This is a genomic window from Streptomyces dysideae, from assembly GCF_001514305.1.
GTDB lineage: Bacteria > Actinomycetota > Actinomycetes > Streptomycetales > Streptomycetaceae > Streptomyces > Streptomyces dysideae.
Map to the genome: position 1 here is coordinate 1 of NZ_KQ949114.1, position 57,671 is coordinate 57,671.

A 57,671-nucleotide genomic window follows, 5' to 3' on the forward strand; every position below is an offset into this window, starting at 1 on the left:
GCCCCCCGCAGGACCCCTTCCGACCGCCATCGCCTTCTGCTCGAGAAACGAGTCACGCTTCATGACCGCCGCCCGTTCCGGCCCGGCTTTCTCCGTCCACGACATCCCGTTCAGCACGTACGGATCCTGGTTCGACATCTCGCCCGTGGTGGCGGAGAAGACGTACGCCGAGGACCTCCACCTCGTCTCGCACCAGAACGGCATGCACGCCGTCCTGCGCCTCGTGCCGCTCGACGGCGTGACCGGCGAGCGGGCCGAGACCCGAGTGGCGGCGACACCCGGCCTGCTCAGCTGGATCAGCCCGGCCGGCCGTGTCGATCTCGCCTACGAGTCGCTGGACACCGTACGCCTGCGGGGGACCGGCCTGGGCATCAGCGTCTGTGCGGCCGCGCAGGTCCTGACCCCCTTCAGCGGCACCTACTTCTACCGGGAACCCGGCACCGACGCGTACGTGTTCACGTCGTACGAGACCGGACGCCGCTACCGCGTCACCGTGCTCTCCGGCACGGTGACCGACACCTCCGGCAGCCAGGCCCTGGGCGGTGCCGACCGCGGCCTCACCCTCGCCGCCGGCACGGACGCGGAGGCCGCCTGGGAGATCGCGGTCGAGGAACTCGACACCGCCCGGCCGCCGTACGCGTCGACGGCGGCCTTCGGCAAGATCGTCGAGGCCGCGCAGAACGCCTTCGCCGACTTCGCCGACACGGTGGCCCCCTGGCGTTCGTCCGCCACCCCGGCCGCCGAACTCGCCGCCTACGTCGTGTGGTCCGCGACCGTACGTCCGGCGGGGCTGGTCACCCGGCCCGCCGTCCTGATGTCCAAGCACTGGATGGACAAGGTGTGGAGCTGGGACCACTGCTTCAACGCCCTGGCCCTGGCCCCGGGGTGTCCCGAGCTGGCCTGGGACCAGTACCACCTGCCCTTCGACCACCAGGACGAGAGCGGGGCCCTGCCCGACTCGGTCACCCACTCCGAGGTCCTCCGCAACTTCGTCAAACCGCCCATCCACGGCTGGGCCTTCGGCCGTCTGCGCCGCCGCCTGCCGGCGCCTCCCAGCCAGACCGAACTGGCCGAGACGTACGACAGGCTGGAACGCTGGACGGGATTCTGGCTCACCGCACGGCGCGCCCCCGGCGCCGCGCTGCCCCACTACCAGCACGGCAACGACAGCGGCTGGGACAACGCCACCACCTTCGACCCCGAACGCGTCGTTGTCAGCGCCGACCTGGCCGCCTTCCTCACCCTCCAGCTCCGCGAACTCGCCGACCTGGCAACGCACTTGGACAGACCGGACGAAGCCCGCCGGTGGACGCGAGCCGCCGAGACGACCCAGGCGGCGATGCTCGACCAGCTCTGGAGCAGTGACGGGTTCGCCGCCCGGGGAGCCGACAGCGGCGACACCTGGCACAGTTCCAGCCTCCTCGACCTGATGCCCATCGTGCTGGGCGAGCACCTGCCCGACGAGATCAGCGGCGTGCTGGCCGCCCGCATCGAGGCCCACCTGACGCCGTACGGCCTGGCCACCGAACTGCCCACCTCACCGCACTACCTGTCCGACGGCTACTGGCGTGGTCCCATCTGGGCCCCCGCCACGGTCCTCGTCGAGGACGGCCTGCGCCGCGGCGGACACCTCCGGCTGGCGGACGAGATCAGCGCCCGCTTCCGCGCCCTGTGCGAGACCCACGGCTTCGCCGAGAACTTCGACGCCCTGACCGGAACAGGCCTGCGCGACCGCGCCTACACCTGGACCGCCAGCAGCTACCTCCTCCTGGCCGAAGCCCACATACGCCGAAGCCGAATCTGAACGGCTTCACCGATCGGCGCGATCACTTGTCGGTGTGGTCGTGGTCGAAGAGCAGGTGTACGAAGTCGGCGACGGGCCCGACCACATCCAGGTCCTGGTCGAGCACCCACTGCAACTGGAGCCCGTTGAGCACGGCATGGAAGAGGACCGCCGCGCTCTCCGGGCTGATGCCGTCGCGCAGCCTGCTGCGCGCCGCCTCGTCCTGGAAGCCGTCGGCGAACTGCGCGCGCCCGCGTTCGTAGCGGTCGACGAAATAGGCGTGGGCGGGATGATCCGGCCGTGAGGCCGCGGCGGCGAGCTCGATCCACAGGCGCATCAGCTCGGGCGCGTTCTGGTGGTGGCGGATGAGCTCGCCGAGGTAGGGGGCCAGCTGATCCGGGCTGTCCGGCCGTGTCGACGTCGTCATGAACAACGTGGGGATCCTCGCGGTCGGCCCCGTCGAGGACATCCCCCTCGGCGCCCGGCAGCGCGTGATCGACGTCAACCTGCCGGGCATCGTGCGCAGCAACCTGGTCCTCCTCCCCGTACTCCTCGACCAGCGGGCCGGGCACGTGGTCAACACCGCATCGACGGCAGGACTGCTGCCCTACGGGTTCGGACAGATGCCGTACACCGCGACCAAGCACGCGGTGGTCGGACTGTCCGAGTCCCTCGCCCTGTACCTGCGGCCGCGCGGCATCGGCGTCTCCTGCCTGTGCCCGGCCCGCGTGGCCACCAACATCCTGGAGCAGGTCACCTTCTACGGGGAGACAGCAGCGCCGCAGGGACCCGACTCCCCGGTCCTCGACCCCGAAACGGTCGGTGAACTCGTCGCCGACGGCATCACCGACAACCGCTTCATCATCCTCACCGCACCGGAAGTCGCCGACGAACTGCGCGAGCGCGGAGCCGACGTGGACGCCTACCTGTCGCGCCTGGTCAAGGAGGTCGTGTAGGCGCCTCGACCGGTTCCGGCAGACCGGCGTCGCACTGTCATGAGGGCGTCAGCGCACCAGGCGCACTTCGCGCAGCCGGAGGGTGGTTGCAGGGCCGACCGCTTCGAAGCGAATCTCGACGGTCCCGGCAAGACGGTCCGCGTCGAGCGGGAGCACCTGGGAAATTTCCCTGCCCTCGGGATGTGGCGAAGGCGTGAGCGTGCCCAGCGCATGGCCGTCGACCAGCACACGGGTCGGCCCGGCACTCCCGCCTGAGAGGTGGACCACCTGAAGCCCGGTGGCGGCACCGTCCCGGTCTGTCAGGCGGTAGGACCACCATCCGGTGGCGGCCCGCCACCTCAGCCCGTCGGTGAGGCCCGACCACGTGTCCTGCCCCTCGAACCGGTGGTCGCTTTCGGGCTGTTGCTCGCCGGCGGCAACGGCGTCGACGGTTCGGTCGTGCAGCGCGCGTGCTGCCTCGTCGGCCGCGCGCAGCTCCGCCCGCCGCTCCTGGAGCCGGTCCGGTTCCGCCAGGGGGAAGTAGAGGTGGTAGCGGGAGTCGTGGATGCCGGCGAACGGGACGAGGGTGACGGACTCACCCGGTCGCGCGTCCACGTGCTCCAGGGCGAACGCCAGCCGGTCCGGGGCGACTCGGCGTACGCCGGCCGCCGGATCGGAGGTGCTCCGGGCGAGCACGACGGGCAGGTGCTCCAAGGGGCGCAACGGGCCGCCGGCGACATGACCCATGCGGGAGTCGTCGGCGAAGTGCCCGGCCAGGTCGTTCCGGTCGCTCTCGGCCGCGAGGACGGTGGGCCCGAAGCGGTACGACACCCACGGTGAGCCGTCGGGGAGCAGTTCGGCGCTGATGCGCGGGCGAAGGCGCACGGTGACCGTGTCCCCTGCGCACCACTGCCGCTCGAGACGCACGTATGTCAGAGGCTGTCCGCCTGCCACGCGGCGCGTCGTGAGCGGGGCTGGCCCACCCTCGGGCGGCGCGCCGTTGATACGGACCTGCGGCGTCCCCTCGTGCCAGCCGGGGACGCGTATGTGGATCGCCACAGGGGTGCCGGGAGCCTCGCGCACCACGAGTCTCACCTCGTCGTCGTACGGGGCTGTCCCGGTCTGCTCCAGCACCAGGTTCTGTTCGGGCCGGGTGAACCGGGAGGCGATGAAGAGGTTGACGAACAGATCGTCGCCCTCGGTGGTGTACACCAGCTCGCCGTACCTGGCGTGGTTCTCCAGCCCGGTGCCGACGCAGCACCAGAAGCAGTTGTGGGGCGTCGACACCACGCGGTAGTGGCCCGGCCGCACCGGGGTGAAGTACACCAGCCCGCCCTTGGGGTGCAGGGACGACAGGATGTGGTTGACCGTCGCGCGCTCGTAGTGGTCGAGCACCTCGGCGTCCGGCTGTTCGAGGAACAGGGCAACGAGTCCCGCTCCACCTGGCCCGCGGCCACCCGCTCCCACAGCCGCACGCCGTCGGGGATGCCCCCGACGTAGCCGGTGCCCAGGGCGTCCTGGCACTCGACGACGCCCTGAACCAGACGTTCGACCATGGCTTTCGGCCGGGATCGTCCGTCACCGCGCTCATGAGAGCGGCGCCCGACAGCGCGTGCCCGACGGTGTGGCCGTCGAGACCCGAGTTCTCCCAGTTGCCGTAGGACTCGGCAACCGGCGGCAGGCCGGCCTCGCGCCGCAAGGGCGCGAGGAGCCGGTCGGTGTCGAGGGACAGCAGGTAGTCGAGGGCGGTGGTCTGCGCGTCCAGGAACGGGCCGGGAAGAAGGCGTACCGCGCTGCGGGGGAGCGTCTGCATGAGTGGTCGTTTCCTTCGTGCAGGGCGGGAACGGCGAGGCTCCCGTGTCACCGGTCAGGCCCTTCGAGAGGGAGGATGGGGGCATCGAGGGCTTCGTCGCGGTCGCACACGAGGGTGTCTCCGCTCACCCGCAGGCGGGCGACCTGGATCGAGCTTCGGCGGCCGTTGTGGTCGTTGTGGGGTCCGGGGTCGTCGTCGGATCGCCTGGGGTGCGAGAAATAGAAGATGAACGCGCCGAGTTCGCTGGTGACGACATCGGCGTGGTAGCCGTACCCCCCGTCGTCCGGGCCCTGACCGGGACGATCGAGGATGAGTCCTCGCGGTTCCCACGTCTCCAGGTCCCGTGAGTGAAGAACCCGCTGTCCATGCCATTCGTCGATGAGCATCCAGTAGCTGCCGCCGAGCTCGAAGACGTTCGGGCCTTCGTGCTTCGAGCACTCGACGGCGGGGCCCCGGACGGTCCACCGCGCCAGATCGTCGCTGTCCGCCGCGTAGGTGTGCGCGTCATCGGCCTCGTCCTTGTACCACATGCGGTAGCCGCCTGTGGGGAGCCGCAGGACGCAGGCGTCGATCACTCTCTCGGACGAGAGCGACAAGGTGGAACGGTAGGTCCAGGAGAAGAGGTCGTGACTCGTGTAGTGACGGATCACGCGTGCATGGCCCGCCCACTGGGTCGGCACACCACGGATCACGCTGACGAACATGTGGTATTCGGTTCCGTCGTCGACGATCTCAGGCGCCCAGTAGGTATGCCGCCCGGGCTCGATGTCCAGCCCCTCGGCGATTCCCCGGTACAGCCAGCCGGCTCCGCCGTCCGCGGAGGACGCGATCCCGATGTCGGTCCCGTGTATCCAGCTCACGTCGTCCATCGGCGGCGCGTCGGCGCGCCGGCTCGTGTAGAACATCCACCACTCGCCGGCCTGCCGGTTCCAGATGACAGTGGGGTCGGTCGCGCCGTCGTGCAGGGGGTCCCGGAACAGGGGTCGGGCAACGGTGGTCATCGGTTCTTCCCGGGCGTGAGTGTGTTGGTGCCGCATGCAGGCCCATGAGCCGGCGTCTGCGACGTGGATGACGGCGGTGGCAGCGGCCCATGGGCAGTCGGTACGTCGGACTGTCAGTCCTGGCGGCCCGTCAGCCGGATCATGTTCCAGGAGAGCGGTTCGAGTTCGGCGTGGAGGACGCCGTCGGTGACGGTGGTGCCGGTGGCGGGGTGCGGGGTGACCCGGTCGGGCCGGTCCGCGGTGTTGGCGGCCTCCGGGTCGCCGTCGGCCAGGACCAGGTGCTCCGCCACGGTGTGGGCGCCGACGCCGCGCAGGTCGATCTCCAGGGGCAGGGTGTCCGTCTGGCTGCGGTTGACCGCGAAGACGGTGATGTCGCCGGTCTCGTCGTCGATGACGGCGGTGGCGTGCAGCAGCGGTACGTCACCGAAGCGGGCGGTGGGGTACGTGGGGCTGTCCACGTCGACGCGCAGCACTCGGCCGCGCCCGTACGTCGACGCCTGGGCGAAGGGGAAGAAGGTGGTCTGCCGCCAGGCGGGCCCGCCCGGCTCGGTCATGATCGGCGCGATGACGTTGACGAGCTGGGCCAGGGAGGCGGCGGTCACCCGGTCGGCGTGCCGCAGCAGGGCGATCATCAGGGAGCCGAAGACCACGGCGTCGGTGACGGTGTAGACGTCCTCCAGCAGGCGCGGTGCCTGCTGCCAGTCCTCGACCTGGTGGGGGTTGGGCCGCTTCTGGTACCAGACGTTCCATTCGTCGAAGGAGAGGTTGATCCGCTTCTTCTCCTTGAGCCGCGCCCGGACGTGGTCGCAGGTGGCGACGACCGACTCGATGAAGTGCTCCATGTCGACGGCCGAGGCGAGGAAGGAGTCGCGGTCGCCGTCGACCTCCTCGTAATAGGCGTGCAGTGAGATGTAGTCGACCTGGTCGTAGGCGGCCTCCAGGACGGTCGCCTCCCAGGCGGCGAAGGTCGGCATGCCGGAGGCCGAGCTGCCGCACGCGACCAGTTCCAGGCCGGGCTGGATCATCCTCATGGCGCGGGCGGTCTCGGCGGCGAGCCGCCCGTACTCCTCCGCCGTCTTGTGCCCGGTCTGCCAGGGCCCGTCCATCTCGTTGCCCAGGCACCACATCTTGATGCCGTACGGCTCCTTGGCGCCGTGGGCGGCACGGAGGTCGGACAGCTCGGTGCCGCCCGGGTGGTTGCTGTACTCCAGCAGCCGCAGGGCGTCCTCCACCCCGCGGGTGCCGAGGTTGACGGCCATCATGGGTTCCGTGCCGGTCTTGGCGCAGAAGTCCATGAACTCCCCGAGACCGAACTCGTTGGTCTCGGTGGACTTCCAGGCGAGGTCCAGCCGGACCGGGCGTTCCTCGCGCGGTCCCACGCTGTCCTCCCAGCGGTAGCCGGAGACGAAGTTGCCGCCTGGGTAGCGCACGGTGGTGACGCCCAGCTCCTGGATCAGCTCCAGAACGTCCCTGCGCAGGCCGTCGGTGTCGGCCTGCGGGTGGCCGGGTTCGTAGATGCCGGTGTAGACGCAGCGGCCCAGGTGCTCGACGAACGATCCGTACAGCCGGGGGTGGACGGCGCCGATGCCGAACGCCGAGTCGAGGGTGAAGCGTGCGGGGGCGGTGGGGCGGGACATGAGTGCCTTTCGTTGGCTGTTCTCAGGCTGTCCGGCGTTCGCGGACGAGGTGTTCAGGCCGAAGCGGGGGTCTGGAGCCTGGGGCGGGGCAGGTCCCGGCGACGGGAGGGGTAGGGGTGGTGGGGGCGGAAAAGGGACCGAAACGGCCCTGTCAGAGGACGAGCGCGCAGACCACCGACCGAACGGACATCGCCGGGCCCGCCTGCCGAAGCGCCCCGTCGTCCAGGACACGCAGCGCGACGAGCGTCCCGCTGTGCTGGTTGGCGACCAGCAGATGATCGTCCGCGTAGGTCAGGCCGCGCGGCCAGGTACCGCCGGCGGACACCTCGTCGATCGGTTCCAGTGTGGTGCCGGTGACCCGGAACGCGGCCACCGTGTCCGCGCCCCGATTGGTCACCCACACGAAACGGCCGCAGGGCGAGGCGACGATGCCGCCCGGTTGGTTGGTGACGTTCCGGACCGCCGTGGCGGGCACAGAGGAGAGGCCCGTCAGGGTGCCCGCACCGGCGTCGTAGCGGTGGCAGGTGACGGTCGAGGACAGTTCGTCCGCGCTGAACACCAGCTCACCGCCGGGAGCGAAGGCGAGGTGGCGAGGACCGGACCCCGCGCCCAGCCGGTTCACCGCGACCCGCTCCAGGGTGCCGGTCCGGGTGTCGAGCCGGTAGGTGAAGACCGCGTCCGCGCCCAGGTCGGTGGCCAGGACGAAGCGCCCCGCCGGGTCGACGAGCACCTGATGGGCGTGGCTGCCCTCCTGCCGGCCGGCGACCGGGCCCGACCCCTGGTGGATGACGAGGTCGGTCGGCTCCAGCAGGCGGCCGTCCGCGCCGAGCCGGTGCACCGCGACGGTGCCGGGCGCGGTGTCGCTGCCGTAGTTGGCGGTCAGCAGCCACTCACCGTCCGGGTGGACGGTGAGGTGGCACGGGTTCGCCCCGCCGCTGCTCACCGGGGCGCCCAGCGGGGTCAGCAGACCGTCGTGGCGCCGGGCGACGGCGCTGACGGTTCCGGGGTCGGTTTCGTTCGTGCTGTAGACGACGCCGAGGGAGGGGTGCACGGCCAGGAAGGACGCTCCGATGACGGAGAGGGCCGGCACCTGGCTGTCGTACGTCGGGCGGCCGGTCGAGGGGTCGAGCCGCAGGGTTGCGAGCCCGGCGCCGTCGCCGCCGGTGTCGGGTGTGTAGGAGCCGGTGAGGACGTGAACTACTGCGGGGGAAGCGGGCCTTGGCATGGGAGTTCCCAGAGGTTCCTCGAGCGGGTGGGATGAGGACGCGATGAGGAGGCGCGATGAACGACGCGATGAGGGACGGATCGTGGCCGCGTCCGGGTGCGTCGCGTGCGGCTGCTCGGAGCCCGGCGGGCCCGGTCGCGTTCAGCGGACGACGTCGTCGTGGTGGTCGAGCAGCTCCAGCTCGGAACGCCTGGGCAGGCCCTCCCAGTCCCCCGTGGTGGCGACCGCGAAGGCGCCCAGCACGACCGCGGTCCGCAGTCGCTGCTCCGGTGGTTCTCCCGCGAGCAGTTCCGCCAGGTACCCGGCTACGAACGCGTCGCCCGCACCCACGGAGTCGTGCACGGTGACGGGCACGGCGGGCTGCTGGTAGCCCTGACCGTCGAGGAGGGCGAACGCTCCCTCGGCGCCCAGCTTGATCACGGCTCCGGTGGGCCCGAGGTCGCAGATGCCCTTGGCGAGTTCCTCCGGTTCGTCGGCGCCCGGCACCACGAGGCGGGCCTCGTGCGGCCCTGCGAAGACCAGGTCGCTGCGGCGCAGCAGGGGCAGCAGTGCGCGCCCGGCCTCCTCCTCGCTCCACAGCAGGGAGCGGAAGTTGATGTCCAGTGAGACCGGTACTCCGGCGTCGACGGCGATGTCCACGGCCCGGGTGATGGCCTGAGACGGTCCTTCGCCCAGCGCCGGGGTGATCCCGGTGATGTGCAGGACCGCCGCGCCGGCGACGAGGGGCTCGGGGATGTCGTCGGCGGACAGCCGGGAACCCGCCGTGTGGGTGCGGTAGTAGCGGGTACGGCTGTGCGTGGCCGTACGGCGTTCCCGCAGCTGCAGCGAGGTGGGAGCGGGGTCGCGTACGGCGACCGTGGTGACCCCTTCCGCCCGCAGCTCGCGGAGGATGAGGTCGCCGAGCTGGTCCTCGCTGACGCGCCCGATCCAGGTGGCGGATCCGCCGAGCCGGCTGACCCCCACCGCGACGTTCGACTCCGCTCCGGCGAGCCCCAGGCGCAGGCCCGCGCCCAGGACGAGCGGGCCGACGTCCGGCGCGGCCAGGACCGCGAGGGTCTCTCCGACGGTGACCAGGTAGCGTTCCTGGGAAGGGCCGTTCACCGGCCCACCTCCTGAGTGGGGGGCGTGACCAGGATGGCGTCCAGCAGCGTGCGCGCCCTCGCGGTGAGGGCGTCCAGGCTCTTCGGCGTGGGGTCGCGGTCCGCCCCGCGCAGGAGCGGGGAGCCGATCCCCACGGCACAGGCGCCCGCGTCCAGGTAGTCCCGCGCCTGGTCGACGCCGACTCCGCCGACGGCGACGAGCGGGACGTCCGGCAGCGGGGCCCGCAGCTGTCGCAGGTGGGCGGGGCCGCCGGTGCCCGCCGGGAAGAGCTTGACGGCGGTGGCACCCGCCCGCCAGGCGGTGGACACCTCGGTGGGTGTCCAGGCGCCCGGGTAGCAGGGGATGCCGCTGTCGGCGGCGCCGCGGATCACCTCGGTGTCCACAATGGGGGCCACCAGGAACTCGGCCCCGGCCGCGAGCGCGTCCCGAACGTCTCCCGTGCTGATCACCGTGCCGGCGCCGACTGCCACCCCGGCCCCGAGCTCGTCACGGATGGCGGCCAGCGCGTCGAGGGCACCCGAAGTGGTGAGGGTGACCTCCAGGCAGGTGATGCCGCCGTCCGCGAGGGCCCGGGCCACGGCGGGCAGTCCCGTCGCGTCGGCCGACCGCAGGATGGCCATGACCCGGGTCCGGCCCAGCTGCGGGGTGAGCGCGGGACGCTCCGTCATGACCGCACCGCCGCAGGGTGGTTGGCGGTGTCCAAGGTGTTGGTCATGAGAAGTTCCTTTGCAAGATGGCGCGTCGGTAAACAGTGTTACTTGAGTCCGGAGGTGGAAATCCCGGAGATGAAGCCGCGCTGCATGATCAGGAAGAGCACGAGCACGGGCACGACGTACATCACCGCGCCGGCGGCGACCAGGTTGCTCAGCTGGGCACCGTGCTCGTTGGTGTAGCCGATGGCGAGCTTGACCGCGAGGGTGGTACGGGCGTCGTCCAGCAGCAGGGCCGGTGCGATGTAGTCGCCCCAGGTCCAGGAGAAGGAGAGGATGAAGCTGGTGGCCATGACCGGCCAGGACTGCGGCAGGAAGATCCGCCAGAAGATGCGGACCTGTCCGCAGCCGTCGACGATCGCCGCCTCCTCCAGTTCCTTGGGCATGTTGGTGAAGAACTGCCGGAACAGGAAGATCAGGTACGGAGCTCCGGACAGACCCCACAGCACCCACGGCATGTAGGTGTTGACCAGGTGGAGCTTGGCGAACATGAGGTACGTCGGGATGAGGGTGATCACGCCCGGCAGCATCATGGTCGACAGCAGCACGCCGAAGACGGCCTTCTTGCCCGGGGCCTCCAGCCGGGCGAAGCCGTAGCCCGCCCAGGCAGAGGCGAGGGTGACCAGCACCGCGTAGAGGGTGGCGATCGTCAGTGAGTTGCGGGCGTAGCCGAGGTAGTCGAAGAGGGTCAGCGCCTGCTCGAAGTTGCCCAGAGTGGGTTCGTGCGGCCACCAGTGGATGGGGAGGGCGCGCAGTTCGGAGGCGTCCTTGAGGGCGGTGATGGCGAGCCAGCCGAAGGGGCTGAGCATCAGCACCAGAACCGCGACGAGGATCATGTAGACCACGGTGCGCCGGGAGAACACGCTCATCGGCCGCCTCCGATCGTGCGGGCCTTGCGCTTCGTCGGTTCCGGCTCCACGGAGTAGAACACCGCGCCCTTGCTGAGCTTGAAGATGAGGAAGGTGACGACGCAGATGATCGCGAAGAGCACCCACAGCAGGGCGGAGGCGTAACCGTAGCGGCCGTTGGCGAAGTACTGGGCGAAGACGTGGATCATGTAGAAGTAGTTGCTCTCGGGCACGGACGTGACGCCTGCCGGGGTCGGGTTGAGCGCGATGAGCAGGGGCATGAAGGTCTGCAGCGAGCCGATGATGCCCGTGATGACCTGGAAGAAGATCACCGGGGACAGCAGCGGCAGGGTGATGCGGGTGAAGGACTGCCAGGGGCTGGCGCCGTCCACCCTGGCCGCTTCGTTCAGCTCCCTGGGGACGTCCTGGAGCCCCGCCAGCGAGATGATCATGCCGTTGCCCACGCCCCACAGGGTCAGCGCGATCAGCACATAGCGGGCATACGGGTCGACGAGCCAGGTGATGCCGTTGATGCCGGCCGCGTCCAGAGCGCCGTTCGCCGCTCCGGAGTCACGGTCGAAGATCAGCTTGAAGGTGAGGGCGCCGCCGACCGGCGGCACCACCGCCGGCAGGTACAGCAGCGTGCGGAACAGCCCGCGGGCGCGGATCGGCTGGTTCACCAGCACCGCCAGCAGTAGTCCCGCCGCGATCGTCAGCGGCACCGTGATCGCGGTGAACACTCCGGTGCGCCACAGGGAATCCAGCGTCGCCGGGTCGGAGAGGACCTCCCGGTAGTTGTCCAGCCCCACGAAGCGCGCGTTGTCCGACAACCCGTCGGCGTTGGTGAAGCTCAGCCACAGCGCATATGCCAGCGGGAAGACCGTCAGAACCAGGAAGCCGAGCACCCAGGGGCCGGTGAACACGTAGAACGACCACGCCCGGCGGGTCCGCAGCGACGTCGGCCGGCGAGTCGGGCCGGCCGGCCGCCGGGCCGAGGGCGTCGCCGCCCCCGGCCCGGCGGTCTGGTCGATGAGCTGGCCGGTGCTCACCCCACCAGCTCCTTGCCCTTGGCGATCTGCTCGTTCATGAGCTTGTTGAGCTCGTCGGCCACCTTGCCCGCCGACGTCTTGCCCTTGACGGCCCTCGGCAGCACCTTGTTGAGGATCCCGTCCAGGGCGGTCACCTGGGCGTACGGGGTGAACGACAGCACCGAGAAGTGCTCCAGCTCCTTCTCCTGCACTTGGAGGGCCTGCTTCTGGAACTCCGTGCCCTGCGGCATCAGGGAACGCAGCGACTTCAGGCTGGGGATGCCCCAGCCGCCCGAGGCCCGGTCCTGGGCGGGCTTGCCGGCGAAGTAGTACTCGAAGAGCTTCCAGGCCGCGTCCTTGTTCTTGGCCTCCTTGGGGATCCAGTAGCCGGTGGCGCCGAAGCAGGGGCTGACGCGGTTACTGCCGAGCTGCGGGGCGGGCGCGAAGCGTGACACCTCGGCGATCTTGGGGTCGCCGCCGATCGCCCCGCCGAACCAGTAGCCGTCGCCGGCCATCGCCATCCGCCCGGCCTGGTAGGTGGGCCAGTCCCATCCGTCGGGGTTGGGGTTGGCGACGTTCGGGCCGACGTCGGCCCGCGCGTACTCCAGGTACCACGACAGCGCCTTGCGCGCTTCGGGCGAGGAGAGGTCGACCGACGCCAGGTCCTCGGCGAACAGGCTCCCGCCGGCCGAGGCGGTCATGTGCATGAGCTGCGCGAAGGTTCCGAGCCCTGCGGCACTCATCCCGTAGACCTTGACCTTGCCGAGCCTGCGCTTGGTCAGCTGCTTGCCCATGTCCAGCCACTCGTCGTACGACAGGGGCTCGGTCTCGCTGGGCAGATCGAGTTTCGCCGCCTCGAGCAGGTCCGTGCGGTACCAGAACATCTGGTCCTGCGAGTAGTCCTTGGCCATGCCGTACCGGGGTCCCGCGCCCTGCTTCTGGCCGTCGTAGCGCCAGACGTCGTTGACCGGGTCGAGGTCGGAGGCCTTGAGCACCGAGCTCTTGGCGAAGTACGGGTCCAGGTCGGCCATCAGCCCGCGGGCGGCGAAGTACGGCGTCTCCACCGCACCCAGGCCGCGCACCAGGTCCGGCGGGTTCTTCGCCGCCAGCATCGCGTTGAGCCTGGTCTCGTCCCGGGCGATGAAGTTGATCTTTATGCCCAGCGCCTTACCGGCCGCCTGGAAAGCCTTCTTCTCGTCATCGGGGGTCATGACGGTGACCGTCGCACTTTCGCGCTTCGTACCGCCGCTCTCCGATCCGTCGTCGACGGAGGCTGCGCAGCCGGGCAGCGCGGTCGCGGCGAACGCGGCGCCGGCGGAGACGGCGAGGAAGCGGCGTCTGTCGAGAGACCCTGTGGTCGGGAAGGTCATGCTGGTGGCCTTTCGTGCGGGACCGTAAGCGCTTGCGAGCGCATGCGGGTTTACGGGGAGGGATAGCGACAGGGGGAGTGGGGCCGGGCCGGGGAGGAGTACCGGCCCCGCCGGCCGTAGGGTGAGATGTCCCGAACCGGACACCCGTACATCTGTCGTGCACATGTGCGGGTGTCGGCATTGCCCGACCGTGAAGGCGACGGTGGTCGCGTCCGCGGTGAGCCTTTTCGGGGCGCCCCGAGGCACACCCCACCCATGGCCGGTAATCACCGACTTGTGGTTGCCGAGATGGTGTCCGGTTTCTTTGGCTCTGCCCAGACTTGTTGCTTATTTCCGTCTAGGGAAACCGGTTGACTGAAACTTCGGCGAACGTTAGGTTGCGGCGGCAGAGGGTGTCAAGAGGTTGGATAGCGCCACCGTCGGACACGCCGAACGGCTCCTGGCGCACAGCGGAAAGTGGGGACCCACATGCCGGAACAGCCCGTCAGGGCCAGGCTGGTGGACGTGGCGGAGAGAGCGGGAGTCTCCAAGGCCACCGTGTCCAAGGTGCTCAACGGCAGGCAGGACCTGTCCGTACGGCCGGAGACCCGGCGCCGCGTCCATGAGGCAGCCGAGGCGCTGGGCTACCGCCCCCATTCCGGAGCGCGCGCCCTGGCCGGTGCCAGCACGCACGCCCTGGCCCTGCTGGTCCCCGCCCTCAACAACCCCACGTACGTCACCATCGCCCGCGGCGCCTACCAGCGCGCCCGCGAGCTGGGCTATCTCTCCCTGCTGGCCGAGGACTTCGACGGGCAGGAAGCCGACGAGTCCTTCAACGACCTGGTGCAGGAGGGCCGTGTCGACGGGCTGCTCATCGCCTCCGCACGCCCCAGTCACCCCCTGCTCGACGCCCTGAGCCGCAGCCCGGTCCCGCATGTCTTCCTCAACCGCTCGGTGGAGGGCTCCGGCCGGAACGTCACCATGGACGTGGCCCGTTCCAGCGTCACCGCCCTCGACCACCTCCACTCACTCGGCCACCGCGCGGTCGGCCACATCGCGGGCCCGCCCGGCATCACTCCCAGTGAGGTCCGCAAGGAAGCGTTCCTGCGACACGCCGAGGAACTCGGGTTGTCCGCCGCGCCGGTAGCGTCCGGGGACTTCACCGAGGACGGCGGCGTGGCCTGCGCGCTGGAGCTGCTGCGTCCGGCCGACGGCGGTACGCGTCCGCCGGTCACCGCGCTCTACACCAGCTCCCTCGCCCAGGCGATAGGCGCCATGGCGGCGGTCCGGCACCTCGGCCTGCGGATCCCCGAGGACGTCTCCGTGGTCGGGAACGACGACCTGCCCGTCGTCGCCCACCTCTCCCCGCCGCTGACCACCGTGGCGATGCCCCTGTACGAGCTGGGCGCCGCGGCCGTGGAGGCCCTGGTGGCCGCCATCCAGGGGGCGCCCTTGGGAGACGTCGTCGTACCCACCGAACCATGCCTGATGCTGCGCCGTTCCACGGCAAGACCGGGAGAAAGACCATGAGTCGCGCCGGCCTCACACGCTTCGCGGACCGTACCGCCCTGCTCACCGCGGCCGCCTCCGGCATCGGCGAGGCCACCGCCTATCGCCTCGCCGCGGAAGGGGCGTCGGTCCTCGTCACCGATGTGGACGCCGAGGGCGCCCGCCGGGTGGCCGAGGAGGTCCGCGCCCGGGGCGGACGGGCCCGGCACCGCGGGCTCGACGTCACCTCGGCCGACGCGTGGGCCGAGGCCGTCGAGGCGGTGACGTCCTGGACCGGTCACCTCGACGTCCTGCACCTCAACGCCGGCCGGAACCGGCGCGGGGCGGCGCATGAGCTGGACGACGCCGCGTGGCACGACCAGCTACGGCTCTGCCTCGACTCGGTGTTCTACGGCGTCCGGGCCGCGGTCCCTCTGCTCCGGATCGCCCGGGGCGCGGTGGTGATCACCTCGTCCGTGCACGCGGCCATCGGCTTCAAGGGCTTCCCCGCGTACGCGGCGGCCAAGGGCGGCATCGGCGCCCTGGTACGCCAGCTCGCCGTCGAGTACGGCGGTGAGATCAGGTTCAACTCCGTCCTTCCCGGTGCCGTGGTCACGGCCCTGTGGGCGCAGACACCACCGGAGGTCCAGGTCCGGACCGCCGCGCGTGCGCCGGTCGGCCGGCTCGGCACCCCCGAGGACATCGCGGCCGCCGTGGCCTTCTTCGCCTCCGACGACGCCTCGTTCATCACCGGCCAGAACCTGCTCGTGGACGGCGGCCGCAGCATCAGCTCCCACGAGTAGGGCGTGGCCGCCGCGGGTGGTCGCGCAGGCGGCCGGGTGTGCCTGCCCGTTCCCTGACCGGCCGACCTTGACGTACACCCGCCCCGACATCCCCTCACCCGGTACACCCCTACCCGCAGCCAGCGGCCCTCGGGCCGTGCACCTGGACCCGGAGGTCCACACCATGAAGATCACTGGATACGAACTCTTCCTCGTCGAACCGCGCTGGCTCTTCCTGCGCGTCGACACAGACGAGGGCGTCTCCGGCTGGGGAGAGCCCATCGTCGAGGGCAAGGCGCACACCGTCGCCCGTTGCGTCGAGGAGATGTTCGACTACCTCGTGGGGCAGGACCCGGCCCGCATCGAGGAGCACTGGCAGGTGCTCGCCAAGGGTGGCTTCTACCGGGGCGGTGTCGTCCTCAACAGTGCCCTGGCCGGCATCGACCAGGCCCTGTGGGACATCGCGGGCAAGACCCACGGCGTCCCGGTGCACCAGCTGCTCGGCGGCCACGTGCGCGACCGGGTGCGTATCTACGGCTGGATCGGCGGGTCGACCCCGCAGAAGATGGCCGAGTCGGCGGCCGAGCAGGTCGCCAAGGGCCTGACCGCGGTGAAGCTCAACCCCTGCGGGAAGTTGGAGCCGCTCGACACGCCCGCCGCGATCCACGCCATCGTGGACCGGGTGACCGCGGTGCGTGAGGCCATCGGACCGGACCGCGACCTGGCGCTGGACTTCCACGGCCGCTTCAGCGGGGCGATGTCCCGTCGCGTCCTGCCGCTCCTCGAGCCCCTGCTGCCGATGTTCGTGGAAGAACCCGTACTGCCGGAGTTCTCCCAGGACCTCGGCGCCGTGGTCCGCTCCACCTCCATCCCCATCGCCACCGGCGAACGACTCTACTCCCGCTGGGACTTCCGTTCCGTGCTGTCGGACGGCATCGCCGTGGCGCAGCCGGACATCAGCCACGCCGGAGGCATCTCCGAGACCCGGCGCATCGCGGCGATGGCGGAGACGTACGACGTCCTGGTCGCGCCGCACTGCCCGCTCGGCCCGATCGCGCTGGCCGCCAGCCTGCAACTCGACTTCGCGACCCCCAACTTCCTGATCCAGGAGCAGGCACTCGGTATCGGCTACGGCGACAGCAGCGGACTGCTGGACTATCTCGTCGACGCCGAGCCCTTCGCGTTCCGCGACGGCTATATCGACTGTCTGACCGCACCCGGCCTGGGCATCACCATCGACGAGAACGCGGTCCGTGCGGCCGCCGAACGCGGACACCGCTGGCGCAACGACGTGTGGCGCAACATTGACGGCTCGCTGGCCTCCTGGTAGCTCGGGGCACGCCCGCCCAGGCGGTCGCACGAGCCAGATCCGGCCCCGGATCGTCCGCCCACCAGGTCCCGGGACCGCGGTCGAGGCCCCTGCGGGCAGGCCGGGCTGCGCCTCGCTCATCCCCGCCCGTCACGACGGCTGATCGGCAAGGACACCAAGCCGGATCGGCCGGCCACCGTCACCTCGGCCGAGCAGCGGGTGGGCGCGGGTGACCCCGTCGAGGCCACCGTCTCCTGGCGGAACCTCGAGGCGGTTCAGGCCTACCTCGGCCTGGTCGAGAACGGCGACGGCACCAGGACCCCGGGCACCACGCCACTGGCGGTCACACCGTAGACGCCGGGGACGCGCGACCAGAGGCGTGCGTCCCGGGTCCGCACCGCCCGTGGGGACGGGTGGTGCGGTGAATGACCCGGCCGCGGACTTCGCTGCCCCACGGGAGGCCGCGGCCGGGTCTCTTCATGTCTCTGATGGCGGTCTCAGGCGGTGGCCTGGGGCTGTGCCGGGCTGAGGTAGTGCACGGCGGTCTGCGCGGTGCGCGGGGCCAGGCCCTGCAGTTCCTCCGCCGCGACCTTGAGGAGGTCGCCGTCGCGGGTGGCGTGCAGGGTTTCGAGGACGAAGGCGACGTGCGTGGAGTCCTCGGTCACGCAGGTGCGGTGGGCGTCGCGGTGGTTCCAGTGGCGGGTCAGGACGCCGGTGGTGTCCGCATAGATGATCTCGCCGGGCTTGGGGTTCTCGACGGTGTCGGGTTCGCCGAGCGGGGTGAAGTACTCGGTGCCGTCCGCGTATCGGATGTCGACGTCGTCGGCGACATGGTCCAGGTCGAAGGCGCCGGCGGGCAGGCCGTGCCGGACGGAGACGCAGTTGTAGGAGTCGACCGCCGGGTTGATGCGCGGCAGCGTGCCCTTCTTCGCGAGGCGGCGGCCGAGCGCGTCGACGCTGGGGCGAATGCGGCGGGGATTGGTGCCGAAGGAGCGATAGGCGGTGTGCCAGGCCTCGATACGGGGGTCGGTCTCGTCGGCGGGGCGCCAGTTGCCGTCGGCGAGTTGCCGCTCCAGGTCATCCAGGGCCGCGGTGGTGGGCGGCCAGGATTCACGGCCGCGCAGGCCGGTGGCGGTGACCAGGGCGATGAGCGTGTCGGGGAAGGCGTCCGCGACGGCGGGGGCGATGCGGAAGGCGGGCATGGGCGGGGTTTCCGTTTCCTGTGTCCGGGCGTGGGCGGTCGGGGCGGGGATCAGGGCTTCCGAGGGCCGATGCGGTCCAGGCGGCGACGCTGCTGGCGGGCGGCGGCACGTCGAGGCCCTGGTCGCGTGCGGTGAGGTGGTCGGCGACGGCGGTGCGGTGCTCGACGGGCTTGTGGTCGTCGAACATGCGGGTCTCCTTGCATGGGCTGCTGGGCTGCTGGGCTGCTGGGCTGCTCAGGTCAGGGCGAGGAGACCGACGGCGACGGCGGCGGTGCCCAGGCCTGCGAGCTGGCCGCGATGGATGCGCTCGGCAAGGACGCCGCGGGCAGGCGCATCCATGGGCGAGTGAGCTGCCCAGGGCCAGCAGCAGAGCGATCACAGCACTTCCCTTAGTATCATTGGAACGACCGCACCGTACAACGCAACGACCGGACCGTGTCAACCGAACGACCGCGCGGTGCATTGAAGTGGTCAGTTGTGAGGATGGAGATCAGATGGTCGAGACAGCCGCAGCGCTGCGGACGGTCGCGCACAACGTCCGGGCGGCCCGCACCCGAGCAGGCCTGTCCCTGGAGGAACTCAGCCGACGCTCCCAGGTCAGCAAGGGCGCCCTGGTGGCCCTGGAGAAAGCTCAGGGCAACCCCAACCTGGCCACCCTGGTCAGGCTGGCCGACACCCTCGGCATCTCGGTGTCCGCCCTGATGCAGGGACCGCCCCAAGGCCGCGTCCGCGTCGTGGCCGCCGACGCCGTGGCACCCCTGTGGACCGGAGAACGGGGCGGCGAGGCCCGGCTCATGCTGACGACCTCGGGCCCGGCCCCGGTCGAGGTCTGGCGCTGGCGACTGGAACCGGGCGAGGAATACCCCAGCCACCCCCACCAGGCCGGAGTCGTGGAAACCGTCAGCGTCACGGCCGGCCGGATGACCCTGATCGTCGACGGCACCGAACACACCGTGGAAGCCGGCCGGACCGCCACGTTCGACGGCGACGCCCCTCACACCTACCGCGGCTCCGGCATGGAAACCTGCAGTCTGATCATGACGGTCCACCTGCCACCCGGCCCCGCTTCCACAACCTGACCCGCGTCTGTCCGGAGCGCTCATGCCGCACCCCTCGGCCTTGCGCGCACCTCGCCGGGCACGGCCACCTTCCACCGCTGCCGGCCGGCGCTGCCACTGCTGGCACCTTCGGCCGGAGTGCTGTTCGCCGACGACATGCCGCTGTGGACCCGCGCCGTCGCCGAGGTCGGCGCCGGCCTGTCCACGGTGCTGGTCAACGTGTAGGTGGTTCCTCTACCTGCTGTGTCGCGGCGGCCTGCCCGGCGGGGCACTGTGCCGCGGCATGGACCTGACGCCGGGCTGGCTGCTGGTCGCCGTCACGCCGGCGTCGTACTCCTCCTGCTCCCCCGGTCGGAGCCCTGGCGCCGGCCGCGCTCGTCCTCGGCGAGCGACCCGCGTCAGGTGGAAGCGGGGCACATCCAAGGAGTGAGGTGTCCCCCAACTGCCTTACCCCGCACGAAAGTTACCGAAAATAGGCTCCCTTGACATGGCCATTTTGCCCAGTTGTACTGAGTAGCGGATCGGTTACCCAGTGCGAGAGGAGGGTGTTCATGCAGGCTGTCGAAGAAAAGGGCCGGATCGGGTCGGACCGGAGCGCCGATGACGTGTTCGATCTGGTGATCGGCGATCTGGAACAGGAAATTCCGCCACTCGCGTCACCGACGAACTCAGGTAGCGGTACCGCCTGTGGTTCGTGCGCCAGCATCTACTGCTGCTGATGCGCGCCGGGTGGTGTCGCTGACGAAGGCACCACCCGGATGGGCCTTGGCTCCCGCAGCAACGAGTCGGAAGGGCAGCCTTGTCGGATGTGCTGGCGGACGTCGAGCCGCTCTGGGAGATGCGTACCCCGACCGACGACGCCGATCAGGATGTTCTCGCCGTACTTCCGCCGGTGGCGCGGCGAGTGATCGACGCGGTCCGTGAGGGTACGGCGGGCGGGCTGTTCCCACCGGTCGTCACGGCCGGCCCGGAGGGGACGGTCAGGGTTGACCGGCTGCTCGGTGGCGCGGCGGACGCGCGGATGCTCGCGCACGCGCTCGCGGACCAGCGGTTCACGCCGCTGCTGGCGCTGTGGGATCGGCTGGACGACTGGTGTGATTCCGCCGCGCGGCGATATACGACGGTCGTCGCCACCGGAGTGCTGGACATCACCAACGCCGATCTCTTCGGACCGGTGGTGTCCGAGGCGTTCGTGGCCTGCGCGACCGGACGGGCGCACTACACCCGCGACCGGGTGAAGGAGTGGGCGGCGCGCTGCGAGGCCTTTCTGACGCTCTTCCTCGACCGGCTGCTGCGGGACATGAGCACCTGCTGGCCCGAGGACCCGGCGTTTCGGGGACCGGTCGTCGGGTTGTGGGCCCATGGCGAGGAGACCCACAACGGCCGGCAACGGGTGTTGCGGCTGGACTGCGTCGGCGGTGGCCGAGTCGCGTACAAGCCGCGTCCGGCGTCCGGCGAGCTGCTGTTCACCGCGTCCGGAGGAGCCGGGAAGCCGGCATCGGTGTTCGAACTGCTCAACCACTCGCCCGCGGTGTCCGGCGAGGTCCGGCTGCCGGTGCTGTCGTGCTGGTCCGGTGCCGACCGGGGTTACCTGTGGCAGGAATGGATCGAGCCACCGGCACAGTGGGGACCGATCCGCACATCCGGGCCGTGGCGGCTGACCGGCACCCGGCTGACCCCGCCGGAGGCGGCGCGGTTCTGGCTCCGAACCGGCTCTCTGACCGCCGCGGTCTTCGCCTTCGGGATCACCGACATGATCGGCAGCAACCTGGTGACCGGGAGCAGGCCAGGCGAGCGGGAACCGCTGCTGTATCCGATCGATCTGGAGATCTACTTCTGCAGTGTTCCCCGGCTCTACGACACGGGTCTGCTGTACGACCCGACCGCCGAGGTCGACCAGCACCACGTCGGCCTGGAGAACACTCCGCGGTGGTGCAGCGCCGAGGGCCCGCCGGTGTGCTGGCGTGCGGAGCCGACGGGGGCGCTGCGCCTGCACCGCCGCCGCCGGCCCTACGCCAGGGACGAGACCAGGACCGTCGTCGCGGACACCGAAGGACGGGCCGGGTACGGCCACTACCTGCCGGCGATGCTGCGCGGCATGTTCGACGCTTGGACCCTGATGTGCCGTCAGCGGCCGGCGATTCGGCGTTTCCTGTCGACCGCCACCGCCGGCCACTACGTCCGGGTGCTGCGGCAGCCCACGTTCCGGTACTTCGACGCGCTGGTGCCACGCTGGCTGTCCGGCGGCGGCGCCGCACCGGTCCCCGCCGAGCCGGACGTCCACTTCGACCGGGCGGAGCTCGACCAGCTTCGACGTCTGGACGTGCCCTACTTCGTCCGTTCGCTGGACGGCGGTCCGGTACTGCGCGTCGAGCCGCCGCCCCTGCCGTTCGAGACAGCCCGGGTCGCGGCCCGGCCGGAGCCCGAGGGGGGCTGGCCCCCGCTGCCGGAGCTGCTCGACGCTGCGAACCTCGAACTCGCCGGTCTCGGGGTGGCACTTCGGGACGCGGTGGAGCACGTGTTCGACGATGTGACCGAGCACGTCGTCACGGACGAGTCGCTGGGCGTGCGGCTGCACCTGCAGAGTCCCGCCGAGGGCCAGGTCGGCTTCGACTGGCCGGAGGTGGGCAGGCGGGTCACCTACATCTGGAACCGGGAGAAAGTACGGCTGCGCATCGACCCGGTGGACGCGCCGGAGGTCCCGGCCGAGCCGGCGCCCGCCGGGGAGATCCGGCGCCGACTGCTGCGGCTTGACCGGCTCGACGGCGCCATCCGGATGCCGTGGGCGGACGGCGGCATGACCGACGATGCCGCCGAGCGCCGCCTGCGGACCCTGACCGACGCCGGCATCGCGTGGCTGACCCGGGTCGTGGCCGACCACGGGTGGCCGGGGCGCACGCTGGTCGGTGCCGCGGCGGCCGCCGCGGCGAGTCGCCTCGTACAACACGCGAGAGAGCACCTGGACTTTCGCCGGCACTGTCTCGAACTGATGCGGCAGGCGGCAGCGGACGGTGATCTCCCATGGCGTGAGGTCGCCTACCTGACCGACGAGCTGCGCCTCGCCGACGGCCTCCCCCAGGTGTACGGCACGAAGTTCGAGCCCGTGGCCGGAAAGCTGGTGCCGTGGCCGATCGAGGAGCCGGACGACGTGGACCGCAGGCGCGCCGCGATGGGCATGGAGCCACTGGCGGACCACACGGACCGGATCCGGCAGCGGTTCCCCCTGACGGGGAGGGAAGCATCATGACCACACTGATCCACGAGGTGCGGCAGACACCCGGCGACGTCGACTGGGCGCTGTTCGGGCAGCGGTACTGGGCCAGGCAGCCCACCAGGCTGCGCGCCCGGCCACCGGTCGGCCTCGACGAGATCCACGCTCTGACCGTTCAGTCGTGTGCCCCGTTCCGCGCCGGCACCCGGTTCTGGGTGATGCCCGACGTCCGGTTCCTGGTCGGCGACGGCTGGCTGCGCGCGCCGGGCACACGGCTGCCGGACACCGCCGACCGGACCCTGGACGACTACCTCGACCGGCTGGACGCCGACGTGTCCGGGCAGGGCTATCTGCTCACCGTGCGGCAGCCGTTGCTCCTGGACTTCGCGCTGTGGTCCGCGGTGCGTGCCGCGATCCGCGGGCTGTGGTGTACGGTCGGCTGGCCGAACCTCCCGGTGGTCGCCGAGGTGCTGATCGGCGACCGGTTCACCCAGCACGTGGGCGCGACCGAGGCGCCGACCCACGCGGCACTGACCTGGGTGCTGCGCGGGCGGATGGACGTACGGCTGTGGGACGAGCGCAACGGTCCGCCACCGGCCGCGATCGCCGACCCGGACCGGGACCTGGACGGTGTGCGCACCCTGAGTGCCGACGCCGGAGAGCTGCTGTACTGGCCGGGCGACCAACGGCACGTGGACACCTACCGCGAGCGGTGCGTGGCGCTGCGCCTGCGGATTCCGGTCGACCGGCGGCTGCCGTTCACCGCGTTACGGGATCTGCTCGCCGACCTGGTGCACGGCCGGCAGGGCAACGACGACACCGTGCCGTACTTCCCGTTCGGCCCCGGATCCCGAGTCGACGAACAGGACGGGGTGCTGCCCCACCTGACCGCGCTCGGCGACGAACTGCGCGAGATCGTGGACGGCGAGCAGCTGCGCAGGATGCTGCGAGTCCGCTGGGCGGCATTGCGTTCCGCGGCCGGTCTCGAACCGATTCCGGTGCCACGCGAGGGCATCCCCATGACCCGGCAGACCCGGGTTCGCCGGTCGAGCGAGATCGTCCGGATGCCTGACGGGCCGGGCCACGAGGTGTGGGCGGTCAACGGGAACGTCTTCACCCTGCCGAAAGCCGCGAGCGACCGGGTGTTCGCCGCACTGCACAACGGCGAGGAGACCAGCGTCGCCGAGGTGTGCCGAGCCATCGGCGGCGGTGCCGACAAGAACGACAAGAGTGTGCTCGCGTTGCTGGACAAGCTGTACCGGCTGCGCGGCATCGACGTGGCCGAGGTACCCGCGCGATGACACTGACCACCGAGAAGTCATTCGACTGGGACACCTTCGTCGACCGGTTCTGGGACCAGAAACCCGTGCTGTACAAGGGAACCGACGGCGTGCCGTTCGCCGAGGCGGAGGTGTTCGAGGCCGCTGTGCTCGGCAGCCGCCCGCCGCATCCGCTCGCCGTACCGGGGAATCTGCAGTTCCTCGTGCAGCGGCGACAGCAGACACGGCCGCACGACTACCTGCCGGAACTGTCGGACCGTTCGTTCGACGGCTACGAACGACGCATGGCCGAACGGTTGCACGGGCAGTGCTACGCCCTCGTGGTGCACCGGTTCCACGCGTTCTCCCATCCCCTGTGGACACGCGCCCAGCGGTTCTACGCCGGTCTCTGGGAGCGGGTCGGCCAGCCGACGCACACCGCGGGGTCCACGCTGTTCCACGGCTCCTACGAGCACAGCCCGGTCGGCGTGCACCAGGACCGCTTCGCCACCTTCATGTTCTGCGTGCGTGGCACCAAGCGGATGCGGTTCTGGGCCGAGCGCCCGTGGTCGGATCCGGTACACACGGTGCTGGACTACCAGCCGTACCTGGCCTCCTCGTTCGTCGCCGAGGTCGAGCCGGGAGATCTGCTGTACTGGCCGTCGCGGTACTACCACGTCGGGGAGAGCGCCGGCGACGCGCCGGCGACGAGTGTCAACGTGGGCATTCCCCGCCGCGAGCACCGGCCGTACTACGAGATCAAGGACCTGTTCCGGGGCACCGAACCGGCGGCGTCGGCCCCGTCGTTCACCCCGGATGCCGGTCCCGACGGGCAGCTGGCCGGGGAACTGCCCACGGCCCTCGCCGACGCCGTGGACGCCTTCACGGAATGCCTGAGCCAGGACCGGTTCGCCGACCGGGCCACAGGTCTGGCCCTGCGGGTCAGAACGGCGGGCGGGTTCTGGCCGACCCAGCCCCCCGCCGGGCTTCGCCCGCTGGACGACGACACCCCCGTCCGGGCGTGCGCTCCCCTGCTGGCCGCGCCCGGCGACGGTCCCCGCAGATACGCCGCGAACGGCAACGTCTCGTCCGGCACGGCCACCGCCGCGGCCCTCGCGGTGCTGGACCGGCTGAACGCCGGCGAGATGGTGCGCGTCGGTGAACTGCCGGTGCCCCAGCGCGCGGAGGTCCGCCACCTGCTGCAGGAACTGGAGGGCTTCCGTGCCATCACCCGCACCGACTGACCGGGCGCCGGCCCACCGGCAGGCGGCCGCCAGGATCGTCACCGAGATCGCGGACCGGCTGGCGGAGCCGGACCGGGTGGCCGAGATCGCGGGCGTGCCGGACAACCTCATGCGGTATCCGGGAAACCCGCAACCGGTGTGGGATCCGCTGCTGCTCTCCGACGGCCACCCCGGAGTCGCCCTGCTGTTCGCCGAGTTGGCCGCGGGGGTGCCGGAGCTGCGTGGCCGGACGCACGCGCACCTGTCGGCGGCGCTCGGCAGCGGGATCCGGCGGCTGCCGCAGTCACTGTTCGGCGGCATGGTGGCGCTCGCGTTCGCCGGGCACACCGCGGCCACCGGATTCGGCGGCTATGCCACGATGCTGGCCGGACTGGACGGGCACATCACCGCCCAGGTCCGAGAACGCGCGCAGGCCGACCGGGAACGGGTGCGTGCCGGCGAGCCGGTCGGCTCGTGGAACCGCTACGACGTCCTCGGCGGCACCGCCGGCATCGGTCGCTACCTGCTGGCCCGGTACGAGTCGGCGGCCGAGCAGGCGGTGCGACAGGCAGCAGGGCTCGCGCTGACCGATGTGCTCGAGTCGCTGGTGGCCGTGGCGACCGCGGACGACATCGCGCGCCACGGCACCCGGCTGCCCGCGTGGTGGGTCACCGACGGACTGGAGCACGGGCTGGCCGAGCACGTCAACTTCGGCCTCGCACACGGGGTCTGCGGGCCGCTCGCGCTCCTCTCCGGCGCCTGGCGGGCAGGGTTCCGGGTGGACCGTCAGGACGAGGCCATCGAGCGGATCATGGCGCTGCTGTCCCGCTGGCGCACGACCGACGAGGCCGGCCCGCGCTGGCCGCACCTGATCACCCTGGCACACCTGGAGAAGGGGGAACCGCCGGAACGCGGGCGGGACTCGTGGTGCTACGGCGCCGCGGGTGCGGCACGTGCCGTGTACCTGGCCGGCGCCGCGCTGGACCGAGCGGACTGGCGCGCCGACGCGCACACCGCCCTCCGCGGTGCGCTGACCGCGGCGAGAGACGAGCTGATCCATGACTCCGCGCTGTGTCACGGCTGGGCGGGGCTGCTGCAGATCGTGCTGCGCATGGCACACGACAGTGCCGGTTCGGGCTACCACGCCCTCGCCGACCGGCTGGCGGTGCGGGTGGTGGACGGGTTCGACCCCGAGGCGCCGTTCGGTTTCCGGTACCGCCACTCGCTCGCCGCGCGCCCTCTCGACCGCCCCGGCTTTCTGGAAGGAGCCGCGGGCATCGCCCTCGCTCTCCACACCTATGCCACGGGGACCGTACCGGCGACGTCGTGGGACAGCGCCCTGCTGGTGAACTGACGGCGCACCCGGACCGGGAGGGTCATTCTCCGGTACGCCGCGAGGCGCTGTTCGCCAGCACCGTGCTGCCCGACACGGCGAGCACGGCGAGCACGACCAGCGCACCGGCCGGTCCGAGCACCGTCCAGGGCGCGAGCTCGACGTACGGCTGGTTCTCCGACAGCAGACGTCCCCACTCCGGCGTCGGCGGCTGCTCGCCCAGGCCCAGGAAGCCCAGCGACGCCAGCACCAGAACCGTGGTCGGCAGCCGCAGCAGGGCGTTGCGGAGAAGGGCCGGGACGACCGCGGGCAGCAGATGGCGGCGCAGCAGATGGGCCCGCCCGGCGCCCAGTGAGACGGCCGCGGCGACATGGCCGCCGGCCCGTTCCTGTTCGAGCAGGGCGGCGGTCTGAGCGGCGTACGGAGTCCACCCGACGAGACACACCGCGCCGGCGGCACCCCACACCGACGGCCCGGTCACGCCCGCGACCAGCAGGCCCGCGAGCACGGCCGGCAGCGTCGCCACGACCTCCGTCAGACCGGCGCTCGCCCGCGGCACCAGGCCGAGCAGCAACCCGGCCACAGCACTCACCGCCGTCACCGCGAAGGCCACGCCCGCCGTGCGCAGCGCCCCGTGCCCCAGCCGGGCCAGCAGGTCACGGCCGAGGGAGTCGGTGCCCAGCGGGTGCGCGACGGAGGGCGGCAGAAGGCGCGCCGCGGTGTCCACGTGCAAGGGGTCGCGCAGCAACCCGGCGGTGCCGAGGGCGAGCAGAGCGAGGGCGCACGCTCCGGCGACCCAGCGCAGGGAACGGCGCGGGGCGAGCTCCGGCTGGTGCAGGCCCGGCAGGGCGCCGTCCCGCAGCGGGCGGCCGAGGAGCCCGTGGCGCAGCGCCCGGACGAGGACACCGGCGGCCACGCCCAGCAGGACGAGCGCCAGCGTCGAGGTCTGCAGCACCGGCAGGTCCTGGGCGACGGCGGCGTCGAGGGCGAGCCGCCCGAGTCCGGGGATGTTGAAGATCTTCTCCACGGCGACCGCACCGCCGACCAGCGCCACGACCGTCGGCAGGAACTGCGGCAGCACACCCGGCAGCGTGCGGCGCAGCGCGTTCCGGGCAGTGTAGGAGGGTGGCATCCCGCTCGCATACGCCGTCTGCGCCCACGGCTCGTGGAAGGCGGCCGGCAGCGACTGGCCGAGCAGCCCGCCGATCATCGCCCCGGACGGAATGCCGAGGGCGAGCGAGGGCAGCACCATCCACTGCGGCCCCTCCCAGCCGCTCGACGGGAACCAGCCCCACCACACCCCGCACACCGTGGCCAGCAGCGAGGCCAGCAGGAACTTCGGCAGCGCCGCCAGTACGGCCGCCGCCGTGCCCGCCCGGTCCCGGCCGAGCCGCCGCCGCGAGCCGAGGAAGACGGTGCGGGCGCACAGCAGCGCCGCCACCAGCAGGGTCACCACGAGCGCGCCCAGCATCAGCGTGAGCGACACCGACAGCGCGGCCGTCACCTGGGGCAGGACCGCCTCTCCCGACACCCACGAGGCACCCGCGTCCCCGCCCAGCCACCGCACGAGATGCGCGACCGGCCCCTCGTCCAGGCCCAACTGCTCCCGTACGGCGACCAGTTGCTCCGGCGTCGGATCCTGGTCGGCGGACCGCGCCCGCAGCACGGTGAGGGCCGGGTCGGCCCCCGACAGCCAGGGCAGCACGCCCACCGCGGTCAGCAGCGCGGCCCCGGCGAGAACGCGGCCGGCCCCCGCACGCCAACGGAACGGGCGGGCGGGGGCGTTGCTGTGGGTGACGGTCATCCGGGGTTACTTCAGGCGAGTGTCGAGGTCGACCAGGGAACGCTCCAGCGGGTCGAGGATGACGCCCTCGACATCGGTGGCGATGCCCTGTACGGCCTGCTCGTGGACCAGCGGCAGCACGGCGTCCGTGCGCAGGATCTCCGCCTCCGCCCGCATGATCTTCTTCCGGCGCTCCTCGGTGTCGCCCTCCGAGGCCGCCGCCTTGACGGCCTTGTCGACGGCCGGGTCCTTCAGACCCGCGATGTTGTACACGCCGTCGCTCATGTAGTCGCTGGCCAGGTACGCGACCGCGTCACCCGTGTCGAGGAGCGTCACCCGCGAGAAGACGAGGGCGTCGTACTTGCCGGCGAGGAGGTCGGCCTCCATCTGCGTGTACTCGCGCACGTCCTGCTTCACCGTGAACCCGGCCTTCTCCAGCTGCTGCTGGAGCACGCTCGCCGCCTCCGGAAGCTCGGTGCGGTTGGTGTAGGTGGCCAGGCGCAGCGTCCTGCCCTTCGTCTTCGTCTTCACCTGCGCGGCGGTCGCCGCCGCGGCCCGGCCGGTCACCTCGACGCGGTCGTCCGCGGCCCAGGACACGGCGGGCCCGAACAGGCCCTGCGCCGGGTCGGCGTAGCCGCCGAAGACCGAGTCGACGAGCGCCGAGCCGTCCACGGTCTCCCGCGCGGCAGCGCGCAGCGCCTCGTCGGTGAACAGGCTGCTGCCGGTGTTCAGGATCAGGCTGTCGGTGCGCACGGACGGCACCTCGTGCCGGGTGTCCTGGCCGAGCAGCTTCGCCTGCGCGGTGGGGATCCACTCGGCGACGTCGACGTCACCGCCGCGCAGCGCGTTGGCGCGGGCGGTGCCGTCCGCGATCCAGGTCACGTCGATGCCGGCGGCCTTGGCCCTGCCGCCCCAGTAGCCGTCGAAGCGGTTGAGGGTGGCCTTGGTCTTGCCGTTCAGCCTGGTGATCTCGAAGGGGCCGCTGCCGGCGCCGACCGGGCTGACGGTGCCGTTCGCGGCGTACGCCTTCGCGGCGAGGATCGCGAGGGCCGGGCTGGCCAGGCGCAGCGGCAGTACGGGGTCGGCCGACTTGGTGGTGAGCGTGACGGTGTCGGCGTCCTCGGCCTTCGCGGTCAGTGTCACGTCACTGAGGACCCGCGGCTTGGTCTCGGCGGCGTCGGCCTTCTCCAGCGCGTTGACCACCGACTCGGCGGTGACGTCGGTGCCGTCCTGGAAGGTGGCCTTGCGCAGTTCGAACGTCCAGGTCGTGTCGTTCTTCCGGGTCCAGGACTCGGCGAGCGCCGGTTCGGCCGTGCCGTCCTTGCTCAGCGCGGTCAGACCCTCGGCGACCGACAGCTTGCTCAGCACGGTCGCGTCATTGCTGTACGGGGACAGGGCCTGCACCGGCGGCACGGCCAGCGCGATACGCAGCCGCCCGTTCGTGCCCGCGCCCGCGTCCGTGCCGCCGTCCTCGCTCTGGGCGAAGCAGCCGGCCAGCAAGGGGGTGAGGGCGAGCGCCGCGATGAGGCCGCGGGAGGGGGTGCGCATGTCGGGTCCTGTCGTACGGGGCGTTGGGCATGCCGACGGCCCGCGCATAGAGCGCGGGCCGGAGGCTGGGCCAGCATATAAGGGAAGCCTTACCGAACCTTGACCGAGTCGGTGAAATCTCAACCACTGGACATCGGCGGGGCCTTACCGGCGGTATCGACCTGCTCTCCGGCCCGTGGCATCGTGGGGCGCACCGGCATGGGCGGAGGTGGACCGGCATGGGCGAGGCCGACCCGGGACTGTTCGGACCGTCCTCGGTGACCTGGCAGATGCACGGCGACCCGATGATGTGGGTCGCCGGAGTCCGCGCGCTCTATCTCCAGGCCCTGCACCCGCGTGCGGTGCGCGGCGTCATGCAGAACTCCGACTTCCGGCGCGACGCCTGGGGCCGGCTGATGCGCACCGCCAACTTCGTCGGCACCATCACGTACGGCACCACCGAGGCCGCCGAGAAGGCCGGCGCCCGTGTGCGGAAGATCCACAGCATGCTGCAGGCGACCGACCCGGACACGGGGGAGCGGTACGGCGTCGACGAACCCGAACTACTGCTGTGGGTGCACTGCGCCGAGATCGACTCCTATCTGCACGTCGCACGCCGCTCCGGCTTCCGCCTCACCGACACCCAGGCCGACCGCTACGTCGGCGAACAGCGCGTCAACGCCCGCCTGGTGGGCCTCGACCCCGACGCCGTACCGGCGAACCGGGCAGAGATGGCTGCCTACTTCGAGAAGGTGCGGCCCGAACTCGCCTGCGGAGCCGAGGCACGCGCGGTGGACGACTTCCTGCTCCACCCGCCGACGCACCCCCTGCTCGTCCCGGCGCGCGAGTTGCTGTGGCGGCGCGTGGCGCAATTGGCGTACGCCGCTCTGCCGCCGTACGCCCACGAGCTGTACGGCAGACCGGCCCCCGAACCCGCCACCGGCACCCGCCGGTTGCGCGCCACGGGCACCCTTCTGCGCTGCGTTCCCGCACGTCTGCGCTGGGCACTCCCGCCCAAACACATCCTCCGCGCCATGGCCCGGCTCGGCCCGGGCGCGCGCCCGGCACCGTACAAAGTCGGACCATAGCTCGCCATACTGGACGAGCCAGGGGAGGGCGGGGCGAGCATGACGGGGGCGATCGCTGGAGATGGGGGACAGCAGGCTGATCCAGGGCCGGTACCGGCTGCTCGATCTGATCGGGCGTGGCGGCATGGGCGAGGTGTGGCGGTCGCGCGACGAGTCGCTGGGCCGGCAGGTGGCCGTGAAGTGCCTCAAGCCGCTGGGACCGCAGCACGACCAGTCCTTCACCCGGGTCCTGCGGGAGCGGTTCCGCCGCGAGGCCCGGGTGGCCGCCGCCCTCCAGCACCGCGGGGTGACCGTCGTCCACGACTTCGGTGAGAGCGACGGGATCCTGTTCCTCGTCATGGAGTTGCTGGAGGGCCGCAACCTCAGCCAGCTCCTGGAGGACAACAAGCAGCATCCGCTGCCCGTCTCCGACGTCGTCGACATCGCCGACCAGGTGTCCGCCGCCCTCGCCTACACCCACCAGCAGGGCATCGTGCACCGCGACCTGAAACCCGCGAACATCATGCGGCTGGCCGACGGCACGGTGAAGATCTGCGACTTCGGCATCGCCCGCCTCGGCCACGACATCGGCTTCACCTCCCGGCTCACCGGCACCGGCATCGCGATGGGCACCCCGCACTACATGTCGCCGGAGCAGATCAGCGGCAACGATGTCGACCAGCGCAGCGACCTGTACTCGCTGGGGTGCGTGTTGTACGAAATCGCCACCGGGGTGCCGCCGTTCGACCTCGACGACCCCTGGGCGATCCTCGTCGGCCACCGCGACACCCCGCCGGCGCCGCCGCGCAGCCACCGCGCCGAACTCCCCGAGTACTTCGAGAAGATCATCCTGGATCTGCTGGCCAAGCGCCCCGAGGAACGGCCGTACGACGGACGCGAGCTGGGCCGCCGCATCGGCATCGGCCGCAACACGCCGACGTATGTGCCGACCGTCGTGACACCCCAGCCGGTGTTCCGCCCACCGGAGTCCGCGGGCTCCCGGGAAGGGGTCCGCCCGCCCGGGCCGGCGCCGGCCCGCGAACCCCGGCTGCCGTCCTGGACCCGCGGCATGACCACCGGCCACAAAGCCGCCACCGGCGCCGGGCTGCGCGTCACACCCCCCGACGCCGGAGCGGGCCTCACCGGCGAGTGGATCCCCCGCCCGGCCACCGGCCGCCCCGACGACTCCGCCGTACCGGACGCCCCGCCCGCCCCGCCGCCGGAGACGCTCACCGCACTGGCCGGACGGCACAACGCGGGCCTCAGCCTGGGCCGGCTGGGCCGCTGGACGGAAGCGGGCGAGGTGCACCGAGCGGTCGCCGCCGAACGCGAGCACCTCCTCGGCCCCGAGCACCCCGACACCCTCGCCAGCCGTTACGAGGTCGCCTTCACGCTCAGCCGCACCGGCCGTGCCGCCGACGCCCTGCGCGAGTACAAGCACGTCGCCCGCGCCCGCAGCCTCGCGCTCGGCCCCGACCACCCCGAGACGCTCGCCGCCCGCCAGGAAATGGCGTACGTCCTCGGCCAGTTGGGCCGCCACTTCGACGCCCACCAGGTGTACACGTCCGTGCTCGCCGCCCGCGAGCGCACCATGGGCGCCGACCACACCGACACCCTGCGCTGCCGCCACAACCTCGCCTTCAACCTCAGCAGGCTCGGCCGCCTGGAGGACTCGTACCGCCTGGCCTGCGAGGTGGCCGCCGCGCGCGCCCGCGTCCTCGGCCCGAACCATCCCGACACCCTGGTCACGCGCTACGAAGTCGCCTACGCTCTCGGTCAGTTGGGCCGCTGGCCGGAGGCCCTGCAGATCTACCACGAGGTCTCCGAGGCCCGCGCCCAGGCCCTCGGCCCCGACCACCCCGACACCCTCGCCGCCCGCTACGAGGTCGGCATCAGCCTCGGCCGCCTCGGCCGCAGCTCGGAGGCGCTCCAGCTGTACCGCGAGCTGATCGACGACCGCACCCGCGTCCACGGCCCCGCCCACCCCGAGACCCTCCGCGCCCGCCACGGCCTGGGCGTCAACCTCGGCCGCCTCGGCCGCTGGGAGGAGGCCCTCGCCGAGTCCCGCGACGTGTGCGCGATCCGCGAGCGGGTCCTCGGCCCCGAGCACCCGGACACGCTGGTCAGCCGGCGGGAGGTCGCGGTCGGTCTCGGCTGGCTCGGCCGCTGGGCGGACGCCCTCACCGAGTACCGCCGGGTGGCTGCCGCCCGCGAGCAGGTCCTGGGCACCGACCACCCCGACACACTCGCCAGCCGCAACGACGAGGCGCACTGCCTGGAACAGCTCGGCCGGGGCGCGGAAGCCGTGGAGCTGTACCGCAGAGTGGCGGTGCTGCGGCAGCAGCGGGCCACGGGCAGTCACTGACCTCCCGCGCACTCCACCTCTGGCTGACCTGGATCACCCCGTGTTACGAAGAACCATGCCTGCACTCGAGGGACACCGTACGTACGACGCCGTCATCGTCGGCGGAGGCCACAACGGCCTGGTCGCCGCCGCCTACCTGGCCCGGGCCGGCCGGTCCGTGCTGGTGCTGGAGCGGCTGGACCACACGGGGGGCGCCGCCGTCTCCACGCGCCCGTTCGCCGGTGTCGACGCCCGGCTGTCGCGGTACTCGTACCTGGTCAGCCTGCTCCCGAAGAAGATCGTCCGGGACCTGGGCCTGACCTTCCGCGTCCGCGGGCGCACCATCTCCTCGTACACCCCCGTCGAGCGGGACGGACAGCCCACGGGCCTGCTGGTCGGCGGCGGCGAGCGGCGCACCCGGGAGGCGTTCGCGAAGCTCACGGGCGGCGAACGCGAGTACCAGGCCTGGCAGCGGTTCTACGGCATGACCGGCCGGGTCGCCCAGCGGGTGTTCCCCACCCTCACCGAACCCCTCCCGACCCGCGACGACCTGCGCCGCCGCGTCGACGACGAGGAAGCCTGGCGGACCCTCTTCGAGGAACCGATCGGCGTCGCCGTCGAGGACCGCTTCGCGGACGACCTGGTCCGCGGCGTGGTCCTGACGGACGCCCTCATCGGCACCTTCGCCGACGCCCACGACCCCTCGCTCAAGCAGAACCGCTGCCTCCTCTACCACGTGATCGGCGGCGGCACCGGCGCCTGGGACGTCCCCGTCGGCGGCATGGGCGCCCTCACCGACGCCCTGGCGGCCAAGGCCCGGGAGGCGGGCGCGGTCATCGCCACCGGGCACGAGGCGGTACGGATCGACACGGACGGGCGTACGGCGGAGATCACATATCGGACGGCCGACGGGGAAAGTGTCGTCGGCGCCCGCCACGTCCTGGTGAACGCGTCACCCCAGGCACTCGCCGAACTGATCGGCGACACACTCCCGGCCCCCGCCGAGGGCGCCCAGCTCAAGGTGAACATGCTGCTCAAGCGCCTGCCCAAGCTGCGCGACACCTCGGTGGACCCGCGTGAGGCGTTCTCCGGCACCTTCCACATCGCCGAGGGTTACGAACAACTGGCCGTCGCCCACGCCCAGGCCGACGCCGGTGAGCTGCCCGCCGCCCCGCCCTCCGAGATCTACTGCCACTCGCTGACCGACCCGACGATCCTCGGCCCGGACCTCGTCGAGCAGGGCTACCAGACCCTCACCCTGTTCGGCCTGCACACGCCCGCCCGGCTCTTCGACCGGGACAACGACGCCGTACGCGACGAACTGCTGAAGTCGACGCTCGCCCAACTCGACGCCCACCTCGCCGAACCGCTCGCCGACTGCCTGGCCACGGACGCGGACGGGCGCCCGTGCATCGAGGCGAAGACCCCGCTGGACCTGGAACGCGACCTGCGCCTGCCCGGCGGCAACATCTTCCACCGCGACCTGTCCTGGCCGTACGCCGAGGACGGCACCGGCGCCTGGGGCGTGGCGACCCGGCACGCCAACGTGCTGCTGTGCGGGGCGGGAGCGGTGCGCGGGGGAGGGGTGAGCGGGGTGCCGGGGCACAACGCCGCGATGGCGGTGCTGGAGGGCGACGACTGACCATGGCGGAGTTCTCGGTACGGGGCTTCTACGACGGGCTGGCCGCCGACTACCACCGGATCTTCCCGGACTGGGACGTGAGCATGGCGCGCCAGGCCGAAGCGCTGAGCGGGTTCATCCGCGCACGGCTCGGCGAGGGGCCGCGGAGCGTGCTGGACTGCGCCTGCGGGATCGGCACCCAGGCGATCGGGCTCGCGCTGGCCGGGCACCGGGTCGTCGGCAGCGACCTGAGCCCCGACGCCGTCTCCCGGGCCGCTGCAGAAGCCGCGGCCCGAGGTGGTGGCCTGCAGGCGGCCGCGGCGGACATGCGCGCTCTTCCCTTCAGGGCCGCGACCTTCGACGTCGTCGTCTGCGCCGACAACGCGCTGCCGCACCTGCTGTCCGAGCGGGACATCGAGGCGGCCCTGTCCGGCATGCGGCGCGTCCTTCGGGACGACGGCCTGCTGTTGCTGAGTGTTCGGGACTACGACGAGTCCCGCCGGACCCGTCCCGAGGCGACCGCTCCCCGGGTGTCCCAGGCCTCCGACGGCCGGACGATCACGTTCCAGCTGTGGCACTGGCACGAGGACGGCGAGCGCTACGACCTGGAACACTTCCAGCTCCTGCCCACCGGCGGGAGCTGGGAGGTGCTGGTCCGCCGTACCGCCTACTGGGCGCTGACCCGGAGCCAGTTGACCGACGCCGTGGCCCGGGCCGGCTTCACCGACATCACCTGGCACACCCCGGCCACCAGCGGCTTCTACCAACCCGTGCTCACCGCACGACGGACGCCCTCCCCGAAACACCCCCTAGTCGGCCGACGGTACCCAGCCCGCCGCACCGATCCGCGCAGCGTCCGCCGGCCGGGCCACCGGCGGGAGCTCGCTGCTGCCGCAGCACCGCGCCGGTGAACCCGGTGTGCCCCGCGGTGCGCGGAGTGGCCATCGCGCCCATGTACCAGTGCTGGTAGAGCTCGAAGCCGAGGCCGTGCTCGTCACCGGGGAAGGCGGTGTTGAAGTCGGTGAACATCAGCTCCACCGACTCCCGTTCGAGGATGCGCGCCCGGCCGTACGCGCCGCCGTTGAGCAGCGTACGGGCGAGCACCGCGAGATCCCACCCGCATGAGAACACCCCGGCATGCCCGGCGACTCCGCCGAGGCTGAAGGCGTTCTCGTCGTGCACCTCGCCCCACACCAGCCCCCGGTCCAGGCCCGACCAGGGCTTGCGGGCGTCCTCCGTGGCCGCGATCTCAGGTTTCCAGGCGGCGGGCGGGTTGTAGCGGGTGCGGTGCATACCGAGCGGGGCGGTGATCTCGTCGTGGAGGAGGGTGTCCAGCGTGCGGCCGGTGATCTTCTCCAGGACGAGCTGGAGCGAGATCAGGTTCAGGTCCGAGTAGAGGTACGGTGCTGCCCGGCGGGTTCAGCGGCGCCTCGTTCCAGATGAGTTGGACCTTCTCCTCGTACGTCGGTACGTTGTACAGGGGGATCCATGGACGGAACCCCGAGGTGTGGGTGAGCAGTTGACGGATCGTGATGTCTTGCTTGCCGGCCCGGCCGAAGTCCGGGAGGTACGAGGCGACCGTGGCCTCCAGTTCCAGTGGCCCCCGCTCCATCTGCTGCACGGCCAGCATCGAGGTGAACAGCTTGGACACCGAGGCCAGGTCGAAGACGGTGTCCCGGGCCATCGGGATCTGCCGCTCGGCCGGGAACTCGACACCGGTGTCGGTCTTCTCGTCGTACGCCGAGTAGCGCACCGCCATCCCGATCGGCTGATGCAGGGCCACCGTGCCGCCGCGCCCGGCGAGCAGCACGGCGCCCGCGTACCAGGGGTGCGCGGGGGAGGGGCCGAGGAACGCCTCCGCGTCGGTGACGAGCCGGCGGAGGTGGACGGGCAGGAGCCCGGCGCGCTCGGGGGAGCCGTGCCGGAGGGTCGGGTGACCGGCGTCGGAGGCGGCTTCGGCCGGTCCGGCGGGGAACGGGGCGATGGCCAGGGCGCTCAGGGCGAGGGCTCTTCGGGTGAGCTGACGGCGGGTCAAGTACCGTCTTGAGGCTGCGTCTTCGGACATCGAGGATCCTCCCGTCGCACGGTGCGGCAAGTATCCCAGCTGTCCCGGCGCATCCCGGTGCAAGAAATCTGACGGTGTATCAGAAAAGGTCTTCCGTCGTCCGGAGGACTGCGGCATCCTGCGCCCATGCAGACGGAGCTGAGCAAGAAACTGGGAGTCGAGCACGCCATTTTCGGCTTCACGCCGTTCCCCGCCGTCGCAGCGGCCATCAGCCGGGCCGGCGGCTTCGGAGTGCTCGGCGCGGTCCGCTACACCGCCCCCGACGACCTCAAACGCGACCTCGACTGGGTCGAGGCGCATGTCGACGGTAGGCCCTACGGCCTGGACGTCGTCATGCCCGCGAAGAAGGTGGAGGCCCCGAAGAATCAAACACTGAGCGAGGCCGACGTGGAGGCGATGATCCCGGAAGGGCACCGCCAGTTCGTCAAGGACACCCTCGCCAAGTACGGCGTGCCGGAGCTGGCCGAGGGGGAGGCGTCCGGCTGGCGTATCACCGGGTGGATGGAGCAGGTCGCCCGCACCCAGCTCGACGTCGCCTTCGACTACCCGATCAAGCTGCTCGCCAACGCCCTCGGCTCGCCCCCCGCCGATGTCGTCGCCCGCGCGCACGACCAGGGCGTGCTCGTCGCCGCCCTCGCGGGCAGCGCCCGGCATGCCCGCAAGCACAAGGAGGCGGGCATCGACATCGTGGTCGCCCAGGGCTACGAGGCCGGCGGCCACACCGGCGACATCGCCTCCATGGTGCTCACGCCGGAGGCCGTCGAGGCGGTCGCCCCGCTGCCCGTGCTGGCGGCCGGCGGCATCGGAAGCGGCCAGCAGGTGGCGGCCGCACTGAGCCTCGGCGCCCAGGGTGTGTGGCTGGGCTCCATATGGCTGACCACCACCGAGGCCGACCTGCACTCGACCGCCCTGACCCGCAAACTCCTCGCCGCGGGATCCGGCGACACCGTCCGCTCCCGCGCCCTGACCGGAAAGCCCGCACGCCAGCTGCGCACCGAGTGGACCGACGCCTGGGACGACCCCAACGGGCCCGGCACCCTGCCCATGCCACTGCAGGGTCTGCTCGTCGCCGACGCCGTCTCCCGCATCCAGAAGTACGAGGTCGACCCGCTGCTGGGCACGCCCGTCGGCCAGATCGTCGGCCGGATGAACAGCGAACGCAGTGTCCAGGCCGTCTTCGACGACCTCACCCGGGGCTTCGAGCAGGCCGTCGACCGCATCAACCGCATCGCCGGAAGGAGCGGCCAGTGACGAGCACAGCCCCCGCCGGTTTCTGGGCCCAGGCCGCCCAGGACCCCCACCGCATGGTCCTCGTCGCCCCCGACGGCGAACAGTGGACCGCCGGCCGCCTGCACGCCGACGCCAACCGCCTGGTGCACGGCCTGCGCGCGGCCGGGCTGGAGCGCGGCGACGCCTTCGCCGTCGTCCTGCCCAACGGCGTCGAGTTCCTCACGGCCTATCTGGCCGCCAGCCAGGCCGGGTTCTACCTCGTCCCCGTCAACCACCACCTGGTCGGCCCCGAGATCGCCTGGATCGTCGCCGACTCCGGCGCCAAGGTACTCATCGCCCACGAGCGCTACGCCGGCCCCGCCCGGCACGCCGCCGCCGAGGCCGGCCTCCCGGCCACGCACCGGTACGCGGTCGGGGACGTAGAGGGTTTCCGGCCGTACGGCGAACTCCTCGACGGACAACCGGAGTCGGCGCCCGCCGACCGCACCCTCGGCTGGGTCATGAACTACACCTCGGGCACGACCGGGCGCCCGCGCGGTATCCGTCGCCCGCTGCCCGGCAAACCGCCCGAGGAGGCCTATCTCGGCGGCTTCCTCGGCATCTTCGGCATCAGGCCGTTCGACGACAACGTCCACCTGGTCTGCTCGCCGCTCTACCACACCGCCGTACTCCAGTTCGCGGGCGCGTCCCTGCACATCGGCCACCGCCTGGTGCTGATGGACAAGTGGACGCCCGAGGAGATGCTCCGCCTCATCGACGCCCACCGGTGCACCCACACCCATATGGTCCCGACCCAGTTCCACCGCCTGCTCGCCCTCCCGGAGCAGGTACGGGCCCGCTACGACGTCTCCTCCATGCGGCACGCCATCCACGGTGCCGCCCCCTGCCCCGACCACGTCAAACGAGCCATGATCGACTGGTGGGGCCACTGTGTGGAGGAGTACTACGCGGCCAGCGAGGGCGGCGGAGCCTTCGCGACCGCCGAGGACTGGCTGAAGAAACCCGGCACGGTCGGCAAGGCCTGGCCCATCAGCGAACTCGCCGTCTTCGATGACGACGGCAACCGGCTCCCGCCAGGCGAACTCGGCACCGTCTACCTGAAGATGAACACCGGCGGCTTCGCCTACCACAAGGACGAGTCCAAGACGAGGAAGAACCGCATCGGCGACTTCTTCACCGTCGGCGACCTCGGCCACCTCGACGAGGACGGCTACCTCTTCCTCCGCGACCGCAAGATCGACATGATCATCTCCGGCGGCGTCAACATCTACCCGGCCGAGATCGAGTCCGCCCTGCTCGCCCACCCCGCAGTCGCCGACGCCGCGGCCTTCGGCATCCCGCATGACGACTGGGGCGAGGAGGTCAAGGCCGTCGTCGAACCGGCGCCCGGCCATGAGCCCGGCCCCGACCTCGCGGCGACGATCCTCGACCACTGTGCCGAGCAACTCGCCGGCTACAAGCGGCCCAAGAGCGTCGACTTCATCACCGAGATGCCCCGCGACCCCAATGGCAAGCTGTACAAGCGGCGGCTGCGGGACCCGTACTGGGAGGGGCGCACACGGCCCGTGTGACTCGGTCGGCCTCAGGGGTGCGGGCGGGGAAGGGTCTCCAGGGCCGTGGCGAGGCCGGTGGCGTCGGTGCCTATCTTGCGGTAGACGCGGGACAGCAGCTGCCGCACGCCCTGCTCGGTGAGGCGGAGGTCCTTCGCGATCACTCCCACCGGGTGGCCCTGTACCGCCAGTTCGGCCGTTCGTCGTTCATGAGCAGTGAGCATGTCCGTCTGCGCGTAGCGCAGGGGCAACGGCCGCAGCCCGGCCCCTGAGAGCTCTTCCCTGGCCTGGGCGGCGAGGGCCTCGGCACCACAGTGGACGGCGCCTTCCAGCCCCTGGTAGAGCCGGTCGGCGGCCTCCTGCACCCGCCCGTTCCGGGAGAGCGCGGCGCCGTGCCCGACGAGCGCACGAGCCAGCTCGTAGGACGCGGGTGACCCCTCCAGGTGTTCGACGGCCTCGGCGTGCAGGTCGAGCGCGGCCGAGCCGCCCGTCACCTCGGCCTCGATGCGGAGAGCCTGGCCGATCGCGGAGGCCGCACCGAAGTCCCGCGCCCGCTTGACGGCGTCCCGGGCGAGGGAGACCGCCCGATCGGGCGCGGTGGGGGCGAGGACGGACGCGAGGTTCAGCTGCCATGGGCACCAGGCGGGATTGCGCCAGGTCCGTGACTCCAGCCAGTCCCCGACGCTGGACAACAGCCGTGCCGCCTCCGGGCGTCGCTCCTCCGCCAGGAGCAGTTCGGCGTACACCGTGCGGGGATCGGGGAAGATGACGGCGTTCGGGACCACGTCGCCGAAGTGGTAGGAGTCGGCGAGCCGACGTGCGTCGGCGGTCCGGCCGCGGGCCAGCAGGATCTGGATGAGGATGCCGATGGCGAACCACTGGGCGGGCACCGCGCCTTCGACGCGCTCGGCGGTGCGCAGCCCGGCCCGTACGAGTTCTTCCGCCTCGGCGAGGCAGCCGCGGCGGTAGCGGATGTAGCCGAAGAGGGTCTGGCCCTGCGCCAGGTGGGAGCCGCGCCAGCCCTTGTGCTCGCACTCGGCCATACCCTTGCTGAACAGCTCTTCGGCCCGCCACGGCTGGTCGCAGTACATGAACAGCAGGGCGACCGCCACGGGCACCTCGAAGCCGCGGTTCTCGTCGGTCCAGCTCATCCCCCCGATCAGGGCCTCCTCGGCGTGCCCGAGGGCGGTCCGGCGCGGCTCGCCGCGCACCAGCGCGTCCCACGCCCGCAGGCCGAGGACGTAGCGCTCTTCCAGGCCGCGGCCGGTCAGCTTGGCGGCCAGCCGCGTCAGCCGGCGCGAGCGGGCGGACGAGTCGGCCTCGTCGGTGCGGAACGCGCTCCATACGAGGTGATCGGCCTGCATGCGCAGTCTGATACGCGGATTGCGGGCCTGCCGTGCCTCGTCGGCGGCCACGGCCGCGGCCTCGGTCAGCCGGTCGGTGTGAGCCAGTGCCTGGGTCAGCCGGTAGACGATGGACGCGCGGAGGTCCGGGTCGATTCCGGGCTCCGTCAGCGCCTCCTGGAGATGGCTGACCGTGGCTGTGGGCTCGATCAGGAAGGTCGAGCAGGCGAGCTCGTGGAGGAGCGCGGCGCGGTCTTCCGGAGGAGGCGGTTCCTGCAGAGCTCGGGTCAGCATGCGCCGGGCGGCCTCCGGGGCCCCGGCGCGGAGATACTCACGCGCGGCGGCGCGCAGGCACGCGACCGCCTCGGGCCGGCCGTCGCAGGGAACCTCCAGCAGGTGCCGGGCGGCAGCAGAGGGGCCGAACCCGGCCGCGTGGGCGGCCTCGGCGGCCGCGTTGTGCATGCCGACCCGCAAGCCCGAGGGGATGGCGCGGTAGATCGTCGTGGCGATCAGCGGGTGGACGAATTCCAGGCTGTCCCCGGGCCCGTCGCCGTCCGCGAGGATGCGGGAGGCGCGCAGCTTCTCGGTCGCCTCGGCGGCCTCCTCGCAGCCGACCACCGCGATGCCGGCGGCAAGCTCTGGTGAGAAGGTCCCACCCAGCACGGCAGCGGCCCACGCGAAGCGGACTGTGCTCGGGCCGAGCCGGTTCAGGCGCTCGATCAGTCCGGGGCCCTTGACCGCTGCGGCGAGGTCCCGCATCACGGGCAAATCGTCCTGGGTTCCCTTCACCTGCCGTTCGCCGAGCCTGATGGCCAGTTCGACGGCCTCGAACGGGCTTCCGCCGGTGACCGTCCAGCACTCGTCGCAGAATTCGTCCTCGGCTTCCTCACCCACTTCGTCCCTGACGATCCGCGCCACACTGGCCTTGCCGAGCGGAGACAGGGCATGAGGGCGCTTCTCGTGGCGCTCGACGAGCGTGCGGAAAGAGGTCGCGTCGGGCGGGAGTTCGTCGGATCGGTAGGCCACGACGATCAGAAGCGGGAGGTCCGCGACCCGGGGCGCGAAGGAGGCGAGCCAGTCGAGGGATTCGGCATCGGCCCAGTGCATGTCGTCCAGGAGCAGAACGAGAGGCGCGTTCATCACCGTGAGGCGCGTCATGACCCAGTCGAGGCCGTCGCGCACTCCGGTCGGGTCCGGCATCCGGGCGGTGTCCGTCGCCTCGAGGCCGAGCGCGGCGCCGACTATGCCGTACCAGCTGCCCAGGAAGGCCCGACGCTCCGTTTCGCCCATCATGGCCAGGGCGGGCTGCATGACTTGGCGGACGACGCGGAACGCCAGCCCCTGCTCCTTCTCGCCGCCCTTGCCCGAGACCACCGTGAATCCGTGTGCGGCGGCGCGGGCGCGCGCCGCCGCGACGAGTGTGGTCTTGCCCAGCCCGCCCTCACCGGTGAGGGCGAGCAACCCGCCGCGCGGCGCCTGGGGCACGCCGTCGACGGCGTCACGGAGGGCCGACAACGCGGAGTCGAGTGCCTGGAGTTCCTGGTCGCGTTCGAGTAGAGGCCGGTGTTCGGTGATCGGTTGCCGCAGCCCATGGGTCATGTGGTCTACCGCTTCCTGTGGTTGCTCCCCGTCGGACGGGGCGAGCGTACGCCCTCATGGACGCCCCTTGACGGGTTGGAACAGGAGGTCGGCAGGGAAGGGTGAATTTTCCGCAGGAGGGATACGGGTCTTAGCTTTTCGGGTATTATGCCCCGCTCCGGCTTGAGGCCCCTCCGTTGCGGGCGACCGGTCGGCAGAGACTCAGGGCACGGCGGATGCCGCCGTCGTGGCCGCGTACCGCGGCACGGTACGGGACCAGAAGTAGCATCCGCGGATCCAGCCGGCCATGCCCTCCACATAGCCGACGCCGGCTGGGCTCAACTCCGGCCTGATCTCACCGTAGAGCTCCTCGAACTCGCTGATCGTGCTGTTGATGCGCCGGATGGCCAGCGTGACGGCCACCGGCAGGGAGCACTGGTGTGCGCGCTGGTAGGCAAGGGCCAGATTGATCACGCCACCCGCCCGCTGCTCCTTCACCGCGGAGAAGAGGTCGGCGATCCACACCGCCGCGTCGGCCGACAGCCGCCCCAGGCGCCGCATGACGGGATGCCGGAGTTCCTCCGGGGCCAGCTCGTACGGCTGCGCGGCCTCGCACAGTGGGTGGAACGGCTCGACGCCCGCGATGAGGGAACGAATGGACCGGCACAGCCCGCTCCCCAGAGGGACGGAGTCGGTCTGGGCCACCGCTTCGTACAGCAGACCATGCACGTACTCACGGCTGTTCCAGGCCCATCGTGCGGCCTGAGCGGGCGTGCACCGTTCCTGGACCTGCCGATGGAGATCGGCCAGGGCGGCACCGAGCGGGGTGTCGGGCGGTTGGCCGTTCCGCAGGATCCCGACGCTCTCGCACAGCATGGGCAGCAGCAGGCCGGGCCGCTGCCGGCCGACGTCTTCCGCCCGATCGTCGAAGACGAACTGGTAGGCGATCTGGTTGGCCATGATCTGGAGGAGGCCGGAATCCATGGTCGGGCTGTTGTAGGCAGCGAGTTCGGCGGGGCGCGTATAGGAGATCATGGCCGCCACCGCCGGCTCATCGGTGAGCCCCCAGGTACTCAGCCATTCGTCGACGCCTGTTGCCGCTTCCGATGCGTGGGGATTGCTCTGGAACGGGAAGGGCATGTAGAGGTTCGCGTCGATCAGCTCCCGTAGATTGACGGCGGGAATTCCGCCCGCCGCTGCGAGCGTGATTTCCTCATGTGTCGTGGACACTGTCGCCACCTGCCGTTCGGGGGTCGTGGAAGCCAGGGGTTGCCTTTGCCCGGGGTGCGAGGGAGTACGCGCCAGGCGGTGTCCTCACCGGCCGTTGTGCTCGCGGTTCGCAGACCATCACCAATTCCCTCGGCCCCAACGACGCCGCGGGGCGCAGCCGTTCGACGTGTCCGGGCAGATGGCGCAGCCGCCAGTGGCGGGCGATGAACGCGACGGCCACCGTGGCTTCCGCCATGGCGAACGTCTCGCCGATGCATTTCCGCGTGCCAGCGGCGAACGGAATCATCGCTCCGGGCGGGACGGCGACGGCCCGCCCCGGCAGCCAGCGGTCGGGGAGGAAGCGGTCGGGGTCGGGGAACGAGGCGGGGTCGTGGTGCAGGAGGTACGGGCTGTACAGGACGGTGGCACCCCGCGGGAGACGGTGCCCGCCAAGAGCCGTCTCCTTGGTGGTGACCCGGGTGAAGAGCCAGCCGGGCGGGCGGTGGCGAAGGGTCTCGGTGAGGACGCACCGGGTGTGGACCAGGCTCGGCAGCTCGTCGCGGCCGGGCGGCCGCCCTGCGGCGAGTACGGAGTCGACCTCGGAGTGCAGACGGCGTTCCTCCTCGGGATGCCGCGCCAGGAGCTCGAAGGCGGAGGCGAGGCACAGGGAGGTGCTCTCGACTCCGGCGAACATCAGCGTGAACACCTGGCTGCGGACTTCCCGTTCGGTGATCGCCGCCGCTTCGCCGTCGCTCCGCGCGGCCGCCAGCAGGACCCCCAGCAGGTCGTCCCGCTCACCTGGGGGAGTGTCTCGTCGGCGCTCGGCGATGGCCGCGTCGACGATCGCGCGCAGGCGGTCGGAAGCGTGCCGGTAACGCCGGTTCGCGGGCGTGGGAACACGGAACAGGGCGTCGACCGGCACCACCGTCCGGAGGAACAGGCCGCGGACGATGGTGACGAGGCAGCTGTGCACCTCGGCGGCCGTCGCGGCGTCGAGCGAGTCGGAGAAGAGGACGCGGCTGAGCACCCGGGCCGACAGCGTCAGCATGGTCGCGCTGATGTCGACCTCCTGCCCGGCCCGCCACTCGCGGCACACCGACTCCACTTCCTCGCCCATCAGTTCCGTATGGTCGGCGACGCGGGCCTTGCGGAAGCCGGGTTGGAGAAGCCTGCGCTGCCGCTGGTGGGCTTGATGGCGACACGTACCGACGCCGTCACCCAGCAGCGTCCGCAGCCTGTCGTAGAGCGGGCCCCCCTTGTCGAAGGTGCGCGCGTCCATGAGCACCTGGTGGACCAGCTCCGGGTGGCACGCCACCCAGGCGTGCAGGGGACCCAGGCGAATCTCCACCAGATCCCCGTGAGCGGGTAAAGAATTCAGAAAAGCCAGCGGTCGCCGAAACAAAGCGATACCGTGGCCGACGGTGGGGAATATGCCTGGCGCAATCCCCACTCTCCATGCATGTCCCGGTTCAGGCACAACATGACTCATCGAAACCCCCCTGTCTCGATCGGCACACGAAGTCGGTGACTGCTCCACCGAGCTGGCGCTTGATTCATGTCCTGCCCATTTCGCCCAGCGGTCGCTTTCACGAAACCTTTCTGCACGGGGGCGCACAGGAGCACGGAGAAGCAAAAAGAAGCGTGCGGCCGGGTCGGTTCGACGGGCCGTAAAGCGGTCCCGCCCGTTGGAAGGGGCGGGACCGCGTCCCTGTCAGCTGCGTTCGCGCACCGACACCACGCTCAACGCGGGCGAAGACAGGATGTCCTTCTCACAGAACCGCGACGTCACCCACCTCTCCCCGGAGAACAACGGGGTCTGGTCGCTGAAGTGGGGCGAGTTGGGGTTCGAGGACTGGGAGTACGACAACAGCGTGCGGGCCACCGGGCAGCGGCTGTCGTCCCAGCCGACCGCCTGGAGGTGGCTGGAACCGAACGGCACCTCCGTATAGGCGCCGTCCGCCGCGTTCCACGTCGGCTCGATCACGTTCCACACGCCGAGCTGCCCCGCACCGCCCGGAATCGGCAGGCGCTCGCCGCCCCGGACGACGAACTGCCGGTCACCGAGCGGCGCGTCCAGCGCGGTGCCCGCCGCCCGCAGTTCCGCCACCGTGTCCGCGAGGGCCGTGGCGACACCGGGAGCGTCGGTGTCGAGCGTGTTCGGGGTACGGACCGGGTCCGCCGCCGAGAACGGCACCTTCCACACCTCGGCGGGTGGCACCAGCTGCGTCATCCGGCGCCAGAACCGGTCGAAGAGCAGCGCTCCCCGGCTGCCGGTGTCCATGGTGCGGTCCCACTTCTTCAGCACCCCGCACGCCTGGGACACGTCCACGGCCGTCCCGCCGCTGCCCGTCGCCGTACCGCCGGGCAGCGCCGCACACGCCCGCGCCACGTCCTCCGCGGCGAGATCACCCGCGGGCACCCGGTTGGCGAACTGCTGCTCCTGCAGGTCCCGTACGGTCAGACCACCGCGCTCGGCCATCGCCGCCACGTCCTCGATCCCGCCGCGGGTGCGCAGACCGAGCTGCGTGCCGACCGTGCCGAAGATCCGCTCGTACCCGGTGACCGGCTGGTCGGCGTTGGTCATCCAGGCGGTGCCGTTCGAGTTCTCCGCGTACGGCGCGTCCTTCAGCGTCGGCATCCTCGCCGGTCCGAACATCCCCGGCCGTACGGCGTCGGCGTCGCTGCCGAGGGCGCAGTCGCCGCGCGAGCCGTCGAGGACCGCGATCCCGGACGCCGGGTACATGGTCCTGCCGAGCTCCGTCGAGCAGCGCTCCGCCAACTCGTCGGTGATCCGGGGGAGTACCTGCGACTGGGTGAAGAGGGAGTGCCCCGAGCGGTCGGCGGCAAGCGTGTTCACCCACGGGATGCCCTGGTGGCGGCCGAGGGCTTTCAGGACGTCGTCAGTGCTCCGCGCCTTGCCGAAGGCGAGCGAGGTGTCGGTGAAGCGCAGGTTCGCCGCGTTCGGGTCGTACAGCGCGTACGCCGTCGTGCTGGTCCACGGCAGCGGGACCTGCGAGCTGAGGGAGGTGACGACCGGGCCGTAACGCGTCCACCACTGGGTGCGGGTGACCGGCTCGCCGTCCTGCACCGCGACCGTCACGGTCCGCTTCGTCATGCGCTCCCGCTTGCCGTCCACCAGATACGTCGTCGGATCGGCCGGATCCAGCGTCAGCTGGTGGAAGTTGGCCGGAATGCCCGTCGAGACCGTGTGGCTCCACGCCACCCGCGAGTTGAACCCGATGGCGATCACCGGAGAGCCGAGCAGCGAGCCACCGGAGACGTTCAGCTCGCCGGGAATCGTCAGCTGCGACTGCCAGAAGCGGCGCCCGCCCTGCCAGGGGTAGTGCGGATTGCCGAGCAGCAGCCCGCTCCCGCTCGCGGTCGTGTCGCCGTGGAAGGCGACCGCGTTGGAGCCCATGCCGGCGTCGGCCCACAGCTCGCGCGCGGCGTCCGCCGCAGCCTTCTTGGAAGGCGTGGCGGGGGAGGAGACCCCGGCCGTCGGTGGCCGCGCGCTCGTGATCGTCTCCACGAAACGACCCTCGCCCGAGATCACGGTGATGGCGTGGGCGCGGGCGGCCACGTCGAGCGCGGTGACCGGCCGGACCCAGGAGGCGTCCGCGCAGGCGGGATCCGTGATCGCGTTCTTCTGCAGCCAGGCGTTGTAACCGGCCGCCCAGCCGCGCATCAGGTCGCGGACCTCGCGGCTCGGGCCGAGGGGAGCGGGCTCGGCGAGCAGCCTCTCCACGGTCCGGCTCTCCCGGACACCGCGGAAGTACAGGTCGCTGGTGAGATTGGTGCGGGCCGCCGACAGCGCGCCGTCCGTGGCCGCGTCGGCGCCGAAATGGCGTGAGCGCTCGCCGCGCAGGGTCACGAAGCCGTCGGCGAGCGTGCACACCTGGTCGGCGGCCTGGGCCCAGCCCTCACCGAAGCCGAGGCCGGCGTAGTTCTTCGCGAGGATGTGCGGAATGCCGTACTCGGTGTAGCGGATGACGGCGGACAGACCGCCGTGCGAGGGACGGTCCTGCCGGTCCTGTGGCTCGGCCGCGGCCGCCGGCAGCGCGGATGTGGCGGTGAGCAGGGCTAAGGCCGTGACGGCGAGCCGTCTCAGGCGGGTGGGCATCGTGCCTCCCAACATCATTGAGGAAAGGGGCAGTTGAACGAAACAACGGGTACGTGTCCCTCCTCAGGTGTCTTGACCTCCCTCCGTGACGCACCGAGGATCATGTGTCATGACGCCTGGACACGGCAGCACGGTTGACGGGGTGCTGCGCCGCAGCGCCCGCCGCACCCCGGCGCGCGTCGCGGTCGAGTACCGCGACCGCTCCTGGACGTACGAGGAACTCGACGCGGCCGTCTCCCGCGCGGCGACCGTCCTCCTCGGCGAGGGCCTCGCCCCCGGCGACCGGGTCGGCGCCTACGCCCACAACTCGGACGCGTATCTGATCGCCTTCCTGGCCTGCGCCCGCGCGGGCCTCGTCCACGTCCCGGTCAACCAGAACCTCACCGGCGACGACCTCGCGTACATCGTCGGCCAGTCCGGCGCCTCCCTGGTCCTCGCCGATCCGGACCTCGCTGCCCAACTCGCCGACGGCGTCCGTACGTTGCCCCTGCGCGACGCCGACGACTCGCTGCTGGCACGGCAGGAGGCCGCAGCCGCTCACGACGGCCCGGAGCCGCGCGGCGAGGATCTCGTCCAGCTCCTGTACACCTCGGGTACGACGGCTCTTCCCAAGGGCGCGATGATGACCCACCGGGCCCTGGTCCACGAGTACCTGAGTGCGATCACGGCCCTGGACCTGAGCGCGGGGGACCGGCCGGTTCACTCGCTGCCGCTCTACCACTCGGCCCAGATGCATGTGTTCCTGCTGCCGTATCTCGCGGTCGGCGCCACGAACGTCATCCTCGACGCGCCCGACGGCGACCAGCTCTTCGACCTGATCGAAGCGGGCCGCGCGGACAGCCTGTTCGCCCCGCCCACCGTGTGGATCGGCCTGTCCGACCGCCCCGACTTCGCTACCCGCGACCTGGACGGACTGCGCAAGGCGTACTACGGTGCCTCGATCATGCCGGTGCCGGTACTGGAGCGGTTGCGTGAGCGATGGCCGAAGCTGGCCTTCTACAACTGCTTCGGACAGAGCGAGATCGGCCCCCTGGCCACGGTGCTGGCTCCCGACGAGCACAAGGGCCGCATGGACTCCTGCGGCCGGACCGTCCTCTTCGTCGACGCCCGGGTGGTCGACGAGGACGGCAAGGACGTTCCCGACGGCACACCCGGCGAAATCGTCTACCGCTCACCGCAGTTGTGCGAGGGCTACTGGGACAAGCCCGAGGAGACGCAAGAGACGTTCCGCGACGGCTGGTTCCACTCCGGCGACCTCGCGGTACGGGACGCGCACGGCTACTTCACGATCGTCGACCGGGTCAAGGACGTCATCAACTCCGGTGGTGTGCTGGTCGCTTCACGACAGGTCGAGGACGCGCTGTACACCCACGAGGGCGTCGCCGAGGTCGCGGTGGTCGGCCTGCCCGACGAGCGGTGGATCGAGGCGGTCACCGCGGTCGTCGTCCCGCGCGGCGAGATCACCGAGGCCGAACTCATCGACCACGCCCGCGAGAAGCTCGCCCACTTCAAGGCGCCGAAGCGGGTGGTGTTCGTGGACGAGCTGCCACGCAACGCGAGCGGGAAGATCCTGAAACGGGAGCTGAGGGACCGCTTCACCGGCAGCTAGTGCCCCAACAGGCAACGTTCGCCCCGTCGCGACGCCCGGTACGCTCCCCCACTGCCTTAAGGGCGTGGGAGGTGCCCCCACTCGCCGCACCGGGCACAAACCCAGGTACGTCCAGTACGAGGGCTTGTACCCGGCACGCCGAGAGCACGCACCGGACACCGCGGGCACCGCACAGGACTTTCGAAACACCCCCTAGAAACCCGTCCACCGGACAGCCCCTAGCGCGGCCGCAGGTCCACGATCCGCCGGATCTTGCCCACCGACCGCTCCAGGGACTCCGGTTCGACGATCTCGACGGCGACCGACACCCCGATGCCGTCCTTCACGGCCGCGGTGATGGCCCGCGCGGCGGCGTCCCGGGTCTCGGGTGCGGCTCCGGGCCGCGCCTCGGCCCGGACGGTGAGGGCGTCGAGGCGCCCCTCGCGGGTGAGCCGAAGCTGAAAGTGCGGGGCGACGCCCGGTGTCCGCAGCACGATCTCCTCGATCTGCGTCGGGAACAGGTTCACCCCACGCAGAATGACCATGTCGTCACTGCGTCCGGTGACCTTCTCCATCCGCCGGAACACCCGGGCCGTCCCCGGCAGCAGCCGCGTCAGGTCCCGTGTCCGGTACCGGATGACGGGCATGGCCTCCTTGGTGAGCGAGGTGAACACGAGCTCGCCCTCCGCGCCGTCCGGAAGCACCTCACCGGTGACCGGATCGACGACCTCGGGAAGGAAGTGATCCTCCCAGATGTGCAGCCCGTCCTTGGTCTCGACGCACTCCTGGGCCACGCCCGGCCCGATCACCTCGGACAGCCCGTATATGTCGACGGCGTCGATAGCGAACCGCACCTCGATCTCACGCCGCATCTGCTCGGTCCACGGCTCGGCCCCTAAGACACCGACGCGCAGGGAGGTACCCCGCGGATCGACGCCCTGCCGCTCGAACTCGTCGAGGATGGTCAGCATGTAGGACGGCGTGACCATGATGATCCCGGGCTTCAGATCCTGGATCAGCTGTACCTGCCGGGCCGTCATACCGCCGGAAGCGGGAATGACCGTACAGCCGAGCCGCTCGGCCCCGTAATGGGCCCCAAGCCCACCCGTGAACAGCCCATAGCCGTACGCCACATGCACCGTGTCCCCGGCTTGCCCGCCCGCCGCGCGGAGGGAACGCGCCACCATGTCGGACCACAGGGAGAGATCGCCGTCCGTGTAACCGACGACGGTGGGCCGACCGGTGGTACCGCTGGACGCGTGGATCCGCCGGATCCGCTCCTGCGGCACCGCGAACATCCCGTACGGATAGTTCTCGCGCAGGTCGGCCTTGGTGGTGAACGGGAACCGGGCGAGATCACCGAGCGACCGGCAGTCCTCGGGCCGTACGCCCGCCTTGTCGAAGGCCTCCCGGTAGAACGGCACGTTCTCGTACGCGCGCCGCAGCGATGCCCGCAACCGCTCCAACTGCAACGCGCGCAACGCCTCGGGCCCGAGCCGTTCTCCCGGGTCCAGCAGCTCCGTCGCATCCGCCATCGGCACTTCTCCCTCACCAACCGCATCAAGCCGGGCGACCGATCATTCGGTCGAGGTCTTCGGGATCAGTAATCCAGGAGGCCGTTGAACAGGCAAGTGACTCGCCCGCACTTTCTGACCGAGCCGCCGTACAGAACTCTGCCGTGGACAGCGGTTCGCAGCGCTGGGCGAGGAGCCGGCCCCCTTGCCCGACGATTCCTCGTGGTTCACGCGGACACGGGCGGCCTTCCCCGGCCGACTGCGTCGAGCCGCAGTTTCGCGGCCACGGTCGCCCCGTCGGTGCGGATCGTGCCAGCCACGGGCCTCGCCCGTGCTCGGGTCTCGGGGGCCAGGGCCGTGGTGAGCGCGGCCGACAGGGAGTCGAAGGTCGGTGCCGGACCGATGTGTGCCGCGCCGATGCCCAGCTCGGCCACCCGGGCGGCCCAGTACGGCTGGTCCGAGTGGTGCCCTGCTCTTCCCCGGCCGGGCACCGGACATGACCGCTTCGTACGGCGTACGCGCCGGCTGCGCTGCTGTCGGCCGCGGCCGGCATCGCCCTGGTCTTGGCGTCCGGCTCGAACGCACTGCCGGAGTCCACCACCCGCGAGCAGCCGATGACGACGGCGCCTGGAGACAGGCACCACGAACGACCGCAACGCCTGTCTCGCCACCCCGATGACACCCCTGACGCCGGCGGACGGCCCACGGGATGCCCGGGTATGCCTGATCCCCGGCAACGGCCGTCCCACGTGCTTCAGCGGCTGAGCCTCCGCCGTCGGCGGACCGTGTGGCCGGCGGCCAGGGCGAACGCGCTGACGGCCAGGCCTGCCCCCACAGCCACCTCGAGGACCGAAGGCCCGGTGCTGCCACCGACGTCCGCGTTGACGCCACGTGCGGGAAGCTGGGAGGCCGTCACGCCGGTCGTACCGCGGCGCGGCAGCACCTCGCAGGTGATGCCGTCGTCCGTCCCCCGGTCCTCGTCCAGGCGGTGCGGGTCGTTGAGGTTGCGGTTCAGCTCCGCCTGCGCGTCCTCCTGGAAGGCGAAGTCGCTGCAGTCCAGGTCGGCCTGGGCGTGTGCGAGGCCGACTGTCGGCCCGGCGGCCAGGAGAACGGTGATCGCGGCGGTGCACAGCGCGTGTCCGCGTATCTTCATGGGCGTCGTTTCTCTTGGCCCGGCGGTCTCGGTGACCGGCCGTCATTGCGACCTTAGGGACGCCGCCCTCGCCCGGGCGCGTCCTGCTACGCCGTACGGAGGGGAGCGGTCAACCGGTCTGTGGGCCGTACGCCGTCATGAAGCGGTCGCGGAACTTGTCCATGCCCCAGGTCGGGGCGTCCGATGCGGGCTTCAGGCCGGGGGTCCAGCTCCAGTCGGAGATCTTGTCCAGGACCTTCTGGTCGCGGGCCACGATCGTGATCGGCACGTCCTTGCTGGTGTTGCCCGCGGTGACCGTGGGGACGGGCTGGTGGTCGCCGAGGAAGACCAGGACCGTGTTGTCGTCGCCGTAGCGCTCGAGCCATTCGGTGACGCTGGTGATCGAGTACTCGATGGCCCGGCGGTATTCCGTGCGGACCTTCTCCGGGTCCTGCCAGACCTCCTTGGGGTCCGTGCCCTCCTTCTTGATCTGGTCGAAGACCGAGCCGTCACCGAGGTCGTCCCAGTCGATCATGCGGGCGATGGGGGACCAGGGGTTGTGGCTGGAGGCCAGGATGATCTCGGCCATGATCGGGTCACGGTTCTCCTTGCCGTGCTCCAGGCGTTCGAAGGCCTCCATGCTGAACTGGTCCGGAACCGGCGTCCAGCTGAAGTACGGGCCCTGGTAGCCGAGGTGCTCCGAGTCGTAGATGTGGTCGAGCCCGAAGAACTTGCCCTCCGGCCAGGCCCGCCGCACCCCCGGTACGATCCCGACCGTGCGCCACGCACCCGTCTTCTGGAAGTAGCTGGTGAGCGTCGCGCGGTCGCTGGTGGTGAGGCTCCGGTACCGCTGCTGGTTCTTGATCCACAGGCCGGAGAGGAACGTGGAGTGGGCCAGCCAGCTGCCGGCGCCCGTCACCGGCGCCTTGAGCCACGCGCTGCGCGACTGGAACCCGGCCGTGTCGAGGGAGGCCGTACCCTCCTTGAGCACCGCGTCGATCTCCGGCGCCATCGCCGGGTCGTCGATCGCGACCCGGCCGTAGCTCTCGATGAACGTGAACAGGACGTCCTTGCCGCGCAGCCCCGTCAGCAACTGGTCCGGCGGCGTGGCCGCGAACGCGTCGACGGCGGCCTGCTTCTGGAAGACCCGGCCGTCCCGCAGGCCCGCGCGCACCTGCTCCACCCGCTTGTTCACGTAGTCGGCGTTGATCTTCGAGGCGACCGGCACGTTCGTGAACTGCACGCCGAGGGTGACGCAGGTGATCCAGGCCGTGCCCAGGATCAGCGTCGTCCGGGCGGCGACGGGACGGTGCCGGACCATGAGGTTCGTCAGCCGCAGCACCGCCAGCGTCGTCAGCACCAGCACGGCGACGAGCAGCACGAGCACCGCGACGATCGCCAGCACCTCGCCGGTCCGGCCGAACGACTCCCGCACGAACTCCGCCGCGTCGTCCAGCAGGATCCAGTCCAGGACCAGGTCGAAGGGGCGGACCAGTACCGAGTAGAAGCCCATGTCGACGAACTTCAGCACGGTCAGGAGGCCGAGGAAGGCACCCGCGGCGACCGCGAAGATCCGCCTGGACCGTGGCGGCACCGCGAGCAGCAGACCCGCGAGCAGGATCCCCTCCGCCGGGATACGCAGGAACGAGCCGAACGTCAGCTTCTCGAGCCGGTTCGGCACGAGGAGCGTGAACAGGACCAGCGCCGCGGCCAGAACAGTGGTGCCGACGGTCACGCCCCGCGCGACACGCGGATACTTCCGCCGCCGGCCGAACCAACCCGCGCGAGCGGGTGAGGGGGAGGTGGCGGGGGTGGATGCCGTCGGGGTGGCCGACGCGCTGACAGTCTCGGCGTCCTCCGTAACTTCCTCGGCATCGGCCTCGGACGCGGTGAGGGACTTCCCGGCCTCGCCGGAATCCGTGGGCTCCTCGGACTCGCCGGTCCCTTCAGGCTCCTCGGTCTCCGCGGGTTGCTTGCCGCCTTCGGCTTCCCCGCGCCCATCGACCCCCTCGGCCTCCGCAGCTTCCTCGGACGTTCCTTCAGCCTCCCGAACTCCCTTGAACCCGTCGGCCTTCTCGCCCCCGTCAACCCCCTCGCGCCCTGCACCGTCGCCATCCGGTTCCGTCCCGCCGTCGGTCTCCTGCAGTTGACGAGAGGGCGTGAAGTGCGACACGAAGGACCTTTCCTTGCAAACCCGGTGCTGGCACGACGAACCGACCCGGGTGACGGCCCGCCACCATCAGTACGGTCGCACGTCATCTCCGGTTCAGTCACGCCGCCCCGAATTCACCGGATCGGCCCCGGCGGGATCACCGGTCCGCCGCCACCGCCACCTCCCGCGCCCACCGGTAGTCCGCCTTGCCGCTCGGTGACCGTCGTATGGCGTCCGCGATCACCAGCTGCCGCGGGATCTTGTACCCGGCGAGGTGGGTACGGCAGTGCGCCTGGATGGTGTCGAGGGACGGCCGCGCGGCGCCGTCGCGCAGTTGTACGACCGCCGCCACATGGTGGCCCCACTTCGCGTCCGGCACCCCGGCCACCAGCGCGTCGTACACGTCCGGATGGGACTTGAGGGCCTGCTCGACCTCCTCCGGGTACACCTTCTCCCCGCCGGTGTTGATGCACTGCGAGCCCCGGCCGAGCACCGTGACGACGCCGTCCTCGTCGACCGTGGCCATGTCGCCGAGCAGCACCCACCGCTCGCCGTCCTTCTCGAAGAAGGTCTCGGCGGTCTTCCGCGGGTCGTTGTAGTACCCGAGGGGGACGTGACCGCACTGCGCGACCCGCCCCACCTCGCCCACCGCCACCGGCTCGTGCGTGGCGGGATCGACCACCTGGGTACGGGAGTTGACGCGGATGCGGAAGCCGCGCTCGGGCCCGGAGTCCTCCGTCGCCGTACCGTTGAAGCCGGACTCGGAGGAGCCGAAGTTGTTGAGCAGCATGACGTTCGGGACGAGCGCCTGGAACTGCCGGCGCACCGTGTCCGACATGATCGCCCCAGACGACGACACGCTGAACATCGACGAGCAGTCCGTGCCTTTCAGCGGCCCGCTCAGCGCGTCGATCAGCGGCCGCAGCATCGCGTCGCCGACCAGCGACACACTGGTGACCTTCTCCCGCTCGATCGTCCGCAGCACCTCCTCGGGCGCGAACTTGCGGTGGAGTACGACCCGTTGCCCGAAGTTGAAACCGATGAATGCGGTCAGTGTGGACGTCCCGTGCATCAGCGGAGCCGTCGGGAAGAACGTGATCCCCGACCCGCCCGCCGCGACCCGCTCCGCCAGCTCCTCCGGCTTCTTCACCGGTTCACCGGTCGGCGCGCCACCCCCCAACCCCGAGAAGAACAGGTCCTCCTGACGCCACATCACACCCTTGGGCATCCCGGTGGTGCCGCCGGTGTAGATGATGAACTGGTCGTCCCCCGACCGCGCCGGGAACCCGCGCCCGGCCGACCCGGCTGCCACGGCGTCCGCGAAGGCGACAGCGTGCACCTCAGCCGCCCCCGCCGCCACCGGATCCCCGACCCGTACGAGATGCCGTAGCCCCGCCACCTGTGGCAGCGCCGCCGCCACCCGGTCCGTGAACTCCGCCTCGAAGACCAGGGACACCAGATCGGCGTCCCGGTAGAGGTAGACCAACTCCTCTTCCACGTAGCGGTAGTTGACGTTGACCGGAACGATCCGGGCCTTCAGACAGCCCAGCACCGTCTGCAGATACTCGACCCCGTTGTAGAGGTGGAGGCCCAGGTGCTCGCCGGGCCGGATCCCGCTGTCGATCAGATGGTGAGCGACGCGGTTGGCGGCCGCGTCCAGCTCCGCGTACGTCAGCCGGCGCTCCGCACCCGTGCCCGGGTGGTCGATGAACACCAGGGCCTCGCGGTCCGGGACCACGTCGACGACCGACTCGAACAGGTCGGCAAGGTTGTACTCCACCGTTCCTCCATCCGTCGGTTCGCCGGTCATCAGAGCAAAGGGCGGCACAACTGTGAAGGGCCCGCGCAGAAGAAATCTGACTGACTGTCAGAAAACTCTTGTACTGGCCGCACACCTCCTGCAACCTGTTCTCGTTCCGGAGGCGGGACGGAGACGGAGGACCATCATGGGTGGGACGGAACACCTCGCTGTGCAGCGCGAAGGCGCCACACTGGTGCTCACGCTCAACAGGCCCGACGCCAAGAACGCGCTCTCACTGTCCATGCTCGTCGGCCTGTACGACGGCTGGGTCGAGGCCGACGAGGACGACGCGATCCGCTCGATCGTGCTGACCGGCGCGGGCGGCGCCTTCTGCGCGGGCATGGACCTCAAGGCCCTGGCGGGAAAGAGCATGGAGGGCGAGCAGTACCGGGACCGGCTCAAGGCGGACCCGGACCTGCACTGGAAGGCGATGCTGCGCCACCACCGCCCCCGCAAGCCGGTGATCGCCGCCGTCGAGGGGTACTGCGTCGCGGGCGGCACCGAGATTCTCCAGGGCACCGACATCCGGGTCGCGGGCGAGTCCGCCACCTTCGGGCTGTTCGAGGTCAAGCGCGGTCTGTTCCCCATCGGCGGCTCCACGGTCCGGCTGCAGCGCCAGATCCCACGGACGCACGCCCTGGAGATGCTGCTCACCGGTCGCCCGTACAGCGCACACGAAGCCGCCGGCATCGGACTGATCGGCCATGTCGTCCCCGACGGCACGGCACTGGCCAAGGCCCTGGAGATCGCCGAACAGATCAACGCCTGCGGCCCGCTCGCCGTCGAGGCCGTCAAGGCGTCGGTGTACGAGACCGCCGAGATGACCGAGGCCGACGGTCTCGCCGCCGAACTCAGGCGCGGCTGGCCCGTCTTCGACACCGCCGACGCCAAGGAGGGCGCCCGCGCCTTCGCGGAGAGGCGACCGCCCGTCTACAAGCGCGCCTGACCGCGAAGGAGAGAGACCGCGATGCCCGAAGTCCTCAAGGCCCCCCTGGTCGTGGAGTTCCCCTTCACCCGCTCCCTCGGCCCGGTCCAGAGCGCCTTCCTCACCGGCCTGCGTGAACGCGTCGTCCTCGGCGTCCGCACGACCGACGACCGTGTCCTCGTCCCACCCGTCGAGTACGACCCCGTCACCGCCGACGAGATCCGCGACCTGGTCGAGGTCGCCCCCACCGGCACGGTCACCACGTGGGCCTGGAACCACGCCCCGCGCCGAGGCCAGCCCCTCTCCACACCCTTCGCCTGGGCCCTGGTCCGCCTCGACGGCGCCGACACCGCCCTCCTGCACGCCCTCGACGCCCCCGGCCCCGACGCCGTCCACACCGGCATGCGCGTCCGGATCCGCTGGGCCGGCGAACGCACCGGCGCCATCACGGACATCGCCTGCTTCGAGCCGTACGACGGCCGTCACCAGCACGAACCCACCCCCCACACCGGCGAGTTCGCCGACCTGGCCACCGGCATCGTGGCCCCGGCCCGCCTCGACTACACCTACTCGCCCGGCCGCGCCCAGAGCGCCTACATCGCCGCCCTCTCCGGTCGGCGCACGGTCGGCGAGCGCTGCCCGTCCTGCCGCAAGGTGTACGTCCCGCCGAGGGGTGCGTGCCCCACCTGTGGCGTGGCCACAGCGGAGCAGGTCGAGGTGGGGCCGGGGGGCACGGTCACCACGTTCTGCATCGTCAACATCAAAGCGAAGAACCTCGACATCGAAGTGCCTTACGTCTACGGCCACATCGCCCTCGACGGCGCCGA

General features: G+C 71.1%; 42 protein-coding genes and 3 pseudogenes (1 of these 45 running past the window's edge). 21 read left to right on the plus strand and 24 right to left on the minus strand.

Annotated elements, in window-relative coordinates:
- The first annotated feature begins 61 nt into the window (after positions 1-61).
- Entirely contained in the window at positions 62-1,804 is a 1,743-nt protein-coding gene (locus AQJ91_RS40320) for an amylo-alpha-1,6-glucosidase (RefSeq protein ID WP_067032500.1), read from the plus strand.
- A gap of 22 nt (positions 1,805-1,826) precedes the next feature.
- Here AQJ91_RS40320 and AQJ91_RS40325 read toward each other — a convergent pair whose 3' ends face one another.
- Entirely contained in the window at positions 1,827-2,210 is a 384-nt protein-coding gene (locus AQJ91_RS40325; protein WP_234383338.1) for a TetR family transcriptional regulator C-terminal domain-containing protein, read from the minus strand.
- On the opposite strand from AQJ91_RS40325, the gene AQJ91_RS40330 reads away from it, so the two are divergent.
- A complete protein-coding gene (locus AQJ91_RS40330; protein WP_234383339.1) occupies positions 2,209-2,739 on the plus strand; it encodes an SDR family oxidoreductase in 531 nt (176 codons plus the stop codon). The two genes, AQJ91_RS40325 and AQJ91_RS40330, sit on opposite strands and share 2 nt — an antisense overlap.
- 48 nt (positions 2,740-2,787) lie before the next feature.
- Here the strand turns inward: AQJ91_RS40330 and AQJ91_RS40335 are convergent, their stop codons facing one another.
- From AQJ91_RS40335 to AQJ91_RS40375, 10 genes and pseudogenes are all read right to left on the minus strand, one after another.
- On the minus strand, positions 2,788-4,185 hold the full coding sequence (locus tag AQJ91_RS40335; RefSeq protein WP_159054766.1) for a DUF6805 domain-containing protein: 1,398 nt from the start codon (positions 4,183-4,185) through the stop codon (positions 2,788-2,790).
- Between the two features lie 112 nt (positions 4,186-4,297).
- Positions 4,298-4,531 (minus strand): annotated as a pseudogene (locus AQJ91_RS58575) (beta-L-arabinofuranosidase domain-containing protein); the annotation flags it as partial.
- A 47-nt stretch (positions 4,532-4,578) separates the two neighbouring features.
- Complete coding sequence (locus AQJ91_RS40340) at positions 4,579-5,532, minus strand: glycoside hydrolase family protein (RefSeq protein WP_067032505.1); 954 nt, start codon at positions 5,530-5,532, stop codon at positions 4,579-4,581.
- A 113-nt stretch (positions 5,533-5,645) separates the two neighbouring features.
- A complete protein-coding gene (gene arfA, locus AQJ91_RS40345; protein WP_067032508.1) occupies positions 5,646-7,169 on the minus strand; it encodes an arabinosylfuranosidase ArfA in 1,524 nt (507 codons plus the stop codon).
- 151 nt (positions 7,170-7,320) lie between these two features.
- The gene (locus AQJ91_RS40350; protein WP_067032510.1) at positions 7,321-8,394 is read right to left on the minus strand and encodes a lactonase family protein; all 1,074 of its coding nucleotides are present in this window, start codon (positions 8,392-8,394) and stop codon (positions 7,321-7,323) included.
- A 141-nt stretch (positions 8,395-8,535) separates the two neighbouring features.
- Complete coding sequence (locus tag AQJ91_RS40355; RefSeq protein ID WP_067032513.1) at positions 8,536-9,495, minus strand: sugar kinase; 960 nt, start codon at positions 9,493-9,495, stop codon at positions 8,536-8,538.
- On the minus strand, positions 9,492-10,163 hold the full coding sequence (locus AQJ91_RS40360) for a bifunctional 4-hydroxy-2-oxoglutarate aldolase/2-dehydro-3-deoxy-phosphogluconate aldolase (RefSeq protein WP_067032516.1): 672 nt from the start codon (positions 10,161-10,163) through the stop codon (positions 9,492-9,494). Before AQJ91_RS40360 ends, AQJ91_RS40355 begins: the two co-directional genes overlap by 4 nt.
- Positions 10,164-10,249: 86 nt before the next feature.
- Positions 10,250-11,074, minus strand: coding sequence for a carbohydrate ABC transporter permease (locus AQJ91_RS40365; protein WP_067032518.1), 825 nt, complete (start codon positions 11,072-11,074; stop codon positions 10,250-10,252).
- The gene (locus AQJ91_RS40370) at positions 11,071-12,102 is read right to left on the minus strand and encodes a carbohydrate ABC transporter permease (RefSeq protein WP_067032520.1); all 1,032 of its coding nucleotides are present in this window, start codon (positions 12,100-12,102) and stop codon (positions 11,071-11,073) included. Before AQJ91_RS40370 ends, AQJ91_RS40365 begins: the two co-directional genes overlap by 4 nt.
- Positions 12,099-13,451, minus strand: coding sequence for an extracellular solute-binding protein (locus AQJ91_RS40375; protein ID WP_067032523.1), 1,353 nt, complete (start codon positions 13,449-13,451; stop codon positions 12,099-12,101). The genes AQJ91_RS40370 and AQJ91_RS40375 overlap by 4 nt, the downstream gene beginning before the upstream one ends.
- Positions 13,452-13,919: 468 nt before the next feature.
- Here AQJ91_RS40375 and AQJ91_RS40380 point away from each other — a divergent pair, with 468 nt between their 5' ends.
- From AQJ91_RS40380 to AQJ91_RS57580, 4 genes are all read left to right on the plus strand, one after another.
- Entirely contained in the window at positions 13,920-14,960 is a 1,041-nt protein-coding gene (locus tag AQJ91_RS40380) for a LacI family DNA-binding transcriptional regulator (protein WP_067032527.1), read from the plus strand.
- On the plus strand, positions 14,957-15,721 hold the full coding sequence (locus AQJ91_RS40385; RefSeq protein ID WP_067032530.1) for an SDR family NAD(P)-dependent oxidoreductase: 765 nt from the start codon (positions 14,957-14,959) through the stop codon (positions 15,719-15,721). Before AQJ91_RS40380 ends, AQJ91_RS40385 begins: the two co-directional genes overlap by 4 nt.
- A 163-nt stretch (positions 15,722-15,884) precedes the next feature.
- Entirely contained in the window at positions 15,885-17,030 is a 1,146-nt protein-coding gene (gene dgoD / locus AQJ91_RS40390; RefSeq protein ID WP_067032693.1) for a galactonate dehydratase, read from the plus strand.
- Positions 17,031-17,228: 198 nt separating this feature from the next.
- Complete coding sequence (locus AQJ91_RS57580) at positions 17,229-17,363, plus strand: hypothetical protein (protein ID WP_267891292.1); 135 nt, start codon at positions 17,229-17,231, stop codon at positions 17,361-17,363.
- A 143-nt stretch (positions 17,364-17,506) separates the two neighbouring features.
- Here the strand turns inward: AQJ91_RS57580 and AQJ91_RS40395 are convergent, their stop codons facing one another.
- Complete coding sequence (locus AQJ91_RS40395) at positions 17,507-18,211, minus strand: B3/B4 domain-containing protein (RefSeq protein WP_067032533.1); 705 nt, start codon at positions 18,209-18,211, stop codon at positions 17,507-17,509.
- 494 nt (positions 18,212-18,705) lie between these two features.
- Between AQJ91_RS40395 and AQJ91_RS40400 the strand changes: the two genes are divergently transcribed.
- The 6 genes from AQJ91_RS40400 (at position 18,706) to AQJ91_RS40420 (ending at position 26,316) form a co-directional block, all read left to right on the plus strand.
- Positions 18,706-19,290 carry a helix-turn-helix domain-containing protein gene (locus tag AQJ91_RS40400; protein ID WP_067032536.1) on the plus strand — a complete coding sequence of 195 codons (585 nt, stop codon included), beginning with the start codon at positions 18,706-18,708 and terminating at the stop codon, positions 19,288-19,290.
- Positions 19,291-19,820: 530 nt separating this feature from the next.
- Positions 19,821-19,988: a hypothetical protein gene (locus AQJ91_RS54850; protein WP_199848150.1), complete on the plus strand. Its 168-nt coding sequence runs from the start codon at positions 19,821-19,823 to the stop codon at positions 19,986-19,988.
- A gap of 89 nt (positions 19,989-20,077) precedes the next feature.
- Positions 20,078-22,516 (plus strand): type 2 lantipeptide synthetase LanM, encoded by a 2,439-nt coding sequence (locus tag AQJ91_RS40405; RefSeq protein WP_234383341.1) that lies wholly within the window; start codon positions 20,078-20,080, stop codon positions 22,514-22,516.
- Entirely contained in the window at positions 22,513-23,781 is a 1,269-nt protein-coding gene (locus tag AQJ91_RS40410) for a hypothetical protein (protein WP_079085575.1), read from the plus strand. The genes AQJ91_RS40405 and AQJ91_RS40410 overlap by 4 nt, the downstream gene beginning before the upstream one ends.
- Entirely contained in the window at positions 23,778-24,983 is a 1,206-nt protein-coding gene (locus AQJ91_RS40415; RefSeq protein ID WP_067032539.1) for a JmjC domain-containing protein, read from the plus strand. The genes AQJ91_RS40410 and AQJ91_RS40415 overlap by 4 nt, the downstream gene beginning before the upstream one ends.
- Positions 24,961-26,316 carry a lanthionine synthetase C family protein gene (locus tag AQJ91_RS40420; protein WP_067032542.1) on the plus strand — a complete coding sequence of 452 codons (1,356 nt, stop codon included), beginning with the start codon at positions 24,961-24,963 and terminating at the stop codon, positions 26,314-26,316. Before AQJ91_RS40415 ends, AQJ91_RS40420 begins: the two co-directional genes overlap by 23 nt.
- Positions 26,317-26,338: 22 nt before the next feature.
- On the opposite strand, the gene AQJ91_RS40425 is transcribed toward AQJ91_RS40420, so the two are convergent.
- On the minus strand, positions 26,339-28,099 hold the full coding sequence (locus AQJ91_RS40425; protein WP_067032545.1) for an ABC transporter permease subunit: 1,761 nt from the start codon (positions 28,097-28,099) through the stop codon (positions 26,339-26,341).
- A gap of 6 nt (positions 28,100-28,105) precedes the next feature.
- Positions 28,106-29,626: an ABC transporter substrate-binding protein gene (locus tag AQJ91_RS40430; RefSeq protein WP_067032548.1), complete on the minus strand. Its 1,521-nt coding sequence runs from the start codon at positions 29,624-29,626 to the stop codon at positions 28,106-28,108.
- Between the two features lie 218 nt (positions 29,627-29,844).
- On the opposite strand from AQJ91_RS40430, the gene AQJ91_RS40435 reads away from it, so the two are divergent.
- The 4 genes from AQJ91_RS40435 (at position 29,845) to AQJ91_RS40450 (ending at position 35,548) form a co-directional block, all read left to right on the plus strand.
- Positions 29,845-30,693, plus strand: coding sequence for an oxygenase MpaB family protein (locus AQJ91_RS40435; RefSeq protein WP_107122665.1), 849 nt, complete (start codon positions 29,845-29,847; stop codon positions 30,691-30,693).
- A gap of 61 nt (positions 30,694-30,754) precedes the next feature.
- Entirely contained in the window at positions 30,755-33,037 is a 2,283-nt protein-coding gene (locus AQJ91_RS40440; RefSeq protein ID WP_067032552.1) for a serine/threonine-protein kinase, read from the plus strand.
- Between the two features lie 55 nt (positions 33,038-33,092).
- Positions 33,093-34,658, plus strand: a complete 1,566-nt coding sequence (locus tag AQJ91_RS40445; RefSeq protein WP_067032555.1) for a phytoene desaturase family protein — start codon at positions 33,093-33,095, stop codon at positions 34,656-34,658.
- Positions 34,659-34,660: 2 nt separating this feature from the next.
- Positions 34,661-35,548, plus strand: coding sequence for a class I SAM-dependent methyltransferase (locus AQJ91_RS40450; protein WP_067032559.1), 888 nt, complete (start codon positions 34,661-34,663; stop codon positions 35,546-35,548).
- On the opposite strand, the pseudogene AQJ91_RS40455 reads toward AQJ91_RS40450, so the two are convergent.
- Positions 35,532-36,702, minus strand: a pseudogene (locus tag AQJ91_RS40455) (serine hydrolase domain-containing protein); the annotation flags it as partial. The gene AQJ91_RS40450 and the pseudogene AQJ91_RS40455 overlap by 17 nt on opposite strands.
- Before the next feature lie 126 nt (positions 36,703-36,828).
- Between AQJ91_RS40455 and AQJ91_RS40460 the strand changes: the two are divergent.
- Both AQJ91_RS40460 and AQJ91_RS40465 read left to right on the plus strand, forming a co-directional pair.
- Entirely contained in the window at positions 36,829-37,953 is a 1,125-nt protein-coding gene (locus AQJ91_RS40460; protein ID WP_067032562.1) for an NAD(P)H-dependent flavin oxidoreductase, read from the plus strand.
- Entirely contained in the window at positions 37,950-39,503 is a 1,554-nt protein-coding gene (locus tag AQJ91_RS40465) for an acyl-CoA synthetase (protein WP_067032565.1), read from the plus strand. Before AQJ91_RS40460 ends, AQJ91_RS40465 begins: the two co-directional genes overlap by 4 nt.
- 11 nt (positions 39,504-39,514) lie before the next feature.
- Here AQJ91_RS40465 and AQJ91_RS40470 read toward each other — a convergent pair whose 3' ends face one another.
- The 4 genes from AQJ91_RS40470 to AQJ91_RS40485 all read right to left on the minus strand — a co-directional run bounded on the left by AQJ91_RS40470 (position 39,515) and on the right by AQJ91_RS40485 (position 47,732).
- Positions 39,515-42,424, minus strand: coding sequence for an ATP-binding protein (locus tag AQJ91_RS40470; RefSeq protein ID WP_067032568.1), 2,910 nt, complete (start codon positions 42,422-42,424; stop codon positions 39,515-39,517).
- Between the two features lie 201 nt (positions 42,425-42,625).
- Positions 42,626-43,633 carry a (-)-alpha-amorphene synthase gene (locus tag AQJ91_RS40475; RefSeq protein WP_079085577.1) on the minus strand — a complete coding sequence of 336 codons (1,008 nt, stop codon included), beginning with the start codon at positions 43,631-43,633 and terminating at the stop codon, positions 42,626-42,628.
- A complete protein-coding gene (locus AQJ91_RS40480; RefSeq protein ID WP_079085578.1) occupies positions 43,617-45,101 on the minus strand; it encodes a cytochrome P450 in 1,485 nt (494 codons plus the stop codon). Before AQJ91_RS40480 ends, AQJ91_RS40475 begins: the two co-directional genes overlap by 17 nt.
- A gap of 222 nt (positions 45,102-45,323) precedes the next feature.
- Positions 45,324-47,732 carry a penicillin acylase family protein gene (locus tag AQJ91_RS40485; RefSeq protein ID WP_067032574.1) on the minus strand — a complete coding sequence of 803 codons (2,409 nt, stop codon included), beginning with the start codon at positions 47,730-47,732 and terminating at the stop codon, positions 45,324-45,326.
- 109 nt (positions 47,733-47,841) lie between these two features.
- Here AQJ91_RS40485 and AQJ91_RS40490 point away from each other — a divergent pair, with 109 nt between their 5' ends.
- The gene (locus AQJ91_RS40490) at positions 47,842-49,341 is read left to right on the plus strand and encodes an acyl-CoA synthetase (protein WP_067032580.1); all 1,500 of its coding nucleotides are present in this window, start codon (positions 47,842-47,844) and stop codon (positions 49,339-49,341) included.
- 218 nt (positions 49,342-49,559) lie between these two features.
- Here the strand turns inward: AQJ91_RS40490 and paaK are convergent, their stop codons facing one another.
- The 5 genes and pseudogenes from paaK to AQJ91_RS40515 all read right to left on the minus strand — a co-directional run bounded on the left by paaK (position 49,560) and on the right by AQJ91_RS40515 (position 55,898).
- On the minus strand, positions 49,560-50,855 hold the full coding sequence (gene paaK / locus AQJ91_RS40495; RefSeq protein WP_067032583.1) for a phenylacetate--CoA ligase PaaK: 1,296 nt from the start codon (positions 50,853-50,855) through the stop codon (positions 49,560-49,562).
- A 206-nt stretch (positions 50,856-51,061) separates the two neighbouring features.
- Positions 51,062-51,295, minus strand: a pseudogene (locus AQJ91_RS40500) (glycosyltransferase); the annotation flags it as partial.
- A gap of 293 nt (positions 51,296-51,588) precedes the next feature.
- Complete coding sequence (locus AQJ91_RS40505) at positions 51,589-51,987, minus strand: hypothetical protein (RefSeq protein ID WP_067032593.1); 399 nt, start codon at positions 51,985-51,987, stop codon at positions 51,589-51,591.
- A 109-nt stretch (positions 51,988-52,096) separates the two neighbouring features.
- Positions 52,097-54,139 (minus strand): sulfatase, encoded by a 2,043-nt coding sequence (locus AQJ91_RS40510; protein WP_067032596.1) that lies wholly within the window; start codon positions 54,137-54,139, stop codon positions 52,097-52,099.
- 136 nt (positions 54,140-54,275) lie between these two features.
- Positions 54,276-55,898 carry an acyl-CoA synthetase gene (locus tag AQJ91_RS40515; protein WP_067032599.1) on the minus strand — a complete coding sequence of 541 codons (1,623 nt, stop codon included), beginning with the start codon at positions 55,896-55,898 and terminating at the stop codon, positions 54,276-54,278.
- A gap of 166 nt (positions 55,899-56,064) precedes the next feature.
- Between AQJ91_RS40515 and AQJ91_RS40520 the strand changes: the two genes are divergently transcribed.
- Positions 56,065-56,865 carry a crotonase/enoyl-CoA hydratase family protein gene (locus AQJ91_RS40520; RefSeq protein WP_067032601.1) on the plus strand — a complete coding sequence of 267 codons (801 nt, stop codon included), beginning with the start codon at positions 56,065-56,067 and terminating at the stop codon, positions 56,863-56,865.
- A 21-nt stretch (positions 56,866-56,886) separates the two neighbouring features.
- A protein-coding gene (locus AQJ91_RS40525) for a Zn-ribbon domain-containing OB-fold protein (RefSeq protein WP_067032604.1) crosses the window boundary here: on the plus strand, positions 56,887-57,671 show its 5' portion. The gene runs 160 nt beyond the window's last position; 785 of the gene's 945 nt are visible here — the first part of the coding sequence; it begins with the start codon at positions 56,887-56,889; its stop codon lies off the right edge, out of view.

Bases quoted from the DNA above. Each gene is read 5' to 3' on its own strand.
- AQJ91_RS40365 (WP_067032518.1), bottom strand. From the start codon at position 11,074: ATGAGCGTGTTCTCCCGGCGCACCGTGGTCTACATGATCCTCGTCGCG.
- AQJ91_RS40375 (WP_067032523.1), bottom strand. From the start codon at position 13,451: ATGACCTTCCCGACCACAGGGTCTCTCGACAGACGCCGCTTCCTCGCC.
- AQJ91_RS40320 (WP_067032500.1), top strand. From the start codon at position 62: ATGACCGCCGCCCGTTCCGGCCCGGCTTTCTCCGTCCACGACATCCCG.
- AQJ91_RS40340 (WP_067032505.1), bottom strand. From the start codon at position 5,532: ATGACCACCGTTGCCCGACCCCTGTTCCGGGACCCCCTGCACGACGGC.
- AQJ91_RS40445 (WP_067032555.1), top strand. From the start codon at position 33,093: ATGCCTGCACTCGAGGGACACCGTACGTACGACGCCGTCATCGTCGGC.
- AQJ91_RS40460 (WP_067032562.1), top strand. From the start codon at position 36,829: ATGCAGACGGAGCTGAGCAAGAAACTGGGAGTCGAGCACGCCATTTTC.
- AQJ91_RS40400 (WP_067032536.1), top strand. From the start codon at position 18,706: ATGGTCGAGACAGCCGCAGCGCTGCGGACGGTCGCGCACAACGTCCGG.
- AQJ91_RS40410 (WP_079085575.1), top strand. From the start codon at position 22,513: ATGACCACACTGATCCACGAGGTGCGGCAGACACCCGGCGACGTCGAC.
- AQJ91_RS40480 (WP_079085578.1), bottom strand. From the start codon at position 45,101: ATGAGTCATGTTGTGCCTGAACCGGGACATGCATGGAGAGTGGGGATT.
- AQJ91_RS40505 (WP_067032593.1), bottom strand. From the start codon at position 51,987: ATGAAGATACGCGGACACGCGCTGTGCACCGCCGCGATCACCGTTCTC.
- dgoD (WP_067032693.1), top strand. From the start codon at position 15,885: ATGAAGATCACTGGATACGAACTCTTCCTCGTCGAACCGCGCTGGCTC.
- AQJ91_RS40470 (WP_067032568.1), bottom strand. From the start codon at position 42,424: ATGACCCATGGGCTGCGGCAACCGATCACCGAACACCGGCCTCTACTC.
- AQJ91_RS40350 (WP_067032510.1), bottom strand. From the start codon at position 8,394: ATGCCAAGGCCCGCTTCCCCCGCAGTAGTTCACGTCCTCACCGGCTCC.
- AQJ91_RS40360 (WP_067032516.1), bottom strand. From the start codon at position 10,163: ATGACGGAGCGTCCCGCGCTCACCCCGCAGCTGGGCCGGACCCGGGTC.
- AQJ91_RS40330 (WP_234383339.1), top strand. From the start codon at position 2,209: ATGAACAACGTGGGGATCCTCGCGGTCGGCCCCGTCGAGGACATCCCC.
- AQJ91_RS54850 (WP_199848150.1), top strand. From the start codon at position 19,821: ATGCAGGCTGTCGAAGAAAAGGGCCGGATCGGGTCGGACCGGAGCGCC.
- arfA (WP_067032508.1), bottom strand. From the start codon at position 7,169: ATGTCCCGCCCCACCGCCCCCGCACGCTTCACCCTCGACTCGGCGTTC.
- AQJ91_RS40385 (WP_067032530.1), top strand. From the start codon at position 14,957: ATGAGTCGCGCCGGCCTCACACGCTTCGCGGACCGTACCGCCCTGCTC.
- AQJ91_RS40435 (WP_107122665.1), top strand. From the start codon at position 29,845: ATGGGCGAGGCCGACCCGGGACTGTTCGGACCGTCCTCGGTGACCTGG.
- AQJ91_RS40430 (WP_067032548.1), bottom strand. From the start codon at position 29,626: ATGCGCACCCCCTCCCGCGGCCTCATCGCGGCGCTCGCCCTCACCCCC.
- AQJ91_RS40415 (WP_067032539.1), top strand. From the start codon at position 23,778: ATGACACTGACCACCGAGAAGTCATTCGACTGGGACACCTTCGTCGAC.
- AQJ91_RS40485 (WP_067032574.1), bottom strand. From the start codon at position 47,732: ATGCCCACCCGCCTGAGACGGCTCGCCGTCACGGCCTTAGCCCTGCTC.
- paaK (WP_067032583.1), bottom strand. From the start codon at position 50,855: ATGGCGGATGCGACGGAGCTGCTGGACCCGGGAGAACGGCTCGGGCCC.
- AQJ91_RS40520 (WP_067032601.1), top strand. From the start codon at position 56,065: ATGGGTGGGACGGAACACCTCGCTGTGCAGCGCGAAGGCGCCACACTG.
- AQJ91_RS40425 (WP_067032545.1), bottom strand. From the start codon at position 28,099: ATGACCGTCACCCACAGCAACGCCCCCGCCCGCCCGTTCCGTTGGCGT.
- AQJ91_RS40380 (WP_067032527.1), top strand. From the start codon at position 13,920: ATGCCGGAACAGCCCGTCAGGGCCAGGCTGGTGGACGTGGCGGAGAGA.
- AQJ91_RS40490 (WP_067032580.1), top strand. From the start codon at position 47,842: ATGACGCCTGGACACGGCAGCACGGTTGACGGGGTGCTGCGCCGCAGC.
- AQJ91_RS40450 (WP_067032559.1), top strand. From the start codon at position 34,661: ATGGCGGAGTTCTCGGTACGGGGCTTCTACGACGGGCTGGCCGCCGAC.
- AQJ91_RS40395 (WP_067032533.1), bottom strand. From the start codon at position 18,211: ATGCCCGCCTTCCGCATCGCCCCCGCCGTCGCGGACGCCTTCCCCGAC.
- AQJ91_RS40325 (WP_234383338.1), bottom strand. From the start codon at position 2,210: ATGACGACGTCGACACGGCCGGACAGCCCGGATCAGCTGGCCCCCTAC.
- AQJ91_RS40440 (WP_067032552.1), top strand. From the start codon at position 30,755: ATGGGGGACAGCAGGCTGATCCAGGGCCGGTACCGGCTGCTCGATCTG.